Annotated in this window: 54 protein-coding genes and 3 tRNA genes (2 of these 57 only partly in view); 26 read left to right on the top strand and 31 right to left on the bottom strand. The window is 69.8% G+C overall.

The features are described from left to right. A protein-coding gene (locus ACIQH8_RS16280; protein WP_401000558.1) for a hypothetical protein crosses the window boundary here: on the top strand, positions 1 to 50 show its end. Its footprint begins 553 nt before the window's first position; 50 of the gene's 603 nt are visible here — the last part of the coding sequence; its start codon lies beyond the left edge, outside the window; its stop codon occupies positions 48 to 50. An 18-nt stretch (positions 51 to 68) separates the two neighbouring features. On the opposite strand, the gene ACIQH8_RS16275 is transcribed toward ACIQH8_RS16280, so the two are convergent. Further along, positions 69 to 1229, bottom strand: coding sequence for an aminotransferase class I/II-fold pyridoxal phosphate-dependent enzyme (locus ACIQH8_RS16275; protein ID WP_401000557.1), 1161 nt, complete (start codon positions 1227 to 1229; stop codon positions 69 to 71). Between the two features lie 130 nt (positions 1230 to 1359). Here ACIQH8_RS16275 and ACIQH8_RS16270 point away from each other — a divergent pair, with 130 nt between their 5' ends. After that, positions 1360 to 1731, top strand: coding sequence for a hypothetical protein (locus ACIQH8_RS16270; protein WP_401000555.1), 372 nt, complete (start codon positions 1360 to 1362; stop codon positions 1729 to 1731). A gap of 49 nt (positions 1732 to 1780) precedes the next feature. Here the strand turns inward: ACIQH8_RS16270 and ACIQH8_RS16265 are convergent, their stop codons facing one another. The 8 genes from ACIQH8_RS16265 to ACIQH8_RS16230 all read right to left on the bottom strand — a co-directional run bounded on the left by ACIQH8_RS16265 (position 1781) and on the right by ACIQH8_RS16230 (position 9120). Next, positions 1781 to 2404, bottom strand: coding sequence for a hypothetical protein (locus ACIQH8_RS16265; RefSeq protein ID WP_401000553.1), 624 nt, complete (start codon positions 2402 to 2404; stop codon positions 1781 to 1783). A 200-nt stretch (positions 2405 to 2604) separates the two neighbouring features. Continuing rightward, the gene (gene dnaB / locus ACIQH8_RS16260; RefSeq protein ID WP_401000551.1) at positions 2605 to 3978 is read right to left on the bottom strand and encodes a replicative DNA helicase; all 1374 of its coding nucleotides are present in this window, start codon (positions 3976 to 3978) and stop codon (positions 2605 to 2607) included. A gap of 510 nt (positions 3979 to 4488) precedes the next feature. After that, positions 4489 to 4941, bottom strand: coding sequence for a 50S ribosomal protein L9 (rplI, locus tag ACIQH8_RS16255; RefSeq protein WP_401000549.1), 453 nt, complete (start codon positions 4939 to 4941; stop codon positions 4489 to 4491). Positions 4942 to 4952: 11 nt separating this feature from the next. Then, positions 4953 to 5213: a 30S ribosomal protein S18 gene (gene rpsR, locus ACIQH8_RS16250; RefSeq protein ID WP_067947514.1), complete on the bottom strand. Its 261-nt coding sequence runs from the start codon at positions 5211 to 5213 to the stop codon at positions 4953 to 4955. Between the two features lie 73 nt (positions 5214 to 5286). Continuing rightward, positions 5287 to 5802 (bottom strand): single-stranded DNA-binding protein, encoded by a 516-nt coding sequence (locus ACIQH8_RS16245; protein ID WP_401000546.1) that lies wholly within the window; start codon positions 5800 to 5802, stop codon positions 5287 to 5289. Between the two features lie 5 nt (positions 5803 to 5807). Then, positions 5808 to 6191 (bottom strand): 30S ribosomal protein S6, encoded by a 384-nt coding sequence (gene rpsF / locus ACIQH8_RS16240; protein WP_401000544.1) that lies wholly within the window; start codon positions 6189 to 6191, stop codon positions 5808 to 5810. Between the two features lie 283 nt (positions 6192 to 6474). Next, positions 6475 to 7428, bottom strand: a complete 954-nt coding sequence (locus ACIQH8_RS16235) for a hypothetical protein (RefSeq protein ID WP_401000542.1) — start codon at positions 7426 to 7428, stop codon at positions 6475 to 6477. A gap of 258 nt (positions 7429 to 7686) precedes the next feature. Beyond that, entirely contained in the window at positions 7687 to 9120 is a 1434-nt protein-coding gene (locus ACIQH8_RS16230; protein WP_401000540.1) for a CCA tRNA nucleotidyltransferase, read from the bottom strand. A gap of 114 nt (positions 9121 to 9234) precedes the next feature. On the opposite strand from ACIQH8_RS16230, the gene ACIQH8_RS16225 reads away from it, so the two are divergent. The 6 genes from ACIQH8_RS16225 to ACIQH8_RS16200 all read left to right on the top strand — a co-directional run bounded on the left by ACIQH8_RS16225 (position 9235) and on the right by ACIQH8_RS16200 (position 17080). Further along, positions 9235 to 11427 carry a DUF6049 family protein gene (locus tag ACIQH8_RS16225; protein WP_401000538.1) on the top strand — a complete coding sequence of 731 codons (2193 nt, stop codon included), beginning with the start codon at positions 9235 to 9237 and terminating at the stop codon, positions 11425 to 11427. Beyond that, a complete protein-coding gene (gene murJ / locus ACIQH8_RS16220) occupies positions 11420 to 13042 on the top strand; it encodes a murein biosynthesis integral membrane protein MurJ (RefSeq protein WP_401000536.1) in 1623 nt (540 codons plus the stop codon). Before ACIQH8_RS16225 ends, murJ begins: the two co-directional genes overlap by 8 nt. Positions 13043 to 13215: 173 nt before the next feature. Next, complete coding sequence (trxB, locus tag ACIQH8_RS16215) at positions 13216 to 14226, top strand: thioredoxin-disulfide reductase (RefSeq protein WP_401000534.1); 1011 nt, start codon at positions 13216 to 13218, stop codon at positions 14224 to 14226. A gap of 78 nt (positions 14227 to 14304) precedes the next feature. Next, a complete protein-coding gene (trxA, locus tag ACIQH8_RS16210; RefSeq protein ID WP_401000532.1) occupies positions 14305 to 14628 on the top strand; it encodes a thioredoxin in 324 nt (107 codons plus the stop codon). A gap of 153 nt (positions 14629 to 14781) precedes the next feature. Further along, positions 14782 to 16104: a PLP-dependent aminotransferase family protein gene (locus ACIQH8_RS16205; RefSeq protein ID WP_401000531.1), complete on the top strand. Its 1323-nt coding sequence runs from the start codon at positions 14782 to 14784 to the stop codon at positions 16102 to 16104. Between the two features lie 16 nt (positions 16105 to 16120). Further along, positions 16121 to 17080 carry a D-alanine--D-alanine ligase gene (locus tag ACIQH8_RS16200; protein ID WP_401000530.1) on the top strand — a complete coding sequence of 320 codons (960 nt, stop codon included), beginning with the start codon at positions 16121 to 16123 and terminating at the stop codon, positions 17078 to 17080. A 52-nt stretch (positions 17081 to 17132) separates the two neighbouring features. Here ACIQH8_RS16200 and ACIQH8_RS16195 read toward each other — a convergent pair whose 3' ends face one another. From ACIQH8_RS16195 to rpmH, 9 genes are all read right to left on the bottom strand, one after another. Continuing rightward, positions 17133 to 18110 (bottom strand): ParB/RepB/Spo0J family partition protein, encoded by a 978-nt coding sequence (locus ACIQH8_RS16195; protein WP_401000528.1) that lies wholly within the window; start codon positions 18108 to 18110, stop codon positions 17133 to 17135. Next, positions 18110 to 18991, bottom strand: coding sequence for a ParA family protein (locus ACIQH8_RS16190; protein WP_401000784.1), 882 nt, complete (start codon positions 18989 to 18991; stop codon positions 18110 to 18112). The genes ACIQH8_RS16195 and ACIQH8_RS16190 overlap by 1 nt, the downstream gene beginning before the upstream one ends. A 2730-nt stretch (positions 18992 to 21721) precedes the next feature. Next, entirely contained in the window at positions 21722 to 22789 is a 1068-nt protein-coding gene (locus tag ACIQH8_RS16185) for a S66 peptidase family protein (RefSeq protein ID WP_401000526.1), read from the bottom strand. Between the two features lie 96 nt (positions 22790 to 22885). Further along, positions 22886 to 23542, bottom strand: coding sequence for a 16S rRNA (guanine(527)-N(7))-methyltransferase RsmG (rsmG, locus tag ACIQH8_RS16180; protein ID WP_401000524.1), 657 nt, complete (start codon positions 23540 to 23542; stop codon positions 22886 to 22888). 26 nt (positions 23543 to 23568) lie between these two features. After that, on the bottom strand, positions 23569 to 24066 hold the full coding sequence (locus ACIQH8_RS16175) for a protein jag (RefSeq protein ID WP_401000522.1): 498 nt from the start codon (positions 24064 to 24066) through the stop codon (positions 23569 to 23571). A 4-nt stretch (positions 24067 to 24070) separates the two neighbouring features. Continuing rightward, positions 24071 to 25048, bottom strand: coding sequence for a membrane protein insertase YidC (gene yidC, locus ACIQH8_RS16170; protein ID WP_401000520.1), 978 nt, complete (start codon positions 25046 to 25048; stop codon positions 24071 to 24073). Between the two features lie 9 nt (positions 25049 to 25057). After that, a complete protein-coding gene (gene yidD, locus ACIQH8_RS16165) occupies positions 25058 to 25567 on the bottom strand; it encodes a membrane protein insertion efficiency factor YidD (protein WP_401000518.1) in 510 nt (169 codons plus the stop codon). A gap of 1 nt (position 25568) precedes the next feature. Then, the gene (gene rnpA, locus ACIQH8_RS16160; RefSeq protein WP_401000516.1) at positions 25569 to 25991 is read right to left on the bottom strand and encodes a ribonuclease P protein component; all 423 of its coding nucleotides are present in this window, start codon (positions 25989 to 25991) and stop codon (positions 25569 to 25571) included. 8 nt (positions 25992 to 25999) lie between these two features. Further along, positions 26000 to 26137: a 50S ribosomal protein L34 gene (gene rpmH, locus ACIQH8_RS16155; RefSeq protein ID WP_064002918.1), complete on the bottom strand. Its 138-nt coding sequence runs from the start codon at positions 26135 to 26137 to the stop codon at positions 26000 to 26002. Between the two features lie 411 nt (positions 26138 to 26548). Here rpmH and dnaA point away from each other — a divergent pair, with 411 nt between their 5' ends. The 12 genes from dnaA to ACIQH8_RS16095 all read left to right on the top strand — a co-directional run bounded on the left by dnaA (position 26549) and on the right by ACIQH8_RS16095 (position 38635). Further along, positions 26549 to 28045: a chromosomal replication initiator protein DnaA gene (gene dnaA, locus ACIQH8_RS16150; protein ID WP_401000513.1), complete on the top strand. Its 1497-nt coding sequence runs from the start codon at positions 26549 to 26551 to the stop codon at positions 28043 to 28045. 467 nt (positions 28046 to 28512) lie between these two features. Next, complete coding sequence (gene dnaN / locus ACIQH8_RS16145; RefSeq protein ID WP_401000782.1) at positions 28513 to 29667, top strand: DNA polymerase III subunit beta; 1155 nt, start codon at positions 28513 to 28515, stop codon at positions 29665 to 29667. Positions 29668 to 29735: 68 nt separating this feature from the next. Further along, positions 29736 to 31016, top strand: a complete 1281-nt coding sequence (gene recF / locus ACIQH8_RS16140) for a DNA replication/repair protein RecF (RefSeq protein WP_401000511.1) — start codon at positions 29736 to 29738, stop codon at positions 31014 to 31016. After that, positions 31009 to 31488, top strand: a complete 480-nt coding sequence (locus ACIQH8_RS16135) for a DUF721 domain-containing protein (protein ID WP_401000509.1) — start codon at positions 31009 to 31011, stop codon at positions 31486 to 31488. Before recF ends, ACIQH8_RS16135 begins: the two co-directional genes overlap by 8 nt. Positions 31489 to 31612: 124 nt before the next feature. After that, positions 31613 to 33634 (top strand): DNA topoisomerase (ATP-hydrolyzing) subunit B, encoded by a 2022-nt coding sequence (gene gyrB, locus ACIQH8_RS16130; protein ID WP_401000507.1) that lies wholly within the window; start codon positions 31613 to 31615, stop codon positions 33632 to 33634. A gap of 79 nt (positions 33635 to 33713) precedes the next feature. After that, positions 33714 to 36227, top strand: coding sequence for a DNA gyrase subunit A (gene gyrA, locus ACIQH8_RS16125; protein WP_401000780.1), 2514 nt, complete (start codon positions 33714 to 33716; stop codon positions 36225 to 36227). Between the two features lie 5 nt (positions 36228 to 36232). Next, positions 36233 to 36637, top strand: coding sequence for a DUF3566 domain-containing protein (locus ACIQH8_RS16120; protein WP_129233062.1), 405 nt, complete (start codon positions 36233 to 36235; stop codon positions 36635 to 36637). 65 nt (positions 36638 to 36702) lie between these two features. Further along, positions 36703 to 36776 (top strand) — tRNA-Ile (locus tag ACIQH8_RS16115). A 42-nt stretch (positions 36777 to 36818) separates the two neighbouring features. Then, positions 36819 to 36891 (top strand) — tRNA-Ala (locus ACIQH8_RS16110). 158 nt (positions 36892 to 37049) lie between these two features. After that, positions 37050 to 37271, top strand: coding sequence for a hypothetical protein (locus ACIQH8_RS16105; RefSeq protein WP_401000505.1), 222 nt, complete (start codon positions 37050 to 37052; stop codon positions 37269 to 37271). A gap of 116 nt (positions 37272 to 37387) precedes the next feature. After that, positions 37388 to 38179 (top strand): N5-glutamine methyltransferase family protein, encoded by a 792-nt coding sequence (locus ACIQH8_RS16100; protein ID WP_401000503.1) that lies wholly within the window; start codon positions 37388 to 37390, stop codon positions 38177 to 38179. Between the two features lie 12 nt (positions 38180 to 38191). Continuing rightward, positions 38192 to 38635: an NUDIX hydrolase gene (locus ACIQH8_RS16095; RefSeq protein ID WP_401000501.1), complete on the top strand. Its 444-nt coding sequence runs from the start codon at positions 38192 to 38194 to the stop codon at positions 38633 to 38635. An 88-nt stretch (positions 38636 to 38723) separates the two neighbouring features. On the opposite strand, the gene ACIQH8_RS16090 is transcribed toward ACIQH8_RS16095, so the two are convergent. Together ACIQH8_RS16090 and ACIQH8_RS16085 are read right to left on the bottom strand one after the other, a co-directional pair. Next, positions 38724 to 38978 (bottom strand): hypothetical protein, encoded by a 255-nt coding sequence (locus ACIQH8_RS16090; protein ID WP_401000499.1) that lies wholly within the window; start codon positions 38976 to 38978, stop codon positions 38724 to 38726. A gap of 574 nt (positions 38979 to 39552) precedes the next feature. Next, positions 39553 to 40089, bottom strand: a complete 537-nt coding sequence (locus ACIQH8_RS16085; RefSeq protein ID WP_401000497.1) for a hypothetical protein — start codon at positions 40087 to 40089, stop codon at positions 39553 to 39555. 120 nt (positions 40090 to 40209) lie between these two features. On the opposite strand from ACIQH8_RS16085, the gene ACIQH8_RS16080 reads away from it, so the two are divergent. Further along, entirely contained in the window at positions 40210 to 40749 is a 540-nt protein-coding gene (locus ACIQH8_RS16080; RefSeq protein ID WP_401000495.1) for a peptidylprolyl isomerase, read from the top strand. Positions 40750 to 40985: 236 nt separating this feature from the next. After that, positions 40986 to 41615 (top strand): rhomboid family intramembrane serine protease, encoded by a 630-nt coding sequence (locus ACIQH8_RS16075; RefSeq protein WP_401000493.1) that lies wholly within the window; start codon positions 40986 to 40988, stop codon positions 41613 to 41615. 315 nt (positions 41616 to 41930) lie between these two features. On the opposite strand, the gene ACIQH8_RS16070 is transcribed toward ACIQH8_RS16075, so the two are convergent. Continuing rightward, a complete protein-coding gene (locus ACIQH8_RS16070; protein ID WP_129234281.1) occupies positions 41931 to 42170 on the bottom strand; it encodes a cell division protein CrgA in 240 nt (79 codons plus the stop codon). A 107-nt stretch (positions 42171 to 42277) separates the two neighbouring features. Here ACIQH8_RS16070 and ACIQH8_RS16065 point away from each other — a divergent pair, with 107 nt between their 5' ends. From ACIQH8_RS16065 to ACIQH8_RS16055, 3 genes are read left to right on the top strand one after another with little or no spacing between them, the layout of a single operon-like run. Continuing rightward, a complete protein-coding gene (locus tag ACIQH8_RS16065) occupies positions 42278 to 43066 on the top strand; it encodes a class E sortase (RefSeq protein WP_401000491.1) in 789 nt (262 codons plus the stop codon). Further along, on the top strand, positions 43063 to 43227 hold the full coding sequence (locus tag ACIQH8_RS16060) for a hypothetical protein (RefSeq protein WP_166548281.1): 165 nt from the start codon (positions 43063 to 43065) through the stop codon (positions 43225 to 43227). Before ACIQH8_RS16065 ends, ACIQH8_RS16060 begins: the two co-directional genes overlap by 4 nt. Then, positions 43224 to 43862 (top strand): anthranilate synthase component II, encoded by a 639-nt coding sequence (locus ACIQH8_RS16055; RefSeq protein WP_401000489.1) that lies wholly within the window; start codon positions 43224 to 43226, stop codon positions 43860 to 43862. Before ACIQH8_RS16060 ends, ACIQH8_RS16055 begins: the two co-directional genes overlap by 4 nt. Positions 43863 to 43928: 66 nt before the next feature. On the opposite strand, the gene pknB is transcribed toward ACIQH8_RS16055, so the two are convergent. From pknB to ACIQH8_RS16010, 9 genes are all read right to left on the bottom strand, one after another. After that, positions 43929 to 45623 (bottom strand): Stk1 family PASTA domain-containing Ser/Thr kinase, encoded by a 1695-nt coding sequence (gene pknB / locus ACIQH8_RS16050; RefSeq protein ID WP_401000487.1) that lies wholly within the window; start codon positions 45621 to 45623, stop codon positions 43929 to 43931. Between the two features lie 37 nt (positions 45624 to 45660). Then, on the bottom strand, positions 45661 to 47337 hold the full coding sequence (locus ACIQH8_RS16045) for a serine/threonine-protein kinase (protein WP_401000485.1): 1677 nt from the start codon (positions 47335 to 47337) through the stop codon (positions 45661 to 45663). After that, a complete protein-coding gene (locus ACIQH8_RS16040; protein ID WP_401000483.1) occupies positions 47334 to 48788 on the bottom strand; it encodes a peptidoglycan D,D-transpeptidase FtsI family protein in 1455 nt (484 codons plus the stop codon). The genes ACIQH8_RS16045 and ACIQH8_RS16040 overlap by 4 nt, the downstream gene beginning before the upstream one ends. Then, positions 48785 to 50116 carry an FtsW/RodA/SpoVE family cell cycle protein gene (locus ACIQH8_RS16035; RefSeq protein ID WP_401000778.1) on the bottom strand — a complete coding sequence of 444 codons (1332 nt, stop codon included), beginning with the start codon at positions 50114 to 50116 and terminating at the stop codon, positions 48785 to 48787. Before ACIQH8_RS16035 ends, ACIQH8_RS16040 begins: the two co-directional genes overlap by 4 nt. A gap of 61 nt (positions 50117 to 50177) precedes the next feature. Further along, positions 50178 to 51410 carry a PP2C family protein-serine/threonine phosphatase gene (locus ACIQH8_RS16030; protein WP_401000481.1) on the bottom strand — a complete coding sequence of 411 codons (1233 nt, stop codon included), beginning with the start codon at positions 51408 to 51410 and terminating at the stop codon, positions 50178 to 50180. Positions 51411 to 51413: 3 nt separating this feature from the next. Beyond that, complete coding sequence (locus tag ACIQH8_RS16025; protein WP_401000478.1) at positions 51414 to 51953, bottom strand: FHA domain-containing protein; 540 nt, start codon at positions 51951 to 51953, stop codon at positions 51414 to 51416. Further along, positions 51950 to 52699 (bottom strand): FhaA domain-containing protein, encoded by a 750-nt coding sequence (locus tag ACIQH8_RS16020; protein ID WP_401000476.1) that lies wholly within the window; start codon positions 52697 to 52699, stop codon positions 51950 to 51952. Before ACIQH8_RS16020 ends, ACIQH8_RS16025 begins: the two co-directional genes overlap by 4 nt. Positions 52700 to 52798: 99 nt before the next feature. Then, the gene (locus ACIQH8_RS16015) at positions 52799 to 55321 is read right to left on the bottom strand and encodes a glycoside hydrolase family 65 protein (RefSeq protein WP_401000474.1); all 2523 of its coding nucleotides are present in this window, start codon (positions 55319 to 55321) and stop codon (positions 52799 to 52801) included. Continuing rightward, the gene (locus tag ACIQH8_RS16010) at positions 55318 to 56118 is read right to left on the bottom strand and encodes an HAD family hydrolase (RefSeq protein ID WP_401000776.1); all 801 of its coding nucleotides are present in this window, start codon (positions 56116 to 56118) and stop codon (positions 55318 to 55320) included. Before ACIQH8_RS16010 ends, ACIQH8_RS16015 begins: the two co-directional genes overlap by 4 nt. Before the next feature lie 305 nt (positions 56119 to 56423). Here ACIQH8_RS16010 and ACIQH8_RS16005 point away from each other — a divergent pair. Then, positions 56424 to 56510: transfer RNA gene (locus ACIQH8_RS16005), tRNA-Leu, on the top strand. 44 nt (positions 56511 to 56554) lie between these two features. On the opposite strand, the gene ACIQH8_RS16000 is transcribed toward ACIQH8_RS16005, so the two are convergent. After that, positions 56555 to 56711 carry the 3' end of a YaeQ family protein gene (locus tag ACIQH8_RS16000; RefSeq protein ID WP_401000472.1) on the bottom strand. The gene runs 383 nt beyond the window's last position, so 157 of the gene's 540 nt are visible here — the last part of the coding sequence; its start codon lies beyond the right edge, outside the window; it ends in the stop codon at positions 56555 to 56557.

Genomic DNA, 56711 nt, shown 5'->3' with positions numbered 1-56711 from the left:
CGGCGAGCAACGACCTCGTCTGCGGGATCTTCGGAGTCGATGGCGCCTAGTGCCGCCCGTCCACGCGGTCAGGCCGCCGCCACGAGCACCGGCAGCGCCCGCTCGATCATGTCCATGGTCGCCGTGAGCGAGATGCGGAAATGCGCCGGCTGGTCGAACAGCGTGCCCGGCATCAGGAACACGCCCCGCTCGGCGAGCGATCCGCAGAACGCCGCGGCATCCCCGCCCGGAGCCCGGCCCCACAGGTAGAACGTGCCCTCGGGCTTCGTCAGCGTGTACCCGGCGTCGTGGAGCGCCCCGTACATGCGGTCGCGCTTGCGCGTCAGCTCGGCCAGGTCGATCGACACCGTCTCGAGCGCCGGCACCGAGTACTGCATCAGCGCGTCGGGGAAGCCCCACCCGATCGCGAGCTGGATCGGCATGGACGCCTCGCGCAGCGCGCGGCGGTCGGCGGGCTCGAGCAGCGGCGAGACGGCGAGGTAGCCGAGACGCTGCCCCGGCGCGAGCAGCACCTTGCCGTAGCTGTAGTCGATGAGCGTCCAGGGGTACGAACCCGCCGGGCTCGCGTAGCCGATCCCGTCGAAGCGGATGCGTCGGTACGGCTCGTCCGAGAGCAGCCAGATGCGGCGTCCGTGGCGCCGGGATGCCTCGTCGAGCACCTCCGCGAGCGCATCCCAGGTCGCCTTCGGGTAGACGCGCCCGGTCGGATTCGCCGGCGAGTTCACGACCACGAACCGCGTTCGGGGCGTGATCGCCCGCGCGATCTCGTCGACGTCGAGGCTGAAGTCGACGGGCGCGAGCGGGGCGCCGACGGGCACGAGGTTCATCGCGTGCAGCATCGGCGCATAGCAGAACCACCCGGGCACGGGGATGACGACCTCGTCACCGGCATCCGTCAGCAGCGCGAACGCGAGCGAGATCGCACCGAACGCGCCCTGCGTCATCGCGATGTCCGCCGGCTCGAAGTCCAGCCCGAGTTCGCCGCGAAGTCCGGATGCCACGGCTTCCTGCGCCGCGGCTTCGCTCGTCTTGTATGCGAACCAGTCGACCGACCTCGGCTCGAGCTGCGCGCGCATCGCCTCGGTCAGGCCGGACAGCGCCATCTCGTGCGGATTGCCGAAGGTGAAGTCGAGCGCGTCCGGGTCATCCGCCCCCTGGATGCTCGCGAAGAACGACGTCACCGTCGCGACCGAGTCCCTCGCCTCGGTCGCCCGCGTGGACAGGACCATGTCGACCGCCTTCCGGCTGCACTTCGTCACGGGTCGCTGCTCAGCATCCCAATGACCGCGCGCGCCGTCAATCGACCGTTCACCGCTCGCATCTGGCCGCAACGAACGAACCGGCGTACGGTCGGCTCACATGGGCAAGCTCATCGAGAACCTGGCGGAATCGGTCCCCTCGTGGGGCGCACGCGTGGCCTACGCCGAGAAGACCACGGTCGACGGACAGGAGGCGGTGCCCGTCGCGTTCGTCGTGTTCGGATTCGGGGCCGGCGAAGGCTCCGGCGACATGCCGGAGGGCGGCAAGGCCGTCGCCGGTCACGGCGAGGGTAGCGGCGGAGGCGGAGGCGGCTTCGCCGTGCCGATCGGCGCGTACATCAACGGGCCCGACGGCCTCCGGTTCCGGCCGAACACGATCGCCCTCGCGGTGGCCGCCGTCCCCCTCGTGTCGGCCATCGGCGGCGCGCTGGCGCTGATCGTCGGCGCCTCGCGGTTCCGCGGCATGCGCTGAGTCGGCCGAGGCAGACGGTCCTCGCGGTGACCGGTCGCGGGCCGCGTGATCACGGCCTGTCCGGATCGGATGCCTCGGCGGCGCCTGCCTCGTCGGCGCCTGCCTCGTCGGCGCCTGCCTCGTCGGCGCCTGCCTCGTCGGCGCCTGCCTGGCCGGCGGCACGCCGACCCGGCCGATCCGCCATCCGCGCATACACGAACTGGCCGAGCACGAATGCCGCCTCGAACAGGTGCACCACGAGGGCCGTCGTGTAGAACGCCCGCGCCAGGTCTTCGACCACGCCCAGCACCGCCAGCAGCAGCGGCACCTGGATCGCGACCTCGAGGACGCCCCAGAACACCGCGGTGAGTCCGGGGCTCCGACGCGCCTGCGTGCGCGCGGACCTGCGGTTCTCGGGCCGGCGCAACGCCAGGACGATCACCACCCAGACGAGCACCAGGAACAGCCCGCTGCTCACCCGCCACAGCACGGGTGCATGGAGCCCGTAGGCCGCGAGGGCGACTGGGAGCAGGGCGGCGACGATCACCACCAGGCCGATCGTCACGACCGCCCGCACCTGCGCGAGTTGCGACGGGCCGATCTCGTCCCGTCCGGTCACGCTGATGAGCGCCGCGAAACCCACGAACACTCCGGCGATCTCGGCGATCCCCACGAACAGCGCCGCGTCGTTCATTCCCGCATGCTCCGCGGGCTCCGCGGGCTCCGCGGGCTCCGTCGACACGTGTTCACGCGGGCACGGTACTGCGGCGGCGCGCGGGCGGCAACGCGCACGCGCCCGCTCGTCGCATCCCGACCGGCGGCTCGATCCTCGTGAGCAGCACGCGAGCGCGCGGCCCGTCGGGGGACGGGCCGCGCGCAGTGGGGGCAGCTCGGCTACACCTGCACCATGTCGGCGAAGCGCGAGAAGTGGCCGTGGAACGCCACGGTCACGGTGCGCGTCGGGCCGTTGCGGTGCTTGGCGACGATCAGGTCGGCCTCGCCGGCGCGCGGGCTGTCGCGCTCATAGGCCGATTCGCGGTGCAGCAGGATCACCACGTCGGCGTCCTGCTCGATCGAGCCGGACTCGCGCAGGTCGGAGAGCGCGGGCATCTTGTCGGCGCGTTGCTCGGGCCCGCGGTTCAGCTGGGACAGCGCGAGCACCGGCACCTGCAGCTCCTTCGCGAGCAGCTTCAGCGCACGCGAGAACTCCGACACCTCCTGTTGGCGGCTCTCGACGCGCTTGCCGCTCGTCATGAGCTGCAGGTAGTCGATGACGACCATCTTGAGGCCGACGCGCTGCTTGAGTCGCCGGCACTTCGCGCGGATCTCGACGAGCGTCATGTTGGGCGAGTCGTCGATGTAGAGCGGCGCATCGTTGATGCGGCCGCGGGTCGAGGCGATCGTGGTCCAGTCGCGCGTGTCGACGGTGCCCTTGCGCATGTTCTGCAGTGGCACGGATGCCTCGGCCGAGAGCAGTCGCATGGCGATCTCGGATCGCCCCATCTCGAGCGAGAAGAAGATCGTGGGCAGGTCGTGCGTGATCGCCGCGGAACGGGCGAAGTCGAGCGCGAGCGTCGACTTGCCCATCGCGGGCCGCGCCGCGACGATGATCATCTGCCCGGGGTGGAACCCGTTCGTGAGGTCGTCGAGGTCGGCGAAGCCCGTCGGAACGCCGGTCATCTTGCCGTCGGTGTGCTTCGCGGCCTCGATCTCGTCGATCGCGGTGCCGATGGCATCGGTGAGGGGGACGTAGTCCTCGCTCTCGACCGAGCCGGTCACCGAGTAGATCTCGGCCTGGGCGTTGTTGACCAGCTCCACGACTTCGCCCTCGCCGGCGTAGCCCATCTGCACGATGCGGGTGCCGGCCTCGACGAGGCGGCGGAGGAGTGCGCGCTCGGCGACGATCGACGCGTAGTACCCCGCGTTGGCCGCGGTCGGCACGAGGCTCGTGAGCGTGTGGAGGTACTCGACGCCACCCGCGCGCTGGAGCTCGCCGTTCTTGGTGAGTTCGTCGGTGACCGCGATCACGTCGGTCGGCTCGCCGTGCGAGTAGAGGGCGAGGATCGCGTTGAAGACGACCTCGTGCTTGGGCACGTAGAAGTCGATGCCGCGGAGCGTCTCGATGACGTCCGCGACCGCGTCCTTCGAGAGCATCATCCCGCCGAGGGCGCTCTGCTCGGCGAGCAGATCGTGCGGAGGGGTGCGCTCGCCGCGCCGGGCGTCGTGGTCGTCGACGGGTTCGGCGATCCCGATGTGCGCGATCGACACGTGCTACCTCCGCTCACCCGCCGGGCATGTTCTTCTGCCCCGCGACCAGTCTCGCCGGACCCCCCGACACCTCGTCGAACGGCTCTGGCGGGGCCCGTTCACGGCGTCATTCCGAAGGAGACTGACTCACCATAAGGAAGGGGTTCCGACAGCACAAGCCAGCCTGTGGATAACTCTGTGGACGACGTGGGCGAAACGCCGCTGAACATGTGCACAGATGCTGTGGAGAACTGTGGACATCTTGTGAATGACACGGTGTGAATTATGGATTGATCGGGGCCTTTGCCAATCCACACCTGTGGGGGGAAAATTCTTCCGTTTCTCACGCATCGCCGCATCGGTCCTGTGCACAAACCTGAGGACAGGACCCCGAAATGCGGACTTGCGGGGGGACTCGCGGCGGGTGTAATACACGGGCCGCGAAGACCCCGTGTGCGCCCACCCGGCCCGCAGACGACGACGCGGCGGGGGCCTCAGCCCACCGCCGCGTCGTACGTGCGTCGGAAGCGATTACTTTGCCGCGACCACCTGGAGGGTGATCGTCGCCGTGACCTCGTCGCGCAGCTTGACGGAGACCTCGTGGTCGCCGACGGACTTCACCGGAGCGGTGAACTCGACCTTGCGCTTGTCGATCTCGCCGAGCCCGGCGTCGGCGACGGCGGTCGCGACATCCGCGGGCTTGACCGAGCCGAAGAGACGGCCGCCGAGGCCGGCCTTGACGGCCAGCTTGACCTTGCCCGACTCGAGCTTCGCCTTGAGGGCCTGCGCGTCCTCCAGCGAGTGCAGCTCGCGCGCGGCGCGCGCGGCCTTGATCTGGTCGACCTGCTTCTGGCCGCCACGGGTCCACGGGGTCGCGAAGCCCTGGGGGACGAGGTAGTTGCGGGCGTACCCGTTCTTGACCTCGACCACGTCGCCGGCCTCGCCGAGACCCGTGACCTCGTGCGTGAGGATGATCTTTGCCATTGTCGTGCTCCTTAGCGGCCGGAGCCCGAGTAGGGCAGGAGCGCCATCTCGCGCGCGTTCTTCACGGCGCGGGCGATGAGGCGCTGCTCCTGCACGGAGACACCGGTGATGCGACGGGCGCGGATCTTGCCGCGCTCCGAGATGAACTTCCGAAGGGTCGCGACATCCTTGTAGTCGATGACGCCGACCTTGACGGACTTCGCGGGGGCGGCGTTCTTCGCGCCCTTGCCGCCGCGAGGCTTGCGGCGGTCGCCGCTGCTCTTTCCAGCCATGGTTCTTTCCTAATCGTGTGTGAGTTTCCGGTGCGAGCGGATGCCACGTGGCATCCGTCGCCGGCCTGACGGCCTAGAAGGGCGTCTCGTCGCCGTAGTTGGTGCCCGGGGTGTTCCAGACGTCGCCGCCGCCCGAGGACTGGGCGGGAGCGCTGGGCGCCCACGCGTCGTCGGACGACTGCTGGCCGCCCCCGTAGGAGCCGCCCCCGCCGACGCCGCGGTTGGACTGGGCGCGCGTCACGGACGCGGTGGCGTAGCGCAGGCTCGGGCCGATCTCGTCGACCTCGAGCTCGATGCTGGTGCGCTTCTCGCCCTCCTTCGTCTCGTAGGAGCGCTGCTTGAGACGCCCGGAAGCGATGACCCGGGTTCCCTTGGTGAGCGATCCCGCGACGTGCTCGGCGAATTCACGCCAGCAGCTCGCACGCAGGAAGAGGGCCTCGCCGTCCTTCCACTCGTTCGCCTGGCGGTCGAACGTGCGGGGCGTCGACGCGATCGTGAAGTTCGCGACAGCCAGCCCGGACTGCGTGTAGCGCAGCTCGGGGTCGGCGGTGAGGTTGCCCACCACGGTGATGACGGTCTCGCCGGCCATGGGGACTAGGCGTCCTTCTTGGCGGTGGCCTTCGCGGCGGCGGCGGCCTTCTTGGCGGCCTTCGCCTCCTCGGCCTTCTTCGCGGCGGCGACCTGGGCGATGCCCTCCTCGGCGCGGAGCACCTTGGTACGCATGACGGCCTCGCTGAGGTTCAGCTGGCGGTCGAGCTCGTTGGTGGTCGCGGACTCGGCGGTGAAGTCGACGACGGCGTAGATGCCCTCGGACTTCTTGTCGATCTCGTACGCCAGGCGACGCTTGCCCCAGATGTCGACGTTGTCGACGGTGCCGCCGTCCTTGCGGATGACGTTGAGGAACTTGTCGAGGCTCGGAGCAACGGTGCGCTCGTCGATCGACGGATCGAGGATGACCATCAGCTCGTACTGATGCATGACAGACCCACCTCCTTCGGACTCAGCGGTCACAGACGGTCTGTGACAGGAGGGTGTTCATGCGTCGTACTGCGGAGGCCCGGACTCGGGCACGCAGACAACCTGTCAAGTGTAACGGATGCCTCGCGCCCGCGCACATCGCGCCGGCGCCCCGCGCCCCCGGCCGCGCCCGCCGCCCGCCGCCCGCCGCATCTCACCTCAGCCGCTCGGCCCAGAGGGTCGCTTCGCGACGCCGTTCGGCAATTGACCGATCGGCGCTGTCGCGAAGCGACCCTCCCGCGGCTCATCGCGGTGTGATCGACCGGCGCACGACGGGCAGGCCGGCATCGAGCAGTAGCGCGCGGAACCTGGGCGCGGATCGCGCGGTCGACCAGTCCCAGCGGATCTCGGTCCGGCCGTACCGCCGCCGGATCCGGTCCGCACGCTTCTTCTCGTCGAGGATCACCTGTTCGATCGTGCGTCCCGAGCGGTAGGCGGGATCGAGGTACTTGACGTCGCCGTCGAACTCGCCGAAGCACCCGTATTCGGGCCAGTCGAAGTCCGTCCGATCGACACCGCCGCCCAGTCGAGGGAAAGCGGCCTGAAGGACGGGCGGTGGAAACCCCATCAGGTGCATCTGGGCCCGGCTCAGGGATTCGCCCACGGACTCGGCGCGAGCGTCGGCGAACGCGATCGCGGCGGAGGCCCTGCGTGCACCGCGTCGCGGTTCCCGTTCCAGCAGCTGCGTCAGCACAGTCGCGTCGATTCGGCGAGGTCGGTCGATACGGCCGGCGAGCGCGGCATCGAGCGCGACCACTGCGGCGAGGAAGCCGCGGCGACAGGCGACATCCACGAGCGTCTGAGCCAGGCCCGTCACGAGGTAGCCGTCGACCTCCTCCACCTCGTCGGGTTCGAACGGCGTGCGGCGCCACGCGACGCCGTTCCTGGAGCGGGGCAGGTTGCCGCGATGGTCTGCCAGCTCGACCACCTCTGGCAGCCTGCCCAGGTGCGGCAGCCCCCACACCGCTGCGGCCGACTCGTGCGAGAGCACCACGCGATCCCGCCGCGTGTGGACCACTGCGGCGATCCGAGCCATGAATCGCGCGCGTTCGGACGCGGCCGACCACGTGGTGGTTCCGACGACGACACCCGGCCGGACCGACGTCAGTCTCCCCGCGACCGCATCGCGCTGGAGCGTCCGGGCGCCGGTCACGCCGCGCCCCGCGGTCCGTACGTATCCCAGCGGCACCTCGCTCATGCTCGCGAGCCTGGTCGTGTGTCGAGTGACGCTGCGTCGCGTCGCGCCATCCGCGGACGACGGATGGCGCGGGCCACCTGTGGAGGGCCGCACACATCGCCACCGAGGGGGTCGATTCGCGTCAGGCCAATCGCTCGTAGCCGGCTGCGCTGACGCGAAGTGACCCCTTCGCGGGAGCGCGGGAGCGCGGGAGCGCGGGGGCGCGGGGGCGCGGGAGCGCGGGAGGGCGGCGCGGGGGCGCGGGGGAGGGAGCGCGCGTCAGGCGCCGCCGCGGGCGGCCCACCAGGCGAGCAGGCGCTCGCGCGCGGCATCCGGCCCGATCGGGCCCTCGTCGAGCCGCACGTCGAGCAGGTACTTGTACGCCTCACCGACGACCGGCCCCGGGCGGATGCCGAGCGCGGCCATGATCTCCTGCCCGTCGAGCTCGGGGCGCACGGCTGCGAGTTCCTCCTCCTCGGCGAGGCGCGCGACGCGCTCCTCGAGGTCGTCGTAGGCGAACCCGAGACGGTCGGCCTTGCGACGGTTGCGCGTCGTGACATCCGCCCTCGTCAGGATGTGCAGCCGCTCGAGCTGGTCGCCCGCGTCGCGCACGTACCTGCGCACGGCGGAGTCGGACCACGCGCCATCCGTGTACCCGAAGAAGCGCAGGTGCAGCTCGATCAGCCGTGACACCGCCTTGACCGTGTCGTTGTCGAAGCGCAGCGCGCGGAGGCGCTTGCGAGCGAGCTTCGCACCGACCATGTCGTGGTGGTGGAACGACACCGCACCGCCCGGTTCGAGCCGCCGCGTGGCGGGCTTGCCGATGTCGTGCAGCAGCGCCGCGAGTCGCACCACGAGGTCGGGGGAGTCGAGCACGCCGCGAGAGACCTCGTAGTCGATCGCCTGGTCGAGCACGGTCAGGCTGTGCTCGTAGACGTCCTTGTGGTGGTGGTGCTCGTCGATCTCGAGGCGGAGCGCCGGGATCTCGGGCAGCACCCGGGCCGCGATGCCGCTGTCGACGAGCAGGCGGATGCCGCGGCTCGCCGCGCCCGTGCACAGCAGCTTCGACAGCTCGTCGCGCACGCGCTCGGCGGAGATGCGGTCGATCTCGGGCGCGAGGGAGGACATGGCGGCGAGCGTGCCCGGCTCGACCTCGAAGCCGAGCTGGGCCGCGAAGCGCGCGGCCCGCATCATCCGCAGCGGGTCGTCGCCGAACGAGACCTCGGGTGCCGAAGGCGTCCGCAGCACCCGGCCGATGAGGTCCTCGACGCCGCCCGACGGGTCGACGAGCGTGCGCTGCGGCAGGCGCAGGGCGAGCGCGTTGACGGTGAAGTCGCGACGCACGAGGTCGTCCTCGAGCGACGTGCCGAAGACCACCTCGGGCTTGCGCGACGTGCCGTCGTACGCGTCGGCGCGGTAGGTCGTGATCTCGACGGTGTGCCCGTGAACGATCGCGCCGATGGTTCCGAATGCGCGGCCGATGTCCCAGTGCGCCTCGGCGACGGGCTTCACGACGGCGAGGATCTCGTCGGGCGTGGCGTCCGTCGTGAAGTCGAGGTCGTTGGTCGACCGCCCGAGGAAGGCGTCACGGACGGGACCGCCGACGAGGGCGAGCTCGTGGCCGGCCGCCTCGAAGGCGTCGGCGAGCGTGGCGACCGTCGGCGAGGCGGCCAGACCTTCGAGCCGGTCGAGGGCCTCCGCGACACTCTGCATTGCTCCATGTTAGGCAGGACCCCGCGAGCGGCGCCGCCCGCGACGGCGCATCGGCCGTCGGCACCCCGGCGACGCCCCGCATCCTCCCGGGCCGCTCCCCGTAGAATCGCCTCCATGCCGGCCGAGTCGACCCCTCCTCGACGCCTGCGCCGACTCCTCGCCGTCCTGTCCGCCGGGGCCGCGAGCGTGGCCCTCGGGGCCGCCGGCGCGGTCGCACCGCTGGACGGTCCGACGGGCGCTCCGGCCGCCCGCGCGTCCGAGCCCGAGAGCGGAGTCAGCGTGAGCGTCGCCCCTGCCGACGGCACCTCGGTGACGGCCGGTGCCCCGATCGACGTGGTCGTCGAGATCGTGAACGGCGGCGACGTCGAGGTCGAGGCCGGCACGATCGCGCTGGGCGTGGCCGCGTCGGGGCTCGACGACGTCGGCGACCTCGATGCCTGGACGACCGATGGCGGGCTCCCTGCGTCGGCGCGGACGGTGTTCGAGCGTGCGACCGCGGCGCTCCCCGTCGGCGCGGTCACGACTCTCCAGTTCACGCTCCCCGCGGGCGCCACCGATGCGGCGGATCCGGCGGTCGGCCTCGCCGCGTCCCTCGAGTCCCGTGGGGCGGATGTCGCGTGGGCCACCACCGCGGTGGCGAACGCGCTCGTCACCGACGGCGACCGCCCCGGTCTCGCCCTCGTGTACCCCCTGACCGTGCCGGCGGACGAGGGCGGTGTGCTTCCCGCCGAGCGGCTGGAGTCGTGGACCGGTCCGGCCGGCCTGTTGACTCGGCAGCTCGAGGCGGTCTCGGGGGCGGGCGTCGCCGTGGGCATCGACCCCCGGATCCCCGTCTCCATCCGCGCGCTCGGGTCGTCGGCGCCCGAATCCGCCACGGCCTGGCTCGAGGCGCTGGCCGAGATGCCCAACGAGGTCTTCCCGCTCGCCTACGCCGACGCCGACCTCGCGGTGCAGTCGCAGGCCGGGCTCGACGCCCCGCTCGAGCCGATCGGGTTCGCCGACGTGGTCGATGCCGCCGACTTCGCGGACGCACAGAGCCCCGCAGGGGCGACGAACGCCCCGGGCGAGGCGCCGACGGACGCCGAGTTGCTCGACTGGGACTTCACCCGGAGCGACCTGGCCTGGCCCGCCGACGACACCGTGGCATCCGGTGACCTCGACCGATTCGCCGCGGGCGGACTGACCACCGCGATCCTCGCGCCCGGCAATGTCGAGCCGACGGATGGCGCGTCGAACGCCGCGGCCACGATCGAGGGTCGCGGGGCGGTCGTCGCCGATGCGCGACTGCAGGCTCCGCTGCGACTCGCGGCCGCCGCGCAGACCGACGCCGAATGGCGCAGCGCCGCCTCCCGCCTGCTCGCGGAACTGGCGCTCGGCGCGGGGGACGCATCATCGACGCTCGTCGGCTCGTTCGCGCGTTCCGCCGGAGCCGACGCGCAACGCGTCGCGGAGACGCTCGCCGCGCTCGACGGATCGCAGTGGTCGCGCACCGCCACGCTCACCGAGGCCGTGGGCGCACCGCCGGTCTCACGAACCCTGGTCTCGCTTCCCGAGGACGCCCAGCGGCTCGAGAACGTCGAACGCCTGCTCGGTGCGGAGGCGGCGGTCGGCGAGTTCTCCGACGTGCTCGACGACCCGACCCTGCTCACCGCGCCGACGCGACGCGACCTGCTCGAACTCCTCGCGGTCGGATGGCTCGACCTGCCGACGGAGTGGACCGAGGCGGTCGGCCGGTGGCTCGTCGACCAGCGCGCGGTCACCGACTCGGTCTCGGTCGTCCCGACGAGCAGCGTGCTCGTGGTCGCGAGCGAGACCGGCATCCCGATCACGATCGAGAACGACCTGCCCTATGCGGTGAACGTGGTGGTGACGGTCGACCCGTCCAACGGTCGGCTGCTCGTCGAGGACACCGTCGATGCGACCGTCGAGGGGGAGAGCCGCCGGACCGTCCAGGTGCCGGTCGCGGCCGGCGTGGGCAGCGGCGAGGTCGATCTCGAGGTCTCGCTCGCGTCGCCCGACGGGACGCCGCTCGGCTCGGTCGTCCGGATCCCGGCGAACGTGCACGCCGACTGGGAGGGCGTCGGAGCGACCATCCTCGCCGTGATCGCGGTCGCCGCGTTCGGTGCGGGCATCCTGCGCACGATCCTTCGGCGTCGCCGCCAGCGTTCGGGCGCGGACGAGACGACCGATCCTGCTTCCGGCATTCCGTTCGTCGACGCCGAGCAGCGCGTCGACGCCGGGCAGCGCGTCGACGCCGATCCCGACCCCGACGCCTCGTCGCGACCTGAGGACCCCTCGAATGGCTGACGACCGCATCGCCCGGGCGAGCCTGTTCCTCGCGTCGGGGACCATCGTCTCGCGTCTCCTCGGCTTCCTGAAGGCGATCGTGCTGGCGGCGACGATCGGCGTCGTCGGCTCCGCGAGCGCCGACGCGTTCGCCGTCGCCAACGGCCTGCCGAACACGGTCTACGTCATCGTCGCCGGCGGCGTGCTGTCGGCGGTGCTCGTGCCGCAGATCGTGCGCGCGAGCGCACATGCCGACGGCGGCAGCGCGTACATCAACAAGCTCGTCACGCTCGCGCTCGTCGTCATCGGCGCGGCGACGATCGTCGCGACCGCACTGGCGCCGGTGCTCGCGTGGATCTACGGCGGGAGCTTCCCGCCCGACACGCTCGCACTCGCGACCGCGTTCGCGTTCTGGTGCCTGCCGCAGATCTTCTTCTACGGGCTGTACACACTGCTCGGCGAGGTCCTGAACGCACGCCGCAGCTTCGGCCCGTTCACGTGGGTCCCCGTCCTGAACAACGTGGTCGCCCTCGCGGGGCTGGTCGCCTTCGGCGTGCTGTTCGGCTTCGACCCGGACGGAACGCGCTCGGCCGAGGACTGGACGCCCGGGATGATCGCCCTGCTCGCCGGCTCGGCGACGCTCGGCATCGTGGCGCAGGCGGTCGTGCTGTTCTGGTTCTGGCGACGGATCGGCCTCCGGTACCGTCCGGACTTCCGCTGGCGCGGCGTCGGACTGCGCTCGGCGGGCCGCATGGCGGCGTGGACGTTCGGGATGCTGCTGCTCACGACGTTCGCGGGCATCGTGCAGACCCGGGTCGCCGCGACCGCCTCCGAACAGGGCGCGTCGGTCGCGGCCATCGAGAACGCCTGGCTCATCTTCATGCTCCCGCATTCGGTGATCACGGTCTCGATCGCGACGGCGTACTTCACCCGGATGAGCGAGCACGCGCGCGACGGATTCCTGGACCGCGTGCGCGACGACCTCTCCGGCGCGGTCCGGGCCGTGGCGCTCATCCTGGTGCTCGCCTCGGCGGTGCTCGTCGTCGTCGCCTACCCGTTCGCCGCCGTCTTCCAGCCCGGCAACCTCGCGAACGCGTCGGCCCTCGGCAACGTGATCGTGGCCTTCGCGATCGGCCTGGTCGGCTTCAGCATCCTGTTCGTGGTGCAGCGGACGTTCTACGCGCTCGGGGACACGCGCACGCCGTTCATGTTCACGCTGGTCCAGGTGATCGTGTTCACGATCCTCGCACTGACCGCACTGCTGCTCCCGGTCGAGTGGACCGCCGTCGGCGTCGCGCTGGCGACCACGATCTCCGGCACCGTCCAGCTCGGCCTCGCGCTCCTGCTGCTCCGGCCGAAGCTCGAGCGCCTCGACGCCACGCGGGTGCTCGCGAGCCTCGCGCGCGACATCGCCGCGGCCATCGTGCCCGTCGGGGCCGGCTTCGCGATCGTCTGGGCGTTCGGGGCCTTCACGGAGGGCGGCTTCGCGATCGCCGACCGCTGGGGTGCGATCCTCGTCATGGCGCTGACGGGCACGGTGATGGCCGTGCTCTACGGCGGCATCCTGTGGCTGCTCCGCTCGCCGGAGCTGCGCGGCTTCGCCGGCCCGGTGCTGGCCCGCCTGCGGCGCCGATGACGACGGATGACGCGGGGCGCGAGCCCGCGGCGTCCGCTCGTTCACTGCCCTTGCTGTGACCCGCCCGTGAGCGCCGCCGGCGCCGGAATAGGCGCCGCCTAGACTGTGTTCACCATGTCGTGGCATCCGGTGAGTAGGATGCCGCGGCATCGCACGGAACGACAGGAGCGGGTTTGCGCGACATCATCATCATCGGGTCAGGTCCGGCGGGATTCACCGCCGCCATCTACGCGGCCCGGGCCGAGCTGAAGCCGCTGCTCGTCGCGAGCTCCGTCGAGATCGGCGGCGAGCTCATGAACACGACCGAGGTCGAGAACTTCCCCGGCTTCCCCGACGGCATCATGGGCCCCGACCTCATGGGGAAGATGCAGGCCCAGGCCGAGCGTTTCGGCACCGAGGTCGTCTACGACGACGTCGTGGAGCTCGACGTCGACGGCCCCGTGAAGCGCGTCAGGCTCGGCAACGGCGGCGAGCACGAGGCGAAGGCGATCATCTTCGCGACGGGCTCGGCCTACCGCAAGCTCGGCCTGCCCGAGGAGGAGCGGCTCTCGGGCCACGGCCTGTCGTGGTGCGCCACGTGCGACGGCTTCTTCTTCCGCGAGAAGACCATCGCGGTCGTCGGCGGCGGTGACTCCGCGATGGAGGAGGCGACCTTCCTCACCCGCTTCGCCGACAAGGTCTACGTGATCCACCGCCGCGACCAGCTCAAGGCGTCGAAGATCATGCAGCAGCGCGCCTTCGACAACCCGAAGATCGAGTTCGTGTGGAACGCCGAGGTCTCGGCGATCCACGGTGACACCGCCGTGACCGGTGTCACGCTGACCGACACCGTCACGGGCGACGTCCGCGCGCTCGACCTCGACGGCCTGTTCGTCGCGATCGGCAACGACCCGCGCACGCACCTGGTGCACGGCAAGCTCGAGCTCACGGCCGAGGGCACGATCTCGGTCGACGGCCGATCGTCGCGCACCTCGGTGCCCGGCGTGTTCGCCGCCGGCGACGTGATCGACCCGACCTACCGGCAGGCGGTCACCGCGGCGGGCTCCGGCACGGTCGCCGCGCTCGACGCGGAGCACTACCTCGCGGCCCTCGAGGACACCGACGACCAGCCCGTCGAGGCATCCGCCGAGGCGGCGGAGGTCGACCACCTCGTGGCCGCCGATCTCGCCGACGCCTCGCGCTGAGTTCCGACGACGTAGATGCCGACGGCGGCATGCATCCGTGATGTCGCCGACCCACGCTTCCACCAAAGGAGACAACCCATGACCGCACGTGCAGTGTCCGAGGCCACCTTCGAGCAGGAGGTCCTCCAGAACGACAAGGCCGTCCTCGTCGACTTCTGGGCCGAGTGGTGCGGCCCGTGTCGCGCGGTGAGCCCGATCCTCGACCAGATCGCCACCGAGCACTCCGACAAGCTCGACATCGTCAAGCTCAACGTCGACGAGAACCCCGGCCTGGCGATGAAGTACCAGATCACCGCGATTCCGGCGATGAAGGTCTTCAAGGGCGGCGAGGTCGTCCGCACCGTCATCGGGGCGAAGCCGAAGCCGATCCTCGAGCAGGACCTGGCCGAGTTCATCGGCTGACCGTCGCCTGATCGACCCGAGGGCCCGTAACCGTTTCAAGCGGTTGCGGGCCCTCGGCGTCGCGGGGAGTGCGGCGTCACGCGTCGGCATCCGGTTCGGGCGCTTCGACGGCGCTGGCTAGCATGGAGAGCCTGAGCAGAACGGAATCCAGCAGTGACCTCTGACGGAGTGCCCGAGCGGGCCGGCAACAACCTCGACCCGTGGTACGCGAACTACGCCGAGCGAGCCGCCGGCTTCGCCGCCTCCGAGGTGCGCGCACTGTTCGCCGTGGCGTCACGGCCCGAGGTCGTCTCGCTCGCGGGCGGCATGCCCTTCGTCTCGGCGCTTCCGCAGGAGCTCATCACCTCCGCGTTCGAGCGGACGATGCGCGAGCAGGGGCCGGTCGCACTGCAGTACGGCTCCGGACAGGGCATCCCCTCACTGCGCGAGCACATCCTCGAGGTCATGTCGCTCGAGGGCATCCGCGCCTCGGTCGACAACGTCGTGACGTCGACCGGGTCCCAGCAGGCCCTCGACTTCGTCGCGAAGCTCTTCCTCGATCCCGGCGACGTGGTGCTCGCCGAGGCGCCGTCCTACGTCGGCGCCATGGGCGTGTTCCGCTCGTACCAGGCCTCGGTCGTGCACGTCGCGATGGACGACGAGGGTCTCATCCCCGAGGCGCTCCGCGAGACGATCGCGCACCTGCGCGGCCAGGGACGCCGCATCAAGTTCCTCTACACGATCCCGAACTTCCACAATCCCGCGGGGGTCACGCTCTCCGCAGCGCGGCGACCCGAGATCCTCGAGATCTGCCGCGCGAACGAGATCCTCGTGCTCGAGGACAACCCCTACGGCCTCCTGCACTTCGACGAGCCCGCGCCCGACGCCCTCCGGTCGATGGATCCCGAGGGCGTCATCTACCTCGGCTCGTTCTCGAAGACGCTCGCCCCGGGCTTCCGGGTCGGCTGGGCGCTCGCGCCGCACGCGATCCGCGAGAAGCTCATCCTCGCCGCCGAGTCGGCGATCCTCTCGCCGTCCTCGTTCAGCCAGCTCGTCGTGTCGGAGTACCTCTCGCAGGCCGACTGGCGCGGGCAGATCGATGCGTTCCGAGGGGTCTACCGCGAACGCAAGGACGCGATGATCGAGGCGCTGGGGGAGTACCTGCCGCAACTGTCGTGGACCGACCCGAACGGCGGGTTCTACGTCTGGGTGACCCTCCCCGACGTGCTCGACTCGAAGCAGATGCTGCCGCGCGCCGTCCGCGAACTCGTCGCCTACACGCCAGGCACCGCCTTCTTCGCCGACGGGCGCGGTCGCCACGCGATGCGGCTGTCGTTCTGCTACCCGACGCCCGACGCCATCCGCCTCGGGATCCGCCGCCTCGCGACGGTCGTCAACGGCGAGCTCGACCTCCTCGACACGTTCGCCGGCACCGGCACCCTCCAACTCCCCGATCGCCCCGGCATCGAACTTGCACCGCCCACCGACCTCAAGTAGTGGAGAACCCCTGATCATGAGCGATTCCACCGGCCTCTCCGTCGTCGTGCTCGCCGGGGGCATCTCCCACGAGCGCGACGTCTCACTGCGCTCCGGCCGGCGCGTCGCCGACGCGCTGACCGAGGTGGGTCATCGCGTCGAACTGCGCGATCCCGACGCCAACCTCCTGCCGTATCTCGCCGAGCACCGACCCGACGTCGTGTTCCCCGCACTGCACGGATCGAGCGGCGAAGACGGGACATTGCTCGAGCTGCTCGCCGCGCTGGGCATCCCCACGGTCGGCTCGACAGGTGCCGCTGCTCGTCGGGCATGGTCGAAGCCGGTGGCGAGTTCGCTCGTCGCGTCCGCCGGCGGCGCGGTTCCCGAATCGATCGTGCTCTCGCACGAGGCGTTCCGAGAGCTCGGGGCCGCGAGCGTCCTCCGCGTGGTCCGCGACGCACTGCCGGGAGACCTCGTCGTGAAGCCGGGCTCCGGCGGTTCCGCACAGGGCGTGACGATCGTCGAGGCACCCGCCGACCTTCCGCGCGCCATGGTCGACGCGTTCACCTACGCCGACGTCGCCGTCGTCGAGCGCCGCGTGTTCGGCACCGAACTGGCGATCGCGGTCGTCGAGACGGATGGCGCGCCGCGCGCCCTCACTGCGGTCGAGATCGTGCCGTCGGCCGGCGTGTACTCGTTCCAGGCGAGGTACAACGCGGGGGAGACCACGTTCTTCTCGCCGTGCCGCCTGCCGGAGGAGGCCGTCGAGCGCGCGACGGCTGCGGCGCTCCGCGCGCACCGCGCGCTCGGACTCCGCGACATCTCGCGCGTCGACCTCATCGTCGACGAACAGGGCACGCCCTGGTTCCTCGAGGCGAACGTGCTGCCCGGGCTCACCGAAACCTCGCTCGTGCCGCTCGCGATCGAGGCGTCCGACACCGATGCGTCGACGGTCTACGACGGGCTCGTTCGCACGGCGGCGCGGCGCGGCGCCTGATCGGCCCGCTGCGGCGGTCGGGTCGGCGCTCCGACGGGCGACTCAGCGCCGCTCAGAGCCCTTCGAGGTTCTCGCCGAGTTCCACGAGGATACGCCGCAAGTCCTGGACCGTCGCGAAATCGATGTTGATCTGGCCTTTTCTGGCACCCAGCGAGATCTTCACCCGAGTGTCGAGACGGTCACCGAGTCGCGTCGACAGGTCGTCGAGGAACTCCTGTCGCTTGCCGGCGGCGGGCTTCACCCGTGCCGGCTTCGGTGTTGCGGAGACGATCGACTCCGCCGCGCGAACCGACAGGTCCTCGTTCACGATCTTGTCTGCGAGCCGCTGCATGGCCTCCGCGTCGCCGGCGGCCAGGATCGCCCGGGCGTGGCCGGCACTCAACACCCCCGCTGCGACCCGCACCTGAACCGGCTCGGGCAGCTTCAGCAGTCGCAGCGTGTTGGAGATCTGAGGCCGAGACCGTCCGATCCGCGACGCGAGCTCCTCCTGCGTGATGCCGAAGTCGGCGAGGAGCTGCTGGTACGCGGATGCCTCCTCGAGCGGGTTCAGCTGCGAGCGGTGCAGGTTCTCGAGCAGCGCATCACGGAGCATCGCCTCGTTCGCGGTGTCCTTGACGACGGCTGGAATGGAGTCGAGACCGGCCGCCTTGGTCGCTCGGAGTCGGCGCTCGCCCATGACGAGCTCGTACTTACCCGGCGCGTCGGGGTGCGGCCGGACGACGATCGGCTGCAGGACGCCGAACTCGCGGACCGAGTGCACCAGTTCTTCGAGGTCCTCCGGGTCGAAGACGGACCGGGGCTGCTGGGCATTCGGGACGATGTCGTCGGGGTTCAGGCGCGCGAGATGGGCCCCCGGTACGGTCACGAGGTTCGCCTCGACCGCGTTCTCGACGGCGGCGACCGCCGTCTTCGGCGCCTCGGAATCAGGGAAGAACACATCGACCGGTCGGGCCGCCCTCGGCGCCGCGTCCTCCGTGGTCGGGATCAGGGCGCCGATCCCGCGCCCGAGTCCAGTGCGCTTGGTCGCCATCAGTCGGACTCCTTCTCTTCGGACGCATTCCGCGTCCCACGCAAGGCGATCTCCGCTGCCGCTTCGCGGTAGGAGAGGGATCCGGTGGACGCGAAGTCGTAGCTGATCACGCTCTGCCCGTAGCTCGGGGCCTCGGAGACGCGAACCGAGCGCGGGATGATCGTGTCGAGCGTCTGGGTGGGGAAGTGGTCGCGGACCTCCTGGGCCACCTGCTGGGCGAGGTTCGTGCGCGAGTCGTACATGGTGAGCAGGATCGTCGACAGCCGAAGTTCGGGGTTGAGGTGACGCTCGATGAGTTCGATGTTGCTCAGCAGCTGCGACAGCCCTTCGAGCGCGTAGTACTCGCACTGGATCGGAATGAGGACCTCGCGCGCGGCGACGAAGGCGTTGATCGTGAGGAGTCCGAGCGACGGGGGGCAGTCGATGAAGACGTAGTCGTAGGGGCGCTCCATCGCCGCGAGATGCGCGTCGAGCGCGCGACGCAGTCGCTGCTCGCGTGCGACCAGCGACACGAGTTCGATCTCGGCACCCGCGAGGTGGATGGTCGCCGGAACGCAGTCGAGGTTCTCGTGCTCGGTCGACGGCTGCACGACATCGGCGATGGGGAGGTCGGAGACGAGCACCTCGTAGACGCTCTGCAGTTCGGAGCGGTGATCGACGCCGAGGGCCGTCGAGGCGTTGCCCTGCGGATCGAGGTCCACGACGAGGACGTGAGCTCCGGCGCGAGCCAGCGCCGCGGCGAGATTGACCGCCGAGGTCGTCTTCCCGACTCCGCCCTTCTGGTTGGAGATCGTGAAGACACGGGTCGTCTCGGGAAGCGGCAGCACGGCCTGGTCGAGCGCGAGACGGCGCCGGGTCTCGTCGGCAAGCTGATCGGCCAGTGGAGTTCCTCCGTGTGATTCTGATGTTTCACGTGAAACCGATCCGAGTGGACCGGCGGCGACCGCGTGACTCGTCGCAGCGGCGTACGGGTGGGAGGCCGGCTCGGCTCGTTCCACACCAACCTCACCGGGCACGGCCGACGGCTCATCGCCCGCCCCGACAGCATACGACTCCGCGGACGTGTACTCCGATTCCGGGCCCGCTCCGGGCGCGACGTCGGTCCGGTCGCCGTCGACGCGCGGGGTCACGTCGCCGTCGAGGGTGTCGTCAGCGGGGCCCGGCGCGGACGACTCCGGCGGCGACTCGGACGAGTCGTTCGACTCGGTCAGTGTTCGGGATTCCGACCCCGCGTCTTCGACGACGGGGATCTGCGGTTCAGTGCGGCTCGCGGGCCGTGGTTGATGCAGGCTCGAGACCGTCTCGGCGGTCGCGTCACCCACGATCTCCCGAATGATGTCCTCCAGGAGCTTGTCCGGGTCGCTGTGGGGGAGTGGGTGGCTCGTGGGCGCGGCCTGGGGCTCTGCATCCTCGGACAGTGCCGCGGCCGTCGCCGCGTCCCAGTCGTACCGCGGTGCCGACGGCGGGCCGTTCGATTCGGCACCCGACACACGCCGGGCCGGCGTCTCCATGTCTGGCCTCGAGTCGTCGGCGTCGGCCGGAGCGGATGAATCGGTCGGCTGCAGAGTCTCGGGCCGAGGAGACGTGACGCCGGTGGCCTGAGACGCCCCGAGGTCCGCCCGCCCTCGCCACGCAGTGTCCGGCGGCGCCCAACGACGGTCGGCCTCGTCCTCCGGTCGGGCGGTGCCCGCCCGCGGGTCGCGCTGCGCCGGCGATGCGGACACGCCTTCTGGTCGCTCCCCGCTCGGACCACTCCGGGCGGCGGGTCGCAGCAGCGAATCGAAGTCGGGCTGGCCGTCCTGGGTCGCCCGGCTCCTCGCCGCCTCGGCAGCGTCGGTGCGGCGCTGCGCCTCGTAGGCCTCGATGCGCGTGAGTTCCGGTTCACGCTGCTTCGGCACCGGCGCAACGGGGTCGGACTGCGGCTTCCTCCGCTGGAACCAGCCGCGGCCACCGTTCGCCATGCCCCACTCCTGACCCGTTCCGAGATCTCGCACCGTGCATCGTCGTGCGATCGCTTCGAGCCCCAAGCCTAATCGCCGATGCCGACCCCGGAGCAGCGTGCCGCTCTCGAAGGGCGAACTCGGCGAAGCATTCCGAGCTGCCAACTCGTGCACTGTTTCACGTGAAACATGGCGTCCGTCCTGCACGTCGACGGAGCGCCCCCGCACGACGATCTCGTCGTCGAGGTCCACCGGTTCGAATCGCGCCTGGGGAGAGGTCTGACGGCACCTCGGAGCGATCGCCGAGGCGTGAACGGCTCCGGGGCGAAGCGCGCGCTTCGAGTCCAACTGCTCAGGGTGACACCATGCTCGAGACAGGCGCGTCCGACCGGGCTGCCTCGATTCGGTGGCAGCGGCAGCCTGGTCGCGGGCCACCGTGCGGTTCGCTGTCCTGGAGGTGCCGCGCGTCGTCACGGGTCGCCACCATGGTCACCGTCACTGCCGTAGCGGTCCTCGCGCGAATTGAGGTCGGCCCAAGGAACGTACGCACCGCTGTCAAGGATCACTCCATGCGTGCCGCCGGTCGCCGGTACATCGCAATCCATTGCGGATCGCGACCCCGGACTGCTCGGCAGGGCCGGGCACCGCCGGGAGCGAGCCGCTCGACGGAATCGTCGCCCCGATCGGCTCATCGCCGGATGGAATGCCAGGTGGATGCCCATCGCCGTCCGCCGCGAGTGATTGCGGGCCGGTCGTGGAGCGTCTCGCAAGCCCCGGAGGACTCATGGGTCTGATCCACCGCATGGTGCACGGCGGACCGCGCCAGCGCTGCTGGCCGCGCCTGAGGTCGACACGGCTTCTACGGGGGAAGCTGCACGGCGGAGGTGCGTGTCCCCGAGGAGGTCGGTCGTCGAGGCCGTCGACCGGTGCGGACGCCGCGACCGAGGACGCGGGCGACCAGCACGAGGCGAGGCAGGTCGGCGGTGAGCGATGAGGTCCCGTGACCATCACCCACCGCTGCCAGGTTCCACGTGAAACGGGCGAGGTGCCCGAGGTGCGGCCGCGCGCCGTACCCGCGCTGCGCTCACGAGCCGACCGAGCGCCCTCCCGATGAGCGTTGACGCCGGGGCCGGGGCGGGAGAGTGACGCGGACCTCGACCCGCTGCACCTTGCATCCGACGGCCCGCCCGCTCCGCCTTCGCGTCAGGACCGGACTGGAGCGAATCAGGATCGGGTGGCCGGCCATCTCATGTCGAGCTCATCGCGGCAGTCCTGCCGCCGCCGGCAGCATGGTCGGAGTCGGCGTTTCACGTGAAACATCGATCTGGGATCGGAACGGCAGTCTCCCGGGAGCCGGTCGAGTCGCACGGCCCGCCCGCTGCGGACGGCGTGCGCAGGGCGTGCCGCGACGACGTCAGCTCGCCGAGCCCACCACGGTCCGCTGGACCTCCAGAAGCGTGAATAGGACACCGGCAGCGACTGAACGCATCAGTCGGCCGATCCACCAGGCTGCTGGATCGCTCCCCGAAGTCGGGCTCGGCGAGGGCGCGAGGGGTCATCACGGCATACGCGCGCCGATGCCCGACCCGGTGAGCGATGCCGAGCCATCACTTTCGGCGGGCCGGCACGATCCCGCCTCGATGTTTCACGTGAAACGTCGAGTGCGCGCGGTTATTCGCCGGCGACGGGACCGTAGTCCGCGGTGATCGACCGCGTCGTCGGATCGAGGCTCATCACTCCGCCGTGCGGCAGGATCCACTGCGGCCTCGTGTGTCCGAACGGCGGTCCCACGCAGACGACGGCGTCAGGGTTGTACCGAGCCACTTCGGCCAGGATGGCATCGCGCTGCGCCGATCGCCGAACGTTTCGTTCCGCCGCCGGCGGCACCTCCTCATGCGAGCTCGTCGGCGGCCGAGCCGCGACCACGGCGGCGAGCGGGTCGAGCAGGCCGCGTTCTCCCATCGCGCGCACGATCCTCGCGACCCAATCCGCCGGTGGAAGCAGCTCGCTGGTCTCGATCAGCAGCACGGAGCCCTCCAGCGCCTCCGGTGGGAATGGGAACCGGTCCGCCACGAGGATCTGGTCGATGACCTCGAGGCATCCGCCCCATGTCGGGCCGCTCACCGGAGTCGACGCGCCCGCCCAGATCCACGGCTCGGTCGGTTCGCGTGGGACAGCATCCGTCAGCGAACGCGGATCCTCCCAGGGCACGCCGACGTCCTCCGATTCGCCGGGATCGACGACCTCGAGCTCGCCGCCGTCGAGGAGCGCGGCGCGCAAGGAGCGTGCGTGCACGTCGTCGACCGCCGGTCCCGCACCGAGGTGGACCTGCGTGCTCCCGCCGTAGAAGCTGGCGACGCCGTTCGTCCAGAGCCAGTTGTGGAGGTTGGTGTTGTCGCTGTGCCCGACGAAGGGCTTCGGATCATCGATGACCGCGGCGGGGTCCAGGTGCGGGATGACCAGGATCTGATCGTCTCCGCCGATCGTCGCGAGCACGGCACGGATGGACGGATCGGTGAATGCGGCCATCAGATCGGCCGCGCGATCCGCGGGCGACGCATCTGCGCGTCGAGTCGTGGGGTACTCGACCGGAACGAGATCGGTGAGTTCGGTGAGACGCCGCATCGCCTGCTCGTGGATCGCGGGGAAGTGCGCCGGCGCCGCCCACGCGGGAGACACCACGGCGACCCGGTCGCCGGGCCGAGCCTTGGGTGGCTGGATCACGCGATGCAACGCCATCCGCCGATCATCTCGCATCACGCCGTGGCGCGGTACGAGGTGATGACACCGACCGCGTCCCGTGAGCCTGCGGGAACGCCGCCGGGCGCGAGACGGCTACTCGGACGGGACGCGCGCCCGGAAGACACGGGTCACGTCATCGACCACGCCCTCGCCGAGCACGACGACTTCGACGTCGGTGAGGCGGTACTTGCGGATCGCCTTCTCGGCAGCGCCGATCTCTCCGTCGACCCCGCTGCCCTTCATGAGCACGAGCTCTCCGCCGGGGCGGAGGAGGGGAGCGGTGATGGGGATCAGCGTGCGGAGCGCGCTCACCGCCCGAGCCGTCACCTGATCCAAACGACCCTTCAGCTTGACGTCCTCGGCGCGAGCACGCACGACGTCGACGTTGGCGAGGGCGAGCTCGGTGACCTGGCGCTCGAGCCACGCGACGCGCCGCTCCATCGGCTCGATCAGCGTGAGCTGCACGTCGGGACGCGCGATCGCGAGCACGAGACCCGGCAGACCCGCTCCGGACCCGACGTCTCCGACGCGACCCGGACGGAGCAGGGGAGCGACGAGACCCGAGTTCACGACATGACGGGACCACAGCCGCGGCAGCTCGAGCGGGCCGATCAACCCGAGCTCCTCACCATGTCGAGCGAGGTTCTCGGTGAACGTTCGTGCGACGTCGAGGCGGTCGCCGAACACGGTCGCGGCCGACGGCGGCTCCGGTTCGAGGCCGTTCGACGGTGCGGGGACGGAGTCAGTCATGTTTCACGTGAAACGTCGGTCGGGGATCAACCCGCGCGCGTGATCACCGTGTGGCGGTCTGCGCCTTCACCGCGCGACTCGGAGTGCAGTCCGCGCTCCGCGACGAGGTCGTGGACGAGCTTCCGCTCGTACGACGACATCGGCGGAAGCGCGGCCTCCGACGCACCGGTCTCGATGCGCTCGGCCGCGCGAGCGACCAGGCGCCCGAGCTCTTCGCGGCGTGCGTCACGCGACCCGCCGACATCGAGGATCAGGCGAGAGAACGCGCCGGTCTTCGTCTGCACGGCCAGGCGCGTCAGCTCCTGCAGGGCCGTCACCGTGTCGGGCCGTGAGAGGACCGCGAGGTCCGCCGCGTCGGCGGCGTGAACGGAGACGTATGCGCGGCCGTTGCGGGCATCGATGTCGATGTCGCCGTCGAGGTCGCAGATGTCGAGCAGCTCCTCGATGTAGTCCGCCGCGATGTCGCCCTCCTCCTCGAGCTGCTCGAGGGTTCGGGTCGCGGCGTCGTGCTGGACGTCCGTCATCGGGTCACTTCCTGTTCTGCTTCTTCGAGCGGTTCTTGCCCATGGGCTGCTGCCGCTGCGTCGTCACGGGCTTCTGCGGTTCGGCGTCCTCGCCGTCCGCCTTGGTCTCGACCACGAGCTTGCCCTTGCGAGCCAGGCGTGCCTCACGTGCTTTGGCGGCATCGCTGCCGGGCGTGGGCATGTTGCGGATGACGATGAACTGCTGGCCCATGGTCCAGAAGTTCGACACGAGCCAGTAGAACATCACGCCGAGGGGGAAGGCGACACCCGAGAAGGCGAAGACGAGCGGGAGCAGGTAGAGCAGGATCCGCTGCTGGCGGAACATCGGGCTCGCCTTGGTCTCGGGCGACATGTTCTTCGAGACGATCTGGAGCTGCGTGATGAACTGCGACGCGGTCATCAGGATGATCATCGTGACGGCGACGAACATGGTCGACGCGCTGAACGGCTCGCCCGCCATCATCGCGTTCCACTCGCCGATGAAGGTCGAGTTGAGGGGCGCGCCGAGGAACGTCGCGTTCGAGAACGACTCGGCGAGCGTCGGCGTGAGGACACCCACACCGCCCCGGTCCGCGTGGATCGACGCGTCGTTGAGCACCGAGAACAGGCCGAAGAAGATCGGCATCTGGAGCAGCAGGGGAAGGCACGAAGAGAGCGGATTCGTGCCGGTCCGCTTGTAGAGCTCCATGGTCTCGCGCGACATCGCCTCGCGCGAGAACTGGTCCTTCTTGCCCTTGTACTTGTCCTGGATCTTCTTCAGCTGCGGCGCAACCTCGAGCATCCGGCGCTGGCTCTTGATCTGGCGAACGAAGATCGGGATCAGCGCGGCGCGCACCACGATGACGAGGCCGACGATGGCGAGCACCCAGGTGAGGCCCGCGTCGGGGTCCATCCCGAGGAACGTCCACAGCGAGTGGAACGCGACGAGGATCAGCTCGATGGCCCATTTGATGGGCCACAGGAGAATGCTGAAGATGTCCATGGGGGCGGGTCAGTCCTTCCGGGACGTGATGGGGGAGAGTTCGGGTTCCGCGAGGCGGGGCGAGGCGGATGCCACTGAGCTGCCGGCCGGGGAGTGGTCGTGGGGGTGCGGCCGATCGTGCGTGCGGATGTGCCCGCCATGGGGGTCCGCGGCGATCGGGACGCCGGCGCGTCGGCGACCGCTTCGGGCATGAGGAGCGTTCGAGGCCGCCGCTCGGGCCCAGCCGGCCGGAACCACGAGACCGAACCGGGTGACGTGGAACCGTCGGACGCGAGGCAGGGGCACGTCGTCGATCCCGCCGGCGGACCAGGGGTTGCAGCGGACGATACGCCACGCCGTGAGCGCCGAACCGACGACCAGTCCGCGATGCTGCACGGCGCCGAGCCCATAGGCCGAGCACGAGGGGTAGTACCGGCAGACGTCGCCGTAGAGGGGCGAGACCACGGCCCGATACGCGCGGATCAGCAGCACGCCCGCATTCCGGGGCAGGAGCCAGACGAACCAGGCGAGGTTCTTCACATCAACGCACTTCCGGTCGGACGGCGGCGACCGACGCGTCGGAGTCGGAACTCGACGACGCATCGCGCGGGGGGGCGGTCTGGCCGCGGCGGCCGGAACGCGACGTCAGGGCTGCGCCGAGCTCGTCGCGGAGCTCTGCGAAGCGGGCGCCGGATGCGCTCGGCAGCGCACGGACGACGACGTCGACGGCGGTGACTCCACCGTCGACGAACTCGCGGCCGGCCGCCTTCAACCGACGACGAACCAGGTTGCGCCGGACGGCGGTGCCGACCTTCTTGGACACGATGAAGCCGAAGCGCGCGTCGGAACCCGCCTCCCGTGAGCGGACGTAGCTCACGGTGTGGGGGCCGGCGACCTTCGCACCACGGCGCACGATGAACCGGTAGTCATCGGCGCTCGTGATGCGGTTGGCTTTGGCGAGCACCGAGGAACTTACGCGGAGAGCTCGGTGCGGCCCTTGGAGCGACGGGCCGAGAGGATCGCGCGGCCGGCACGCGTACGCATGCGGGCGCGGAAGCCGTGCTTCTTGGCGCGACGACGGTTGTTGGGCTGGAACGTACGCTTGCTCATCTTCTTCTCCGGCTGGGAAATTCCGCGCACGGACGCGTCACAGGTGCGCCGGCGGGGAGAACTCGGTGCCCGAAAGGGCTGCGGTCAACTGATTAAAACTACGGCTTGCGGATGCCACGGTCAAACCGAGCGCACATCGGAAGGGACATTCTCCACCGATCCACAGGTTGCCGACGGGACCGACACGCCGTGGCGCGCCGGATCCTCCACACGGCATTTGTCGGAGCAGGCCCGATTCGCTAGCGTGTGACACCAGTTATCCCCAGCCTCGTCGGCGGAATCACGCGGTTCTCGCAACTCTGCTCACAGGCGGTGGAGAACGCTGTGAACAGACGCCTTCGGGCCGCTCCGCCGAATCGCTCGGGGGAGCGACGAGCGGCCGCCGAACGGTGCGAGAGATTGCGGGGAGCGATGACGGAACAGCCCATCAGCGAGACGTGGGCGACGGTCCTCGAGCGACTCTCCGACGACGAGGCGATCACGCCGATGCTCCAGGGTTTCCTGAACCTCGTCGAGCCGAAGGGCATCGCGGCGGGCACCTTCTATCTCGAGGTGCCGAACGACTTCACCGCGAGCATGCTCAACCAGCGGATGCGGGTGTCGCTGCTCTCGGCGATGAGCGCGATCGAGGCGCCCTCGCCGGTGACGTCGTTCTACGTGGTCGTGAACCCCGAGCTCGAGCAGCTGCGTCCGGTGGAGCCCGACCTGAACGGCCCCATGGGCCCCGCGGCATCCGTCGGAACGACCGCGCCGGGAATGGGCGGTATCGGCATGGCCGCCGGCGCCGTCGGCCTGGACGGCAGCGATGACGTCCCGGTCGGGCCGCAGCCCATCTTCGACAGCGGCAGCGGCAGCGTCGACCGACCGCGCGACGCGCGGCTCAACCCGAAGTACTCGTTCGACAGCTTCGTGATCGGTCAGTCGAACCGCTTCGCGCACGCGGCCGCGGTCGCGGTCGCCGAGGCGCCGGCCAAGGCCTACAACCCGCTGTTCATCTACGGCGACTCGGGTCTCGGCAAGACGCACCTCCTGCACGCCATCGGCCACTACGCGATGAGCCTCTACCCGGGCATCCGCGTGCGGTACGTATCGTCCGAGGAGTTCACGAACGACTTCATCAACTCGATCGCGAACAACCGCGGCTCCCTCTTCCAGCAGCGCTACCGCAACATCGACATCCTGCTGATCGACGACATCCAGTTCCTGCAGGGCAAGGCGGAGACGCAGGAGGCGTTCTTCCACACCTTCAACACGCTGCACGACCACAACAAGCAGGTCGTGATCACCAGCGACGTGCCGCCGAAGCACCTCACGGGCTTCGAGGACCGCATGCGCAGTCGGTTCGAGTGGGGCCTGATCACCGACGTGCAGGCGCCCGACCTCGAGACGCGCATCGCGATCCTCCGAAAGAAGGCGCAGAACGAGCACCTCCAGGTGCCCGACGACATCCTCGAGTACATGGCGTCGAAGGTCTCGAGCAACATCCGCGAACTCGAGGGCACGCTGATCCGAGTGACGGCGTTCGCGAGCCTGAACCGCACGCCCGTCGACATGCCGCTCGTGCAGACGGTCCTGAAGGACCTGATCACGGATGACACGGACAATGTCGTCGCGCCGGTCGACATCATCACGGCGACCGCCGACTACTTCAAGCTCACGGTCGACGACCTCTACGGGTCGAGCCGCTCGCAGGCCGTCGCGACCGCTCGCCAGATCGCGATGTACCTCTGCCGCGAGCTCACGAGCCTCAGCCTGCCGAAGATCGGCCAGTTGTTCGGCAACCGCGACCACACGACCGTGATGTACGCGAACAAGAAGATCTCGGAGCTCATGAAGGAGCGACGCTCGATCTACAACCAGGTCACCGAGCTGACCGCACGCATCAAGCAGACCGCCCGCTACCGCTGATCCGGGGCGACGGATGCCGCGCCCTCGCGCGGCTCGTCGGCGTGCCCTCGGGCCGCTCCGCGGCGCTTCCTGAGAGCTCGCCGACACGATTCCGCACAGGTGTGGAAAATCTGTGGATTGTTAACGAGCAACCGCGCCACGACTGTTGAGACGCCCCGCAGGCCTGTGCACAACTCCGAACGCCGGTCGATGACGACGGATGTCCCGTTCGCCGGTTTCCACACACCGTGCACAGCCTCGATGCCCCTCGATCGGCACCAGTTCGCGGATCTCCGAACGCCATCCACAGTTTCCACACCGGTTAACACCGTTAAGAGATAGATGGATTAACCCACGGCGTTCGGCAACCTGGGACCGGGGGCCGTCGAGCCGACGGGACGTCGCATCGCAGGGCCCGAAAACTCCGCGTCGGAAACGAGCGTCCGGATAGCATGGGAGCCATCCAGCACCTCCACGACGGGAGAACCGTGAAGTTCCAGGTCAATCGCGACGTCTTCAGTGAGGCCGTGTCGTTCGCCGTCAAGCTCCTCCCGCAGCGCACGACCCTTCCGATCCTGTCCGGGGTGCTGATCCAGGCCGAGGGCGACGGGCTCGTCCTCTCGTCCTTCGACTACGAGGTGTCCTCGCGCACCGAGATCCAGGCCGACGTCGAGGAGCCGGGCACGGTCCTCGTATCGGGTCGCCTGCTCGCTGAGATCGCCGGTCGCCTGCCGAACGCGCCCGTGCGCGTGTCGACCGAGGAGTCGCGCATCTCCGTCACCTGCGGGTCGGCGAGCTTCACCCTGCTCTCGATGCCGGTCGAGGAGTACCCGTCGATCCCCGAGATCGGCGAGCAGACCGGCGTCGTTCCCGCCGAGGAGTTCGCGTCGGCCGTCGCCCAGGTCGCGGTCGCGGCATCCCGTGACGACGTCACCCCGGTCATCACCGGTGTGCAGCTCGAGGTCCGCGAGACGAACCTGAGCCTCGTCGCGACCGACCGCTACCGGGTCGCGATCCGCGAGATCGACTGGGACGGCGGCGGGGTCGCCGGCGAGGGCGACGCGACGACGACCGCGCTCGTCCCCGCGCGCACCCTGCAGGAGGTCGGCAAGACCTTCGGCCACTCGGGCACGATCTCGGTCGCGATCACGAGCCGCGACGACCGCGAGCTCATCGCGTTCTCGGCCGACCGCAAGACCGTCACGAGCCTGCTCATCAAGGGCAATTTCCCGCCAGTCCGCCGGCTCTTCCCCGACACCGTCGACAACTACGCCGTCATGAACACCGCCGAGCTCATCGAGGCGACCCGTCGCGTCGCCCTCGTGCTCGAGCGCGAGGCCGCGCTCCGCTACTCGTTCACGGCCGACGGTCTCACGCTCGAGGCCATCGGCAGCGAGCAGGCTCAGGCGTCCGAATCGATCGATGCCATCCTCACGGGCGACGAGACCGTCGTGTCGCTGAAGCCGCAGTTCCTCCTCGACGGCCTGCAGGCGGTGCCGAGCGAGTTCGTGCGCATCTCGTTCACCAAGACCGAGAATCCGAACAAGCCCGGCCCGGTGCTCATCACCAGCCAGACCTCCCGCGAGCAGGCCGGCGCCGACAGCTACCGTTACCTCCTGCAGCCGAACCTGCTCCTGCGGTAGGCCGACCCCGCGGCCGCGATGTCGGCGCGGGCGGGTACCGTGGTGGTTCGCGAGAAGGGAGCCGCACCGTGCACGTCGCGAGGCTCTCGCTCACCGACTTCCGCAACTACCGTTCGGCCGAACTCTCAATCGAGCCGGGTGCGACGGTGATCGTCGGGCGCAACGGGCAGGGCAAGACGAACCTCGTCGAGGCCGTCGGGTACCTCGCCACGCTCGGATCGCATCGCGTCTCGAGCGACCAGGCTCTCATCCGAGCCGGAGCGGACGCCGCGATCGTTCGGGCCCTGCTGTCCTCCGGTGGCCGGGAGGTGCTGCTCGAGTTGCAGCTCAACCGCCTGGGCGCGAATCGCGCCCAGGTGAACCGCGCGGCGGCCAAGCCGCGCGACCTGCCGCGCTACGCGCACACGGTGCTGTTCGCGCCGGAGGACCTGGCGATCGTCCGGGGCGAGCCGTCGGTGCGCCGGCGCATGCTCGATGGGCTGCTCGTGCAGCGGATGCCGCGGCTCGCGGGGGTGATGGCCGACTACGACCGCGTGCTCAAGCAGCGGAACTCGCTGCTGAAGAGCGCCCGCGCCCGCGGGCTCCCGGCCTCGCAGTTGACCACCCTCGACATCTGGGACGAACGGCTCGTCGAGCTCGGTGCCGAGCTCATCGACCGACGGGACGACCTCGTGTCCGAGCTCCGGGCGCCGCTGGCGGCCGCGTACCGATCGATCGTCGACGACGACCACCGCCCCGAGCTGCAGCACGTGCTCTCGATCGACGGCGCCGATCCCGACGACGAGACGACGGATGCCGCAGCGGCGTCGAGCACCGGAGGCACCGCCGAGGCCGGGGTCGGCCGCGCGACCACGGCGGAACGGTTCTCCGCGGCGCTCACCTCACTGCGGCGCAAGGAGCTCGAGCGCGGCGTGACGCTCGCGGGCCCGCACCGCGACGACGTGCTGCTCCTGCTCAACGGTCTGCCGGCGAAGGGCTACGCGAGTCACGGCGAGTCCTGGTCGTTCGCGCTCGCGCTGCGGCTGGCCTCGGCCGAGCTGCTCCGCCGCGACTCGTCGACCGGCGACCCGGTGCTCGTGCTCGACGACGTCTTCGCCGAACTCGACCGCCTCCGCCGCGAACGACTCGCGGCCGCCGTCGGCGGCTACGAACAGGTGCTGATCACGGCCGCGGTGCTCGAGGACGTGCCCGAACCGCTCTCGCACCGCGTCATCCGCATCGCGGCCGGCGAGGTCGTCGATGTCCCGGAGCCGTCGACTGACGACGGGGCCGAACCGCATCGCGAGGCCGCAGCATCCGTCGGCCCGGCAGTGGCAGAATCCATGCCGTCGGAGGCATCCGGTGTCTGAGGCCGCGCGCACCTACCAGCACTTCCGCGAGATCTTCGGCGGAGAGCCGCGGATCCGCCCCGGACGGGCCCGAGCGCGGGTTCGCGACGTCGAGGGCAGCGAGCCGTTCGCGCCCGGGCGAGACCCGAGGCCCCTCGGTGCCGCGATCGACGCGCTGACGGCGCAGCTCGGCTGGACCGGCGCGCTCTCCCAGCAGGAACTGCTCTCGGCCTGGCCGGAGATCGCCGGCGAGGACATCGCCCGGCACTCCGAGCCGATCGCGATCGAGGGCGGGGTGCTCCAGGTGCGCTGCGAGTCGACCGCCTGGGCGACGCAGCTGCGCATGATGCGAGAGGAGCTCATCCGCGCCATCCTCGAGCGGCACCCGCGGGCGGGGGTCGACACCATCCGTTTCCAGGGCCCGGATGCCCCCACCTGGAAAAAGGGTCCCAGATCGGTTCCAGGGCGCGGTCCGCGCGACACCTACGGCTGAAACGGCAAAATCGGTCACTTCATCGTTCTCGAGCCCTCAGATCGGCGCGGAGCGATTCGGGCGGCGACCGGGAGTTGATAGGATCGAGAGTCGCCAGAACGACGGTTTGGAGCCCGATTCACCCATGACAGCGGAACCGACGAAGGCCCAGGGTGCGCCTGAATACGGCGCCGACGCGATCCAGGTTCTCGAGGGCCTCGAAGCGGTTCGGAAGCGCCCCGGCATGTACATCGGCTCGACCGGGCCACGCGGGCTCCACCACCTCGTCTACGAGATCGTCGACAACTCCGTCGACGAGGCGCTCGCGGGGTATGCGACGAACATCGACGTGACGATCCTCGACGACGGCGCCGTCCGGGTCGTCGACGACGGACGCGGCATCCCGGTCGACATCCACCGCACCGAGGGCCGGTCGACCGTCGAGGTCGTCCACACCGTGCTCCACGCCGGCGGCAAGTTCGGCGGCGGCGGGTACGCGGTCTCGGGCGGCCTGCACGGCGTCGGCGCGTCCGTCGTGAACGCGCTCTCGAGCCGCTTCGACGTCGCGGTCAGGCGCCAGGGGCACATCTGGCGTCAGTCGTACACGGTCGGCGTGCCCGACGCGCCGCTCGCGAAGGGCGAGACGATCCCCGAGTCGGAGACCGGGACCACGACGATCTTCTGGCCGAGCGCCGAGATCTTCGAGACGGTCGAGTTCGACTACGAGACCCTCCGCGCCCGTTTCCAGCAGATGGCGTTCCTCAACAAGGGCCTTCGGATCACGCTGACCGACCTGCGCGCCGGTCACGTCGAGATCGACCCGGAGGACACCCCGACCACGGGCGCGATCACCATCCCGGTCCAGCGCACCGACACGTTCCTCTACGAGCGCGGGCTCGTCGACTACGTCGAGTACCTCAACAAGACCAAGAAGGCCGAGCTCGTCAACGACGAGATCATCTCGTTCGAGGCGGAGGACACTGAGCGCAACATCGCGCTCGAGGTCGCGATGCAGTGGACGACCGCCTACACCGAGTCGGTCCACACGTACGCGAACACGATCAACACGCACGAGGGCGGCACGCACGAGGAGGGGTTCCGCGCGGCGCTCACGACGCTCGTGAACCGCTACGCGCGGGAGAAGGGCATCATCAAGGAGAAGGACGACAACCTCTCCGGCGACGACGTGCGCGAGGGCCTCACCGCAGTGATCTCGGTCAAGCTCTCCGAGCCGCAGTTCGAGGGCCAGACCAAGACCAAGCTCGGCAACACCGAGGCGAAGTCGTTCGTGCAGCGCGTCGTCGGCGACCAGCTCGGCGACTGGTTCGACCGCAACCCGAACCAGGCTCGTGACATCATCCGCAAGGCGCAGCAGGCGGCCACCGCCCGCATCGCCGCGCGCAAGGCGCGCGAGGCGACCCGCCGCAAGGGCTTCCTCGAGACCAGCGGCATGCCCGGCAAGCTCTCGGACTGCACGAGCAAGGACCCGACCGTCTCGGAGATCTTCCTCGTCGAGGGCGACTCGGCCGGCGGCTCGGCCAAGACCGGCCGCAACCCCGAGACGCAGGCGATCCTGCCGCTGCGCGGCAAGATCCTGAACGTCGAGAAGGCGCGCCTCGATCGGGCGCTCGGCAATGCCGAGATCCAGGCGATGATCACGGCGTTCGGCACGGGCATCGGCGAGGACTTCAACCCCGAGAAGGCCAGATACCACAAGATCGTGCTCATGGCCGACGCCGACGTCGACGGCCAGCACATCACCACGCTGCTGCTCACGCTGCTGTTCCGGTACATGCGGCCGCTGATCGAGATGGGCTACGTCTACCTCGCGCAGCCGCCGCTGTACCGCATCAAGTGGTCGAACGCCGATCACGACTACGTGTACTCCGACCGGGAGCGCGACGCGGTCATCACCGACGGCCAGGCCGCGGGTCGCCGCCTGCCCAAGGAGAACGGCGTCCAGCGCTACAAGGGCCTCGGCGAGATGAACCACCAGGAACTGTGGGACACCACCATGAACCCCGAGACCCGCACCCTGTTGCAGGTCACGATGGACGACGCCGCAGCGGCCGACGAGATCTTCTCGACCCTGATGGGCGATGACGTGGAGTCGCGCCGGGCATTCATCCAGAAGAACGCGAAGGACGTGCGTTTCCTTGACATCTGACACGATCGAGCCCGGCGTCCCCGGCGGGGAGGGCTTCGGCATCCACGGGCGCATCGACCAGGTCGACCTGCACCTCGAGATGCAGCGCTCGTACCTCGACTACGCGATGAGCGTGATCATCGGGCGCGCGCTGCCCGACGTCCGCGACGGCCTGAAGCCCGTGCACCGCCGCGTCATCTACACGATGTACGACGGCGGATATCGGCCCGACCGCGCGTTCTCGAAGTGCACGCGCGTCATCGGCGACGTCATGGGGCAGTTCCACCCGCACGGCGACAGCGCCGTCTACGACTCGCTCGTGCGGCTCGTGCAGCCGTGGGCGATGCGCTACCCGCTCGCGCTCGGGCAGGGCAACTTCGGCTCGCCCGGCAACGACGGCGCGGCCGCGCACCGGTACACCGAGACCAAGATGTCGCCGCTCGCCATGGAGATGGTGCGCGACATCGAGGAAGAGACCGTCGACTTCCAGGACAACTACGACGGTCGCACGCAGGAGCCCACCGTCCTGCCGAGCCGGTTCCCGAACCTGCTCGTCAACGGCTCGGTCGGTATCGCGGTCGGCATGGCGACCAACATCCCGCCGCACAACCTCCGCGAGGTCGCCGACGGCGCCCTGTGGGCGCTCGAGAACCCGGATGCCTCGCGCGAGGAGTTGCAGGACGCGCTGATCCAGCGGATCAAGGGCCCGGACTTCCCGACGGCCGCGCAGATCCTCGGCGTGAAGGGCATCCACGACGCGTACCGCACCGGCCGCGGGTCGATCACGATGCGCGCGGTCGTCAACGTCGAGGAGATCCAGGGTCGCACCTGCCTCGTCGTCACCGAGCTCCCGTACCAGGTGAACCCCGACAACCTGGCGATCAAGATCGCCGACCTGGTGAAGGACGGCAAGCTCGCCGGCATCGCCGACATCCGAGACGAGTCGTCGGGTCGCACCGGCCAGCGCCTCGTGATCGTCCTGAAGCGCGACGCGGTCGCCAAGGTCGTGCTGAACAACCTGTACAAGCACACGCAGCTGCAGGACAACTTCGGCGCCAACATGCTCGCGATCGTCGACGGCGTGCCCCGCACCCTGTCGATCGACGGCTTCATCTCGCACTGGGTCGACCACCAGGTCGACGTGATCGTCCGCCGCACCGAGTTCCGCCTGCGCAAGGCTGAGGAGCGGATGCACATCCTGCGCGGCTACCTCAAGGCGCTCGACGCGCTCGACGAGGTCATCGCACTCATCCGCCGCTCGGCGACCGCGGAGGACGCCCGCGACGGACTGATGAAGCTGCTCGACATCGACGAGCTCCAGGCCCGCGCCATCCTCGAGCTGCAGCTGCGCCGCCTCGCCGCGCTCGAGCGACAGAAGATCATGGACGAGGCGGCCGAGCTGGAACGGCAGATCGCCGACTACCGCGACATCCTCGCGACCCCGGCGCGTCAGCGCACGATCATCGCGGACGAGCTCCGCGAGATCGTCGACAAGTTCGGCGACGAGCGTCGCACGCACATCGTCCCCGGCTTCGACGGCGACATGTCCGTGGAAGACCTGATCCCGGAAGAGGAGATGGTCGTCACCGTCACCCGCGGCGGATACATCAAGCGAACGCGGAGCGACAACTACCGGTCGCAGCACCGCGGCGGCAAGGGCGTCAAGGGCGCGCAGCTGCGCGCCGACGACGTCGTCGACCACTTCTTCGTGACGACGACGCACCACTGGCTCCTCTTCTTCACGAACATGGGCCGCGTGTACCGCGCGAAGACGTACGAGATCCAGGAGGCCGGCCGCGACGCCAAGGGCCAGCACGTCGCCAACCTCCTCGAGCTGCAGCCCGATGAGGAGATCGCCGAGATCCTCGACATCCGCGACTACGCGGTCGCCCGTTTCCTCGTGCTCGCCACGCGCGACGGCCTGGTCAAGAAGACCGACCTCACGGCGTACGACACGAACCGCTCGCGCGGCGTGATCGCGATCAACCTGCGCGAGGGCGACGAGCTCGTCTCCGCGATGCTGGTCGACGAGCACGACGAGATCCTGCTCGTGTCCAAGAAGGGCATGTCGCTCCGCTTCGAGGCGACCGACGAGGCGCTTCGCCCGATGGGCCGGTCGACCTCCGGCGTGAAGGGCATGAGCTTCCGCCCGGGCGACGAGCTGCTCGCGGCATCCGTCGTGCCCCATTCGAACGGCGACGACGGCGCGGATGCGCCCGCCGATGCCACTGGGCAGAAGCACAGCGCCGCGAACACGTACGTCTTCGTCGTGACCGAGGGCGGGTACGCGAAGCGCACGCGGATCGAGGAGTACCGCAAGCAGCAACGCGGCGGCCTGGGCATCAAGGTGGCCAAGCTGAGCGACGATCGAGGCGATCTCGCGGGTGCGCTCACCGTCGCGCGGGAGGACGAGGTCCTCGTGGTTCTTGCCAGCGGCAAGGTGGTACGCTCTGACGTCGCCGAGGTCCCGGCCAAGGGCAGGGACACGATGGGCGTCGTGTTCGCGAAGTTCGTCGCGGACGATCGCATCATCGCGATCGCGAAGAATTCCGAGCGGAACCTGGTGGAAGAGACCGCTGAGTCCGAAGCGGCGGAGACCGCGGGAGAGGAGTGAGCGTCATGAGCAGTGTCGCCGAGAAACTGGCCGGCAAGTCCAACCGGAAGCCCCCGGCCAAGCAGGTGCGCCTGCGCCTGGTGTACATCGACTTCTGGTCGGCGGTGAAGCTGTCCTTCCTGGTGGCCGTGTGCCTCTCGGTCGTGAACATCGTGGCGACCTTCCTCGTGTTCACGATCGTCCAGTCGACGGGTCTCTTCGAGAACCTCAACAGCCTGGTGCAGGATGTCGCCGGTGCGGGCACCGACCTGCGCTCGATCCTCTCGGTCGGCAATGTCATGGGCTTCGCCGTCGTGGCATCGCTGCTGAACCTCGTCGTGACCACCGCGCTCGGTGCGGTGGTGGCCGTGCTGTACAACCTCAGCGTCAAGATCACGGGCGGCATCCTGGTCGGCTTCACCAACAACTGAGGCCGTCCTCGGCTCGATTTCACGATCCCGAACCCTTCGGGTAGTCTGTCCTTCGGCCGAAATTCGGGGATATAGCTCAGGCGGTTAGAGCGCTTCGCTGATAACGAAGAGGTCCGAGGTTCAAGTCCTCGTATCCCCACTCCGAAAACTCCACACCCGGGTGCCTCACGGCATCCGACACGGGGCCTTAGCTCAGTTGGTAGAGCGCCTGCTTTGCAAGCAGGATGTCAGGAGTTCGAATCTCCTAGGCTCCACAGTCGTTCCATCCCGATCGGTACCTCGATCCCGGTCGATTCCCCCTGTCATCGGCACTCGTCGGAAATTTCTCGCACGAGGTGCATCCGATCCCGCCTCCGCCCCGGAAGTAGGGGATATCGGGTGGTAGGCACCCGCAGACAGAAGGGGAAGTCCAATGAAGCGCATTCTCGCAACCGGATTCATCGTCGGTCTCGCAGCGGTCGGTCTCGCCGCCGGCCCGGCGAACGCGGCGCCGAACGAGGCCGCCTGCTTCGGCGGCATCCACAAGACCCTCAACACGGAGGGCGCCCTCGGCTTCAACGGTGTCGGCGAGGTCGTCAAGGCGGTCGGCGGGCAGATGAAGAACGAGATCGCTCGCGGCCTCTGCGGCGACTGACGCCCAGGGCTTCTCAGCACCGTCGGCGGCGGCTCGGAACTTCGGTTCCGGGCCGCCGACTGCTGCCGCGGGAGGATCAGCAGGCGAGACCGCGCCGCAGGCGCCAGACTGGGGGAGTGCCCACTCGCCGACATCAGCGGATCGACGCCGTCGCGTCGCGCCTCCGGGAGTCGGGCAGCGTCTTCGCCGAGGACGAGGCCGCGATCCTGGCGGAGGCGGCGGCGGATGACGCCGAGCTCGAGCTCTTCGTACGCCGCCGCATGGCCGGCGAGCCGCTGGAGCCGATCGCCGGGTGGGTCCGGTTCGGCCGGCTCCGCCTCGCGGTCGGAGCGGACGTGTTCGTGCCGCGGCAGCGGAGTCTGCGACTTGCACGCCTCGCCGTTCGGCGCGCGCGATCGACGCACGCGCCGGTGGTACTCGAGGCGTACTGCGGGGTGGCACCGCTCGCGTCGACGGTCGTGGCATCCGTGCCCGGCGTCGAGGTGCACGCGGCCGATCGTGATGCGAGGGCGCTCGACATCGCCCGGCGCAACCTGCCGGCGGGCGCCGGTGTCCACGTCGCCAACGGGCTCGACGGGTTGCCGGCGGGGCTGCGCAACAGGTTGACGACGATCGCGGCGGTTCCGCCGTACGTTCCCGAGTCGGACGTCCGGCTGATGCCGCGAGAGGCCCGTGAACACGAGCCGGCTGCGGCGCTCATCGGCGGAGGACCGGACGGACTGGGCCATGCCCGCCGGCTCATCGGGACCGCTCGGCCGTGGATGGCGCGCGGCGGAGCGGTGCTCGTGGAACTGCACGCCGCGCAGCTCCCCATCGCGGTCGCGGAGGCTCGCCGCGCAGGTTGGCACGCTCGAGTGCATCCCCCGAACGAGTCGCGCACGGGAGTGCTCGAGCTCATCGCCGGGTAATACAGTGGCGGGATGGACATCCGCATCGCCGCATACGGGGTCATCATCCGGGACGGCGAGATCCTGCTCTCGCACTGGAACGAGCACGGCAGGTCGGCGTGGACCCTGCCCGGCGGCGGGATCGAGGGGGCTGAGCATCCGCTCGAGGCGGCGGCGCGCGAGATCCGCGAGGAGACCGGCTACGACGCCGAGATCGACCGGCTGCTGGGAATCGACACGATGGTCGTGCCCGCGGCGAAGCGCCACCATGGCGCGGTGCCCCTGTACGCGATGCGCATCGTGTACCGCGCGCACGTCGTCGGCGGGCAGTTGGCGAACGAGATCGGCGGTTCGAGTGATGAGGCGAGGTGGTTCCCGCTCGGCGAGATCGCGTCGTTGAAGCGGGTGAGCCTGCTCGACATCGCGTTGCGCATGAACGCGGAGGAGCCGGCGGACGGCGCGCCGTCGCGCGCCTGAGCGATGCCGGCACCGGGGATGGGCGACGGCCCCGCCCGGCGAGCGGACGGGGCCGTCGAGATCGGTCCGGATGCGGCGTGCACGGCGATCAGAGCGTCCGGGCCACGAGCGCGAGGGTCGTGAAGTTGCCGTCGCGGAGGCGGTCGGCCTCGTGGCGGAGTTCAGCCCTGCGTGCGAGATCGCCGTCGCGGAGGCGGTCGGCGTTCGCGCGACGGGCCTCCGCGCTGCGGCTCCAGGCCAGGAGCGCGAGACCGACCCGGCGGGCGAGGCGTTCCTGCAGGCGACCGGCCCCGGTCGCGACCTGTTGCGAGGTCGAACGGGTTGCGGTGAGTGAGGTGTTCACGGTGTGTTCCTTCTTCGGATGGGACGGATGGCGCGCGCGGGTGCGTCGCGCCGGGAGGTGACGTGGTGAGGGCTCCCGGAAACGTCGCCTCGCGGCATCCGGCGCCCGAGGAGGGCGGCACGGTGCGTCGCGCGCAGGCGTGGCGGGAGAGGTTCGGCGATCGGTTCCGCGTCCGTCGAGGACGGGGGATCCGAGGATCGGATGCCGGTGGGACGAGCGTTCGCCGGCGGGCGTGCGTCGTCAGGCGGTGGACCTGCTGCGAGCCGTCATGGCTGCGCGGTCAGCGCGGGAACGCGCGAGTCAGCAGGCCGCGAACGGGGCGCCGAGGAAGGCGACCGCCGTACGGATGGGCGACTGGATTCGCTGGGTCATCATGGGGTCTCGCCTCCTCTCCGGTGCAGTGCTCCGCCGAGTTCGGCGGGCCGAGTCACGACCATAGCGTCGTTCGCTCCTCACACGCAAGAGCGATCGCCGAATCCGTCGGAAATCAGTGCGAGCCCTGACTCGCGGACGCGCAGCGACGACGACGGCCCCCATCCGGTGCGGATGGGGGCCGTCGGGAAACCGTGGGGGGTCAGATGACGGGCGACGGTGCAGCGCCCGACTCGGACGCCGTGCCCGGCTCCTCGTCGGCGACCCAGAGTTCGTCGTCGGCGCGGAACGTCTGCCAGACCGCATAGGCGACGCCCGCCGCCGCGATGACGCCCGCCCCGATCGCGAGGTAGGTGCCGACGCCGGGGCCCTGCTTGCGCTTGACCTCGGCGGCCGCGCGCGGCGAGACGCGCTCGAGCGCCCGACGCACACGCGTGTCGTTGGCGATGTCGCCGATCGACAGCAGCGAACCGAGTGCGCTCCCGAGCGTGCGCTCGACCTGGTCGCCGGCGCTCCGCGCATAGCTGCGCGCCTGGTCGACGCCCGGCCGGACGTAGGTCTGGTAGCCCGTGCGCACCCGCGGAACGACCTCCTCCTGCGTGAGCAGGTTGATCTGGCGGCTCGCCTCCCGGGCGACCTTGCTCGCGTGGTCCAGCACGTCCTGCTGGTTCCCCCACAGATCCTCTGCACTGCTGCGCAGCCGCTTGAGTTCCTTCCGGCGCTTGCGTGACAGGCTCATCTCGACCTCCATCGTTGTGCAGCGAACTCCTCCATCCTGCCACCGAACCGGCTGGATGTGGGGTGGGAAGGCCGGGGGTTGCCAGCCTCGTGCCGAATCGTGCATGAGAGAATCGTCGGTATGCCGAATCCCACCGCAGTCGCGACGATCACCACCAACCACGGCGACATCAAGGTCGACCTCTATGGCAACCACGCACCGAAGACCGTGAAGAACTTCGTCGGCCTCGCGACCGGCGAGATCGAGTGGACGCACCCGGGCACGGGTCAGACCACCACCGACCCCCTGTACGACGGCGTCGTCTTCCACCGGATCATCCCGGGCTTCATGATCCAGGGCGGTGACCCGCTGGGCCAGGGCATCGGCGGACCGGGCTATCGCTTCGACGACGAGATCCACCCCGAGCTCGACTTCACCGAGCCCTACGTCCTTGCGATGGCGAACGCCGGCATCCAGGGCGGCAAGGGCACGAACGGCTCGCAGTTCTTCATCACGGTCGGTCCGACGACGTGGCTGCAGGGCAAGCACACGATCTTCGGCAAGGTGACGGATGGCGCGAGCCAGGCCGTCGTCGAGAAGCTGGCGTCGGTCCCGACCGACGGCCGCGACCGCCCGCTCGACGACGTCGTGATCGAGAAGATCACCGTCGAGCAGCTCTGACCGACGATCCCGTGAGCGACCGGGCCACACAGGCGAGCACCTGCTATCGGCATCCCGATCGGCAGAGCTTCGTGCTGTGCCAGCGCTGCGGTCGCACCATCTGCGGGGAGTGCCAGACACCGGCTCCGGTCGGCGTCATCTGCCCCGAATGCATGCGTGAGCAGCGCGCGTCGGCGCCGCGGACCAAACCCGCGGTGCTGACGCGCGTCCGCTCCGCCACGGGCCGTGGTGCGCCGGTGGTGACATATTCCATCATCGGCATCACACTCGTGGTCTACCTGCTCCAGCTCATCCCCGGGCTCGCGATCACCGATCGCCTGCTGTACGCGGGCGTCTACTCGCTGCCGTTCAACTTCGAGCCGTGGCGCATGATCACGTCGATGTTCGTGCATTCGACCGAGCTCATCTTCCACGTCGCGCTGAACATGTACACGCTGTGGATCTTCGGACAGCTCCTCGAGAACGTGCTCGGTCGCTGGAGGTTCCTGGCGCTGTACCTCATCTCGGGTCTCGCCGGATCGGTCGCCGTGCTGTGGCTCTCCGACCCACGGACCGGCGTGGTCGGCGCCTCCGGTGCGATCTTCGGCCTCATGGGCGCGTTCCTCGTGATCCAGCGTCGCCTCGGGGGGAACGCGACGCAGCTGCTGATCCTCGTCGGCATCAACCTCGTGATCGGGTTCGTGCCCGGTTTCAACATCGCCTGGCAGGCTCACCTCGGCGGACTCGTCGCCGGCGCCCTGATCGGGCTCATCTTCGTCGAGACGCGCAAGCGCGATCAGCGCACCCTGCAGGTGGTGCTGCTCGCGGCGCTCGTCGCACTGCTGCTGATCCTCAGCCTCCGGTTCTTCATCTTCCCGGTGTTCTAGTCGAGGGCCCTCTCTCGAAGGCGCGCCGGACCATGGGCCCGCCTGCTTCGGCGCGCCTGAGCGGCCCTGCCGACACCTCACTGCCCGGTCACTGTGGGTGGACGGCGACGGTTATCCACAACACTGTCCACAGTTGGGGAGAGTTACACGGGTGTGATTCTGCACATCGTCCGGAATTCCGCGCTTTCCACCTCTCCACAGGGTGTGGAGTATGTGGAGAAACCTGTGGAAGGTGTGGATAACACTGTGCAGAGATGAGGAAAGCGGGGCGGATGCCGCAGCATCCGCCCCGCTTCGAGGTCGTTCAGGCCGGCGTCAGCGCCAGCGGGTGGTCATGAGGAAGCCGATGAAGGCGATGCCGAAGCCGACGAGGATGTTCCAGGAGCCGAGCGCGGCCACCGGGAGGGCACCCTGGCTCACGTAGAAGAGGATGATCCAGACCAGCCCGAGCAGCATGAAGCCGAACATGACGGGCTTGAACCAGACGGGATTCGGCGCGTCCTCGCCGCTCGGCTGCTCCGCGCGCGCGGGCTTCGAAGAATTCGTGCGTGCCATGCCGGAGATTCTACTGCACCGACTTCGGCCTTCGATCCGGGCTCCCGAGCCCGTGCACGGGGCGCTGCGCGGTCGCAGAACGCGGGCAGCCCAATAGACTCGCGCCCATGCCGACAGATCCCGCGACGCCAGCGCCGCGTCCTCATCGGGTCGGCGTGGTCGGGGTCCTCGGCGAACTCCTGCTCACCGCCGGCGCGCTCGTGCTGCTCTTCCTCGGTTGGCAACTGTGGTGGAACGACGCGATCACCGGAGCGCAGCAGTCGGCCGCGGCATCCGACCTCTCGGTCAGCTGGATCGAAGGGGCGCACGCCCGTGGCGACGGAACGCCCGACGACGCGGCTTCTCCCGACCCGGGCGACGGGGGCACGATCGAGCCGCCGGTCGACTCGACCATGCACGCCTACGGCGATCCGTTCGCGGTCATGTACGTGCCGCGTTTCGGCGAGGACTCGCAGCGCACGATCGCCGAGGGCACCGGCCTGGACGTGCTGAACGACCCAGCGACGGGGGTCGGACACTACGCGGGCACGCAGATGCCGGGCGACGTCGGCAACTTCGCCATCGCCGCGCATCGGAGCGCCTACGGCGGCGGCATGCACGAGATCGACCTCCTGCGACTCGGCGACGGCATCTTCATCCAGACGCGCGACGGCTGGTACACCTACCGGTTCCGGAACCTCGAGTACGTCACCCCCGACGCGGTGGAGGTGCTCGCTCCCGTGCCCCACCGCCCCGAACTCGCGGCGACGGACCGGATCATCACGTTGACCACCTGCAACCCGCTGTACTCGACCGCCGAGCGCATCATCGCGTACGGCGTGCTCGAGTCCTGGCGCCCGGCGTCCGACGGGCCGCCCGACGAGATCGCGGCCGACGTCGCGGAATGGGGGCGATGAGCGTGTACGCGGCCTTGTGGCGTATCCTGCCGGGACCGGTCTGGTTCCGCGTCATCCTCGTGCTGGCCATCCTCGCCGGCGTGATCTTCGTCCTGTTCACCTGGGTGTTCCCGTGGGTGGACGGGATCGTGAACCCAATCGACGTCACGGTGGAGCAATGACCCGGATCCTCGTCATCGACAACTACGACAGCTTCGTCTACACCCTCAACGGGTACCTGCAGGAGCTCGGCGCCGAGACCGAGGTCGTGCGCAACGACGACATCCCGGTCGACGAGGTCGCCGAGCGCATCGCCGAGTACGACGCCGTGCTCATCTCACCGGGTCCGGGCAAGCCCGCCGACGCGGGCGTCTCGATCCCGGTCGTCGAGGCGGCCCTCGTCTCGGGCCAGCCGATCCTCGGCGTGTGCCTCGGACACCAGGCCATCGCCGAGGCGTTCGGTGCCGTCGTGACGAACGCGGAAGAGCTCATGCACGGCAAGACGTCGAAGGTCGTGCACGACGACAGCGCCTTCTACGACGGGGTTCCGCAGCACTTCACGGCGACGCGCTACCACTCGCTCGCCGTGGTCGACGGCACCGTGCCCGACGACCTCGTCGTCACGAGCCGCACCGAGGGCGGGGTCATCATGGGCCTCCGCCACGCGACGGCGCCGATCCTCGGCGTGCAGTTCCACCCCGAGTCGGTGCTGACGGAGGGCGGCTACCGGATGCTCGGCAACTGGCTCGCGCTGGCCGGTCTCCCCGAGGCGCGCGAGCGCGCTCGCTCGCTCGACCCGCTCGTTCGGGCGAGCTGAGCACCGGCGCGGTCGGCGTCCGCAACGGCTCGGGGCACGCGCAGGCCGGGAGGCCGAGAGAACGGGTCAGCCCGCGCAGTAGACGAGCTCGACCTCGGACTTCTGGGGGACGTCGCCCGGCGCCGGCGTCTGCCGGATGACCGGGGAACCCGGCTGCGATGCGCAACTCGCGTCCGGAACGGGCTTCGGCGAGAGTTGCAGCGACGATGTGCCGAGATACGACGACGCCGCCTGCAGCGACTGGCCGGTCAGATCGGGCAGGGTCACGTTGCCCGACGAGATCGTGAAGTTCACGGTGCTGCCCTGGTCCACCGACGAGCCGCCCTCCGGATCGGTCGAGATGACGACCCCCGCGGCGATGGTGGGCGAGTTCTGCCGCGTCTCGGATCCGGGCGTGAGTCCGGCGTCGGTGAGCGCCGTCTTCGCCTGTTCGAGCTGCATGTTGACGACATCGGGGACCGACACCGCCTCGCGACCCGTCGAGACGAACACGCTGATGGGCGTGCCGGTGTCGACGATCTCACCGGCCGCCGGCTCGGTCTCGATGACCTCTCCGGCGGGCACGGTGTCGCTCACCCGATCCATCCGAGTGGGCGGGAGCGTGAGCGACTGCAGCTGGTTGGCCGCGTCCTCCCACGTCGAGCCCGCCAGCTGCGGCACCTCGCGCGCGTTCGAGGGTAAGGTGTCGGCCGGCTGCAGGTTGAACGCCCAGTACATGACGGCGACGACGATGACGACGACGGCGATGATGCCCGACCAGATCCAGATCGCCGGTGGGCGACGCTGCGTGCGGGTCATCGTGTCGTCCTCCGTGAGCTGGCGGAGCGCCAGCTCGGAGGTGGAGAGCGAACCCGTCGGCGTTCCGAAGAACAACGACGTCTCGTCCGTCTTCTTCGGTACGGGCACCCGGCCGGATGCCGCGGCCTCGACGTCGGCGCGGAACTCCGCCGCGGTCTGGTACCGCGTGGTCCGGTCCTTCGCGAGTGCGTGCAGGACGACCGCGTCGAGCGCGGGCGAGACCTTCGGGTTGATCACGCTCGGCCTGACCGGTCGTTCGCTGACGTGCTGGTAGGCCACCGCGACCGGGGTGTCGCCGCGGAAGGGCGGACGACCCGTGAGGAGCTCGAAGAGGACGACGCCCGTGCTGTACAGGTCGGTTCGCGCGTCGACGGTCTCGCCCTTGGCCTGCTCGGGCGAGAAGTACGACGCGGTGCCGAGGATCGCGGTGGTCTGGGCGACGGTCGTCGCGGAGTCGGACACGGCGCGGGCGATTCCGAAGTCCATGACCTTCACCTGGCCACCGGTGGTGATCATGATGTTGCCCGGCTTGATGTCGCGGTGCACCACACCGGCCCGGTGCGAGTACTCGAGCGCGGTCAGCACACCGTCGATCACCCGCGCAGCCGCCGGCGGGTCGAGCGGACCGTCGTGGATGATGTCCTTGAGGAGTCGCCCCTCGACGTACTCCATGACGATGAACGGCAGCTGCACCTCGTGGCCCGAGGCGTCGAGCACGGTCTCCTCGCCCGCGTCGAACACGCGGACGATCGTGGGGTGCGCCATCCGGGCGGCAGACTGGGCCTCCTGCCGGAATCGCATCCGGAACGCCGGATCGGTCGCGAGCTGCGGCTTCAGCAGCTTGATCGCGACCTGACGCCCGAGCCTCGTGTCGGTGCCGACGTGGACGTCGGACATCCCACCGCGCCCGATGAGCGCACCCACGCGGTACCGAGCCGCGAGCATGCGATCTTCATCGTTCACCGTGTCTCCGTTTCGTGTAGGGCTCGTTCCGGGGATGCTAGGGCTGGATCGTGACCGGGGCGGCCGGTGAGAACGGCGAGTCGAGCTGACCGCAGAAGTACCGGTACGTCACCTCGAAGTCCTGCGTTCCCGCCTGCACGTTGACGCTCGTCGTTCCGGCGCCGACGGGACTCGGCGCGGTCGCGTCGTTCGTCACGGCCACCTCGTAGCCGCTCAACTGCTGACCGGACGGGCAGCTGGCCGCGGGCCAGCTCACCTGGACGATGCCGCCCGAGGCGACCTCGGTCGGGTTCACCGTCGGTGCGTTCGCGGGAGCGCTCGGCGTCTCGGGGGCGCCGAGGTAGGTCACCGTGATCGTCGAGCCGATCGGGACGGGTCCGCTCGGGTTCACGTCGGAGACGGTGTTGGCCTGGTCGGGAGTCGTGGCGGGCGCGCCCTCCTGCGTGCTCACGACGAAGCCGAGTCCCTCGAGTTCACCCCGCACCTCGTCGACGTTCCGGCCGATGTACGCGGCCCGGTCGACCTGCTCGGTGGTCGGTGCCGCCGTGGTGGTCTCAGGCGGGGGAGCGCTCGACGAGGTCGGCGGCGCGCTCGTCGTCGGCGGCCCGCTCGAGGTGGTCGCCGCGGGCTGGTTCCCGCTGTTCAGCGCGAGCGCGATGATCGTGCCGATCAGGACCAGGGCGAGCAGGATGATGAGCACGATGAGCGGCCACGTCCAGGGACTCCGCTTCCGCTCGACCGGCTGCTCCTCTTCGCCGTCCGGGACCGGTGCGCCCGCGGGCAGCACGGTCGTCGCGGCCGTGGCCGCACCCGCCTGGGGCATGAGCATGGTCGCCGCCGTCGCACCGGCCACGGCGCCGAGCACCGCGGGAACGGCCGCGGCGGCCGCCTGCACGTCACCGCGGCGCAGCGCCGTCGCCGCGCGTGCGAGGTGCGCGGCCGTCTGCGGCCGATCGGCGGGGTTCTTCGCGATGCACGAGTAGACGAGGTTCCGCACCGGCTCGGAGACCGTGACGGGCAGGTCGGGCGGGGTCTCGTTGATCTGGGCCATCGCGATCGCGACCTGCGACTCGCCCGTGAACGGCCGACGGCCCGCGAGGCACTCGTAGGCCACGATGCCGAGCGAGTAGATGTCGGTCGTCGGCGACGCCGGGTGGCCCGACGCCTGCTCGGGGGACAGGTACTGCACGGTGCCCATGACCTGGCCGGTCGCGGTGAGCGGCACCTGGTCGGCGATGCGCGCGATGCCGAAGTCCGTGATCTTGACGCGGCCGTCGGGCGTGATGAGGAGGTTGCCCGGCTTGATGTCGCGGTGCACGAGGCCGGCCGCGTGCGCGGCCTGGAGCGCCGCAGCGGTCTGCGCGACGATGTCGAGGACCTTGTCGGTCGAGAGCACGTGCTCGCGCTCGAGGATCGTCGAGAGCGCCTCGCCGGGGACGAGCTCCATCACGAGGTAGGCGCTGCCCTCCTCCTCGCCGTAGTCGAAGACGTTGGCGATGCCCTCGTGGTTCACGAGCGCGGCGTGACGCGCCTCGGCACGGAACCGCTCGAGGAAGCCCGGGTCGCCGAGGTATTCGTCCTTGAGGATCTTCAGCGCGACCTGACGGCCGATGACCAGGTCGGTGGCCTGCCACACCTCGCCCATGCCGCCGATGGCGATCCGGGACTGCAGCTCGTACCGTCCACCGAAGGTGAGCCCAGCACTCGGTCTCATTTGTTCAGCACCGCCTCTAGTACCTGTTTCGCCAATGGCGCGGCAATCAGATTGCCGAACCCCTCCTGACCAAGCCCTCCGCCGTCTTCCACGAGCACCGTGATCGCATACTGAGGGTCGTCGGCGGGGGCAAAACCTGTGAACCACAAGGTGTAGGGATCGTCCTCGCCGTTCTCCGCTGTACCCGTCTTACCGGCCACGCTGACGCCGTCTATTCTTGCATTACTCGCGGCACCGTTCTCGACGCCGTTGACCATCATCTCGGTCATCGTCCGGGCCGTCGACTCGCTGATCGCACGACCGAACTGCGTCCCCTCGAACTCCTCGATCGGGCGGAAGTCGGGCGCCGTGATCGACTCGACGAGGTCGGGGTTCATGACGATGCCGCCGTTCGCGATCGCGGCAGAGACCATGGCCATCTGCATCGGGGTCGCGCGCACGTCGCCCTGCCCGAACCCGCTGAGCGCGGTCTGCGGCTCGTCCGGATTCTCCGGGTAGGTGCTCGTCTCGGTGGGGTTCGGGATCGTGAAGTTCGAGTTGAAGCCGAACTTCTCGGCCTGCGCTCGGATCGCGTCGTCGCCGAGCTCGAGCGCGAGTTCGGCGAACGGGATGTTGCACGAGAGCCGCAGCGCGGTTGCGAGCGTCACCTCGGAGCCGCCGCCGCACGTGCCGCCGCTGGAGTTGCGGACCACCGAGCTCGTCTGCGGCAGCGTGAACTCGGCGGGGTTCGGGAACGTGCTGTCGGGCGTGTACTGGCCGGACTCGAGCGCGGCCGCGGTCATCACGAGCTTGAACACCGATCCGGGCGGGTTCATGTCGCCGCCGGTCGCCCGGTTGAAGAGCGGGTCGCCGGGGTCCTCGACGAGGTTCCGATAGGTCTCGTCGACCTCCTCGCCGTTGTGCACGGCGAGGGTGTTCGGGTCGTAGGTGGGCTTCGTGACCATCGCGATGATGCGGCCGCTGCTCGGCTGGGTCACGATGATCGCGCCCGTGTAGTCGCCGAGGGCGTCCCACGCCGCCTGCTGGGCGACCGGGTCGATGGTGACCTCGACGGAGGCGCCCATCGGGTCCTGGCCGGAGATCAGCCGGTTCAACGAATCGAAGAACTGCGATTCGGAGGTGCCGCTGAGCTCGGCGTTCAGCGACCCCTCGAGCCCCGTCGCCTCGCCGTTGACCGGGATGAACCCGGTGACGGGCGCGTAGAGCGGCCCGTTCGCGTAGATGCGCTGGAACTTGTAGTCGTCGTCGGACGGCTCGGAGAACGCGATCGGCTCACCGCCGACGAGGATCGGGCCCCGCTCGACCGAGTAGCTCTGGTACAGCGTCCGTGCGTTGCGCGGATCGGCGGCGAGGGTGTCGGCCTGCACGTACTGGATGATCGTCGACGCCACGAAGAGCGTGAGGAACATGAGGAGGGAGACGATCGTCACCCGCTTGAGTTCGCGGTTCATCCGTCGATCACCAGCCTCGGGTGGTTGCGGACCGTGTCGGAGAGCCTCAGCAGCAGGGCCACGATGATCCAGTTCGCGACGAGCGAGGAGCCGCCGGCCGCGAGGAACGGCGTCGTCAGGCCGGTGAGGGGGATGACGCGGGTCACGCCGCCCACGACGATGAAGACCTGGAGGGCGACGACGAAGGAGAGGCCGACGCCGAGCAGCTTGCCGAAGTCGTCCTGTCCGGCGAACCCGATGCGGAAGCCGCGGGCGACGAAGAGGACGTAGAGGGCCAGGATCACGAAGAGCCCGGCGAGCCCGAGCTCCTCGCCGAGGCTCGCGATGATGTAGTCGGACTGCGGCACGGGCGTGAGGTCGGGGCGACCCTGGCCCAGCCCGGTGCCGATGAGGCCGCCGTTGGCGAGCCCGAACAGGCCCTGCACGAGCTGGAACGAGCCGCCCTGCGCGTCGTACACGGCGGGGTCGAACGCGTTCAGCCAGTTCTGGAACCGCCCGTTGACGTAGTCGAGCGTCTGGCTGGCGATGATCGCGCCCGCGAAGAACAGGCTGAGCCCGAGCACGACCCACGAGAGCCGGCTCGTCGCGACGTAGAGCATCACGAGGAAGAGCCCGAAGTAGAGCAGTGCGGTGCCGAGGTCGCGCTGGAAGACGATGACCGCCATCGACAGCGCCCAGACGACCAGGAGCGGTCCGAGATCGCGCCCGCGCGGGAACCGCATGCCGAGGAACGTGCGGCCCACCATCGAGAGCGAGTCGCGATTGCGGACGAGGTAGCCGGCGAAGAACACCGCGAGGGCGATCTTCGCGATCTCGCCGGGCTGGAACGTGACGAGGTCGCCGATGCCGATCCAGACGCGTGCGCCGCCCCTGGTCTGACCGAGGCCCGGCACGAGCGGCAGCAGCAGCAGGACGATCGCGATGAGACCCGAGAGGTAGGTGTAGCGGAACAGCATCCGGTGGTTGCGGATCAGGAGGATCGTCGCGAGCGCGGCGGCGATCGCGATCACGCTCCACACGATCTGGCGGACCGCCGCGCTGTCCCATCCGGCATCGCCGTACGCGATGTCGATGCGGTAGATCATGGCGATGCCGAGCCCGTTCAGGACCGTGGCGATCGGCAGGAGGAACGGATCGGCGTCGCGCGCGACGAAGCGCATCGCGATGTGCAGGCCGAACACCAGCGCCGAGAGCCCGGCGCCGAGCAGCACGAGCTGCGTGTCGATGCGGCCGAGGGCGCCGAGCTGCACGAGCACGATGGCGCCGGCGTTGATCACGCACGCGACGAGGAGCAGGCCGAGCTCGAGGTTCCGCAGCTTCTGCGGCATCCGGATCCGCCGTACGCTCGCCGTCGCCGGCGTGCGCTCGGGTGCGCGAGCCGCGCCTCGATCAGTCAACGGACTCCTCCAATCGGTCCACGATGCGCATGGCCTCCTCGAGCGTTCCCGCCGTGATCGTCTGCTCGACGCGCTGCTGGTCGTAGACCTTCAGGTCGGCGATGTCGACCGTCGTCTCGGAGTGCAGGCGGTGCAGTGAGATCGGGCCCAGGTCCTGCTGGATGCCCTGGTAGACCGCGACGCGGCCGTTGTACTCGCCCACGTAGTAGCGCGTCTGCGTCCACTGGTAGCCGAGCGCGGCCACCGTGACGATCGCCGCGACGAACAGCGCGATCCAGACGCCCCACATGATGCGCCGCCTGCGCCGCCTGCGCTCGTCCTCTTCGATCAGTTCGTCGAAGTACTCCTCGGAGTCGGGCTCGAAGTGCGTCTCCTGGACGGGATGCGGGCGGAAGGGCGTCAGGCGGATGCCGGGCCGGCGTGCCGGCTCCGGGGCGGTGCCGAAGGCCAGCGGCGCGGCGGCCGAGCCGACGATGAGCGGCGGGGTGTCGGGCGCGGGCGGGTCGCCGATGTCGACGACCACCACGGTGACGTTGTCGGGGGCGCCGCCGTCCAGCGACGCCTTCACGAGTCGGTCGGCGACCTGCTTCGCTCCGACGTCCGCCGCGAGCATCTCGTGGATGTCGTCGAACGACACGACGCCGGAGAGTCCGTCGGAGCACAGCATCCACCGGTCGCCCGGGTGGGTGTCGATCACCATCGTGTCGATCTCGGGGGATGCCTCGACATCGCCGAGCACGCGCATGAGCACCGAACGCCGGGGGTGGACCATGGCCTCCTCGGCCGTGATGCGACCGGCATCGACCAGACGTTGGACGAAGGTGTGGTCGGTCGAGACCTGGCTGAGCTCGCCCGAACGGAAGAGGTAGACGCGGGAGTCGCCGATGTGCGCGATGACGACGCGGTCCTGCTGCACGAGCATCGCGCTCGTCGTCGTGCCCATGCCGGTGAGCTCCGAGTGCTCGGCGACGGTCTCCTCGAGGTTGCGGTTCGCCGAGAGCAGGGCGGACTCGAGCGCCGCCGCGGCGTCGGCCGACGAGTCGTAGTCGGCGTCGGCGTCGGCGATGCGGCGCGTCGCGATCGCGCTGGCGACGTCACCGCCCGCGTGGCCGCCCATGCCGTCGGCGACGAGGAACAGCCGACGGCCGGCATAGCCCGAGTCCTGGTTGCTCGCACGGACCCGACCGACGTGCGAGACCGCGGCGCTCGCCTTGACGCTGGCCATGGCCTACCGCCGCAGCTCGAACGTCGTCGCTCCGACCTTGACGGTGGCTCCGAGCGGGATGGGCGTCGGCACGGTGACTCGGGAGCCGTTGAGGAACGTGCCGTTCGTGGAGTCGAGGTCCTGGATCATCCAGCGACCGTTCCAGAGCATGAGGCGGGCGTGGTGGGTCGAGGTGTAGTCGTCGCGGATGATGATCGCCGAGTCGCTCGACCGGCCGATCGTGATCTCGTCCCGCCCGAGCGGGAACTCCGCGCCGGACTTCGCGCCCGACGTGATCACGAGCCGCGAGGCGTTCTCGACGGTGGCGTCGCCGCCGCCGCCCGCGGGTGCCGGCGCCGACTTGGAGACCGCGGCGGTCGGGGCGGTCGCGCTCGCCGCCGGGACGGGGCCGGGCGCGGCACCGGCGGTCGCGGCATCCGGCTGCAGCTTGCGCACGCGCTGGCCGAACAGGTCGCTTCGGAGCGCGTAGACGATGGCGAACACGAACACCCACAGGAGCAGCAGGAAGCCGAGCTGCAGGACGAGCAGCGTGAGTTCACTCATCGCTCGGGCCCCCAGAATCCGCCGCCGTCGCGGCGGTCGGCGGCCGGGTCGACGCGGCGGGCGGCCGCGGTGTCGGTGGGGTCGGCCTGGGCGAGCACCCGGAACACGATACGCGAGCGACCGATCGTGATGACCGAGTCGGGCTCCAGCACCGATTCCTTCACGGGCTGCCCGTCGAGCTGCGTGCCGTTCGTGGAGCCGAGGTCGCGCACGCGGGCGCGCTGGCCGTCCCACTGGACCTCGGCGTGCCGGCGGGACGCGCCGGTGTCGTCGAGTGTCAGGTCGGCCTCGCTGCCGCGACCGATGACCGTGCGTCCCTTGAGGATCGGATGGCGGCGTCCGTCGACGTCGAGCACGGGCGTCCACGCGACGCGGCCCTTCACGTTCTGCGACTCCACCTGCACCATGCCCTCGGAGAGGCTCGGGTCCGCGTGCAGCACGATGGAGATGCCCCCGGCGAACTGGAAGCGCTGGCTGGCGGCGTGCTTCTGCACGAGGTCGGTGAGCTCGTCGATGAGTGCCGGGCCGAGGGACTCCATGCGCTGGTGGTCGGCGGGCGACATCCGCACGATGAAGCGGTTCGGGACGAGCACCCGATCCCGGGAGACGACGGCGGCCTTCGTGTCGATCTCGCGCTTGAGCGCGGCGGTGATCTCCACGGGCTGCAGCCCCGAGCGGAAGGTCTTCGCGAAGGCGCCGTTGACGGCGCGTTCGAGACCCTTCTCGAAGTTGTCCAGTAGGCCCACAGGTCTCCCGTCCGGTGCGTTTTCGACTCACATGCTAACCGCAGCCCGTGCGAACCCGCCGGGCTCCGGGTGGAACGATGCGGTTCCGAGAGGTTCCGCTCAATCGAACACCGCGGCCTGCTCCTCCTCGTCGAGGTCCATCGACAGGGTCGGGATCGACGCCGTGAGCAGCGTGCCGTCGGCGCGCCGGGCACCCCGCACGTTCTGCATGGTCGGCGCTCCGACGCGACGCGCGCCGTGCCCGTCGAGCGGGACGACGACGGGTGCGTCGGCCGTCACGACGACCTCGTTGCCGCGGACCCCGAGTGCCAGCTCGGCGTCCGGCCCGCCGGTCTCGAGCCGGAACCGGATCGCGTCCTCGGTGAGGTCGACCCGGACCCGCGTTCCGCGGATCGTCAGCTTGAAAGACAGTCGCTCCCAGCCGTCGGGAAGCCGCGGATCGAAGGTGAACCGCCCGTTGTGGTCGCGGAATCCGCCGAAACCGGACACCAGGCCGGCCCAGACGCCGCCGGTGGAGGCGACGTGCACGCCGTCGGCGGCGTTGTGGTGCAGGTCGGCGAGGTCGACGAACAGGGCCGACCGGAAGTACCGCAGCGCGAGCTCGTGGTAGCCGACCTCGGACGCGATGATCGACTGCACCACCGCCGAGAGCGTCGAGTCGCCTGTCGTGAGCGGGTCGTAGTACTCGAAGTCGGCGAGCTTCTCCTCCGTCGTGAACCGGTCGCCCTGCAGGTACAGGGCGAGCACGACGTCGGCCTGCTTCAGCACCTGGAAGCGGTAGATGACGAGCGGGTGGTAGTGCAGCAGCAGCGGGAGCCGGTTGTCGGGCGTGTGCTCGAGGTCCCACAGCTCCTTCTCGAGGAACGCGGCGTCCTGCGGGTGCACCCCGAGCTTCTCGTCGAACGGGATGTGCATGTGCGCGGCGGCGCGGCGCCATCCGGCCACCTCGGCGGGCGTCACGCCGAGCCGTTCGATGAGCTTCTTGTGCGCGTGCGGGTCGAGCACCTGCAGGTCGTCGACGGCGGATGCCGCGGCCGCGAGGTTCGCGCGCGCCATCACGTTCGTGTACAGGTTGTCGTTCACGACGGTCGTGTACTCGTCGGGGCCGGTGACGCCGTGGATGTGGAAGACGTCGTCGGCGTTCGTGCGCCAGAAGCCGAGGTCCTCCCACATGCGCGCCGTCTCGACGAGGATGTCGATCGCGCCGCGCGCGAGGAAGTCCTCGTCGCCGGTGGCGGCCACGTACTGCGTGAGCGCATAGGCGATGTCGGCATCGATGTGGTACTGCGCCGTCCCGGCCGCGTAGTACGCGCTCGACTCCTGCCCGTTGATGGTGCGCCACGGGAAGAGGGCGCCGTGCTGGTTCATCTCGAGCGCCCGGGCGCGCGCGGGCTCCAGCATCCGCTGCCGGAAGCGCAGCACGTTCCGCGCCACGATCGGCGCCGTGTAGCTGAGGAACGGCATGACGTAGATCTCGGAGTCCCAGAAGTAGTGCCCGCCGTACCCGGAGCCCGAGACGCCCTTCGCGGCGACGCCGCCCCCGTCGGTGCGCGCCGTCGCCTGGACGAGTTGGAACAGGTTCCACCTGGTGGCCTGCTGCAGCTCGGGCTGGCCGGCGATCTCGACGTCGGAGCGGGCCCAGAAGTCCTCGAGCCACGAGCGCTGCTGGGCGAACAGCTCGGCGACGCCGACCTCGCCGCCGCGGTCGAGGGTGCGCTCGCAGCGGTCGACGAGCTCGCGCGCCGGCACCTTCCTGGCCGTGTGGTAGCTGATGAGCTTGGTGATGCGGATGGGCACGCCCTGCCGGGCGCGGATGCGGTAGATGTGCTTGGCGAGGTCGTCGCCGATCGAGCCGCTCTCGCTGAACTCGTTGTCGGTCGTGATCGAGTGCTGCGCGCCGACCGCGATCGCCATCTTGGAGTTCGTGGTCTGGTACCCGAGCACGTACCGGCCGTCCTCCGACTTCTTCTGCACGCGCGGCTGGAGCACGCGCTCGGTGAAGGTCTCGGCCTTGCGCGGGTCGAAGGCGCCCGGGGCCTCGGTGACGCCGCTCCGGTACTCGTCGCGCCCGTCCTGCCGGTTCAGCATCTGGCTCGAGATCGTGACCGCGGCATCCGCATCGAGCATCTCGACCTCGTAGTCGATGACGCCCAGGTGCCGGTCGGTGAAGCTCGCCATGCGACGGCTCGTGATGAGCACGCGCTTGCCCGACGGCGTGCGCCACTCGATGCGACGGCTCACCACGCCGAACCGGAAGTCGAGTCGGCGCTCGTAGCCCATGATCTCGGCCTCCGTGATGACGAGGGGCTCGTCGTCGACGTAGAGGCGGATGACCTTGGCATCCGGTGCGTTCACGATCGTCTGGCCGACGCGTGCGAACCCGAACGCCTCCTCGGCGTGGCGGATCGGCCAGGTCTCGTGGAACCCGTTGATGAACGTGCCGTGCACGTGTCCGTCGCGGCCCTCCTCGACGTTGCCGCGCAGCCCGAGGTAGCCGTTGCCGACGGCGAACAGCGTCTCGGTGCGCCCCATGTCGTCGGCGCCGAACTCGGTCTCGACGAGCGCCCACTCGTCGATGGGGAAGATCGTGCGGTTCAGCGGATCGGTGTCGGCGAACCTCATGCGCGGTCCTCCTCTTCTGCTGCGGCGGGAGCGCCGGGGGCGGGGGTCTGCGGGTCGGCCGCGTCGTTCAGGATGGCGGAGGTGTCGCCCGCGCGCTCGAGCGCCGGGATCAGCTCGTCGAGCTCGTCGACGATGACGTCGGCCCCGAGCTCGGTGAGCGCCTCGCGGCCCACGCCTCGGTCGACGCCGACCACGAGCGCGAACGGGCCGCTCGCGCCGGCCTTCACGCCCGACTCGGCGTCTTCGATGACGGCGCACTCCTCGGGGGCGAGGCCCAGCAGCTCGGCGGCGCGCTCGAACATGTCGGGCGCCGGCTTGCCGACGATGCCCTCGCGTGCGGCGACGGCCCCGTCGACGACGACTTCGAATCGCTCGGCGAGGCCGGCCGCCTCGAGCACTGCGGGTGCGTTCTTCGAGCTCGACACGACCGCGACATCCCCGCCCGCGCGCTCGATCGCGTCGAGCAGCGCGACGCTCGCGGGGTACGGTTCGACGCCCTCCTCGGCGAGGGTCGCGTTGAACGCCTCGTTCTTGCGGTTGCCGAGACCATGGACGGTCTCCTCCGTCGGCGAGTCGGAGACATCGCCCTCGGGTAGGCGGATGCCGCGGCTCTCGAGCAGCGACCGGACCCCGTCGTAGCGCGGCTTGCCGTCGATGTGGGCGAAGTAGTCGGCGTCGCGATACGGCTCGGCACCCTGCGCCTCGAGGAACGGCGTGAACAGCCGTGCCCACGCGTGCATGTGGACGACCGCGGTCGGCGTCAGCACCCCGTCGAGGTCGAACAACCAGCCGCGGATGCCGCCGAGGTCGACGTCGTGCGGATCGACGGGTGCGTGCGCGTCGCGAGGGTGGGTCACGGGCGATCCTTTCAATCAGGGGTGTCGGTCGGGCGCCGGTGCCGTGGTGCAAGGGTATGCCCGTCGTCGGCGACGGCGCGAGATGCGACGGTGGTTCCGAGCGGATGCCAAGGGTGCTCGTCGTGCGACCGACGCCGCGTTCACGGTCTTCGTGAGGGGCGGGCCGCGCCATCTGCTCGATTCGGGGGCGTCGATCTCCTGTGTTAGTCTCGGTTGGCTGGTTCGCACCCCGTGCGAAGCGGTATGCGCAAGTGGCGGAATAGGCAGACGCGCACGGTTCAGGTCCGTGTGCCCGAAAGGGCGTGGGGGTTCAACTCCCCCCTTGCGCACCATCTCAGAACGGCTCGAATCCCAGTGGGTTCGGGCCGTTCTCTCGTCAGCCCGCGCGCTGCTCGTGGATGGCGGTGTCGAAGCTCGAGCCGTTGAGCTCGACGTACGCGTGGCGCTCCGTGATCGAAAGCGTCATCGCGTTGCGGCGCTCGAGCATGCCCGCGACGTCGTCGACGAATCCCGGGTCGAAGCTGACCAGCGGG

Source organism: Agromyces sp. GXQ0307, from assembly GCF_044769845.1.
In the GTDB taxonomy this organism is placed as follows: Bacteria; Actinomycetota; Actinomycetes; order Actinomycetales; family Microbacteriaceae; genus Agromyces.
The sequence above is the reverse complement of the archived record's forward strand: the minus strand, read 5'-3'. Positions and strand labels throughout refer to the sequence as shown.

Coding starts and splice junctions, on each gene's coding strand:
- murJ (WP_401000536.1), top strand. CDS start 11,420: ATGGCTGACGACCGCATCGCCCGGGCGAGCCTGTTCCTCGCGTCGGGG.
- ACIQH8_RS16045 (WP_401000485.1), bottom strand. CDS start 47,337: ATGAGACCGAGTGCTGGGCTCACCTTCGGTGGACGGTACGAGCTGCAG.
- rpmH (WP_064002918.1), bottom strand. CDS start 26,137: ATGAGCAAGCGTACGTTCCAGCCCAACAACCGTCGTCGCGCCAAGAAG.
- rpsF (WP_401000544.1), bottom strand. CDS start 6,191: ATGCATCAGTACGAGCTGATGGTCATCCTCGATCCGTCGATCGACGAG.
- gyrA (WP_401000780.1), top strand. CDS start 33,714: ATGCAGCGCTCGTACCTCGACTACGCGATGAGCGTGATCATCGGGCGC.
- ACIQH8_RS16185 (WP_401000526.1), bottom strand. CDS start 22,789: ATGGCGTTGCATCGCGTGATCCAGCCACCCAAGGCTCGGCCCGGCGAC.
- ACIQH8_RS16120 (WP_129233062.1), top strand. CDS start 36,233: ATGAGCAGTGTCGCCGAGAAACTGGCCGGCAAGTCCAACCGGAAGCCC.
- ACIQH8_RS16080 (WP_401000495.1), top strand. CDS start 40,210: ATGCCGAATCCCACCGCAGTCGCGACGATCACCACCAACCACGGCGAC.
- ACIQH8_RS16040 (WP_401000483.1), bottom strand. CDS start 48,788: ATGAACCGCGAACTCAAGCGGGTGACGATCGTCTCCCTCCTCATGTTC.
- gyrB (WP_401000507.1), top strand. CDS start 31,613: ATGACAGCGGAACCGACGAAGGCCCAGGGTGCGCCTGAATACGGCGCC.
- ACIQH8_RS16265 (WP_401000553.1), bottom strand. CDS start 2,404: ATGAACGACGCGGCGCTGTTCGTGGGGATCGCCGAGATCGCCGGAGTG.
- ACIQH8_RS16060 (WP_166548281.1), top strand. CDS start 43,063: ATGAGCGTGTACGCGGCCTTGTGGCGTATCCTGCCGGGACCGGTCTGG.
- ACIQH8_RS16200 (WP_401000530.1), top strand. CDS start 16,121: ATGAGCGATTCCACCGGCCTCTCCGTCGTCGTGCTCGCCGGGGGCATC.
- ACIQH8_RS16055 (WP_401000489.1), top strand. CDS start 43,224: ATGACCCGGATCCTCGTCATCGACAACTACGACAGCTTCGTCTACACC.
- ACIQH8_RS16195 (WP_401000528.1), bottom strand. CDS start 18,110: ATGGCGACCAAGCGCACTGGACTCGGGCGCGGGATCGGCGCCCTGATC.
- ACIQH8_RS16065 (WP_401000491.1), top strand. CDS start 42,278: ATGCCGACAGATCCCGCGACGCCAGCGCCGCGTCCTCATCGGGTCGGC.
- ACIQH8_RS16105 (WP_401000505.1), top strand. CDS start 37,050: ATGAAGCGCATTCTCGCAACCGGATTCATCGTCGGTCTCGCAGCGGTC.
- ACIQH8_RS16235 (WP_401000542.1), bottom strand. CDS start 7,428: ATGAGCGAGGTGCCGCTGGGATACGTACGGACCGCGGGGCGCGGCGTG.
- ACIQH8_RS16095 (WP_401000501.1), top strand. CDS start 38,192: ATGGACATCCGCATCGCCGCATACGGGGTCATCATCCGGGACGGCGAG.
- yidC (WP_401000520.1), bottom strand. CDS start 25,048: ATGGACATCTTCAGCATTCTCCTGTGGCCCATCAAATGGGCCATCGAG.
- ACIQH8_RS16275 (WP_401000557.1), bottom strand. CDS start 1,229: ATGGTCCTGTCCACGCGGGCGACCGAGGCGAGGGACTCGGTCGCGACG.
- ACIQH8_RS16035 (WP_401000778.1), bottom strand. CDS start 50,116: ATGCCGCAGAAGCTGCGGAACCTCGAGCTCGGCCTGCTCCTCGTCGCG.
- ACIQH8_RS16025 (WP_401000478.1), bottom strand. CDS start 51,953: ATGAGTGAACTCACGCTGCTCGTCCTGCAGCTCGGCTTCCTGCTGCTC.
- ACIQH8_RS16085 (WP_401000497.1), bottom strand. CDS start 40,089: ATGAGCCTGTCACGCAAGCGCCGGAAGGAACTCAAGCGGCTGCGCAGC.
- rpsR (WP_067947514.1), bottom strand. CDS start 5,213: ATGGCTGGAAAGAGCAGCGGCGACCGCCGCAAGCCTCGCGGCGGCAAG.
- ACIQH8_RS16175 (WP_401000522.1), bottom strand. CDS start 24,066: ATGACGGACGTCCAGCACGACGCCGCGACCCGAACCCTCGAGCAGCTC.
- ACIQH8_RS16270 (WP_401000555.1), top strand. CDS start 1,360: ATGGGCAAGCTCATCGAGAACCTGGCGGAATCGGTCCCCTCGTGGGGC.
- trxA (WP_401000532.1), top strand. CDS start 14,305: ATGACCGCACGTGCAGTGTCCGAGGCCACCTTCGAGCAGGAGGTCCTC.
- rplI (WP_401000549.1), bottom strand. CDS start 4,941: ATGGCAAAGATCATCCTCACGCACGAGGTCACGGGTCTCGGCGAGGCC.
- rsmG (WP_401000524.1), bottom strand. CDS start 23,542: ATGACTGACTCCGTCCCCGCACCGTCGAACGGCCTCGAACCGGAGCCG.
- ACIQH8_RS16245 (WP_401000546.1), bottom strand. CDS start 5,802: ATGGCCGGCGAGACCGTCATCACCGTGGTGGGCAACCTCACCGCCGAC.
- dnaA (WP_401000513.1), top strand. CDS start 26,549: ATGACGGAACAGCCCATCAGCGAGACGTGGGCGACGGTCCTCGAGCGA.
- ACIQH8_RS16225 (WP_401000538.1), top strand. CDS start 9,235: ATGCCGGCCGAGTCGACCCCTCCTCGACGCCTGCGCCGACTCCTCGCC.
- ACIQH8_RS16230 (WP_401000540.1), bottom strand. CDS start 9,120: ATGCAGAGTGTCGCGGAGGCCCTCGACCGGCTCGAAGGTCTGGCCGCC.
- ACIQH8_RS16070 (WP_129234281.1), bottom strand. CDS start 42,170: ATGGCACGCACGAATTCTTCGAAGCCCGCGCGCGCGGAGCAGCCGAGC.
- ACIQH8_RS16030 (WP_401000481.1), bottom strand. CDS start 51,410: ATGGCCAGCGTCAAGGCGAGCGCCGCGGTCTCGCACGTCGGTCGGGTC.
- ACIQH8_RS16015 (WP_401000474.1), bottom strand. CDS start 55,321: ATGAGGTTCGCCGACACCGATCCGCTGAACCGCACGATCTTCCCCATC.